General features: G+C 71.4%; 53 protein-coding genes (1 of these 53 running past the window's edge). 22 read left to right on the top strand and 31 right to left on the bottom strand.

The window, feature by feature from the left end; genetic code table 11:
- The 3 genes from pepN to ACFY9I_RS35490 all read right to left on the bottom strand — a co-directional run.
- A protein-coding gene (pepN, locus tag ACFY9I_RS35500; RefSeq protein WP_391009423.1) for an aminopeptidase N crosses the window boundary here: on the bottom strand, positions 1-290 show its beginning. 2248 nt of this gene lie to the left of the window's left edge; the window shows 290 of its 2538 coding nt (coding positions 1-290); its start codon is at positions 288-290; its stop codon lies beyond the left edge, outside the window.
- 48 nt (positions 291-338) lie between these two features.
- The gene (locus tag ACFY9I_RS35495) at positions 339-914 is read right to left on the bottom strand and encodes a response regulator (RefSeq protein ID WP_391009420.1); all 576 of its coding nucleotides are present in this window, start codon (positions 912-914) and stop codon (positions 339-341) included.
- Between the two features lie 71 nt (positions 915-985).
- On the bottom strand, positions 986-1432 hold the full coding sequence (locus tag ACFY9I_RS35490; RefSeq protein ID WP_391009417.1) for a chorismate mutase: 447 nt from the start codon (positions 1430-1432) through the stop codon (positions 986-988).
- A gap of 82 nt (positions 1433-1514) precedes the next feature.
- Between ACFY9I_RS35490 and ACFY9I_RS35485 the strand changes: the two genes are divergently transcribed.
- Positions 1515-2468: a hypothetical protein gene (locus tag ACFY9I_RS35485; RefSeq protein ID WP_391009414.1), complete on the top strand. Its 954-nt coding sequence runs from the start codon at positions 1515-1517 to the stop codon at positions 2466-2468.
- Positions 2469-2599: 131 nt separating this feature from the next.
- Here the strand turns inward: ACFY9I_RS35485 and ACFY9I_RS35480 are convergent, their stop codons facing one another.
- Together ACFY9I_RS35480 and ACFY9I_RS35475 are read right to left on the bottom strand one after the other, a co-directional pair.
- Positions 2600-3517, bottom strand: a complete 918-nt coding sequence (locus tag ACFY9I_RS35480; protein WP_391009411.1) for an SDR family oxidoreductase — start codon at positions 3515-3517, stop codon at positions 2600-2602.
- Positions 3518-3912: 395 nt separating this feature from the next.
- Positions 3913-4677, bottom strand: coding sequence for an SDR family oxidoreductase (locus ACFY9I_RS35475; protein WP_391009408.1), 765 nt, complete (start codon positions 4675-4677; stop codon positions 3913-3915).
- A 66-nt stretch (positions 4678-4743) separates the two neighbouring features.
- On the opposite strand from ACFY9I_RS35475, the gene ACFY9I_RS35470 reads away from it, so the two are divergent.
- The 4 genes from ACFY9I_RS35470 (at position 4744) to ACFY9I_RS35455 (ending at position 8254) form a co-directional block, all read left to right on the top strand.
- Positions 4744-5541, top strand: a complete 798-nt coding sequence (locus ACFY9I_RS35470) for an enoyl-CoA hydratase family protein (protein ID WP_391009405.1) — start codon at positions 4744-4746, stop codon at positions 5539-5541.
- A 63-nt stretch (positions 5542-5604) separates the two neighbouring features.
- A complete protein-coding gene (locus ACFY9I_RS35465; protein ID WP_391009402.1) occupies positions 5605-6453 on the top strand; it encodes a CoA-transferase in 849 nt (282 codons plus the stop codon).
- Positions 6450-7193, top strand: a complete 744-nt coding sequence (locus tag ACFY9I_RS35460; RefSeq protein WP_391009399.1) for a CoA-transferase — start codon at positions 6450-6452, stop codon at positions 7191-7193. The genes ACFY9I_RS35465 and ACFY9I_RS35460 overlap by 4 nt, the downstream gene beginning before the upstream one ends.
- Complete coding sequence (locus ACFY9I_RS35455; RefSeq protein ID WP_391009396.1) at positions 7193-8254, top strand: nitronate monooxygenase; 1062 nt, start codon at positions 7193-7195, stop codon at positions 8252-8254. Before ACFY9I_RS35460 ends, ACFY9I_RS35455 begins: the two co-directional genes overlap by 1 nt.
- Before the next feature lie 3 nt (positions 8255-8257).
- Here ACFY9I_RS35455 and ACFY9I_RS35450 read toward each other — a convergent pair whose 3' ends face one another.
- Genes ACFY9I_RS35450 through ACFY9I_RS35440 form a run of 3 tightly spaced genes read right to left on the bottom strand, consistent with a single transcriptional unit; the run spans position 8258 to position 10928 of the window.
- On the bottom strand, positions 8258-9415 hold the full coding sequence (locus ACFY9I_RS35450) for an acetyl-CoA C-acetyltransferase (RefSeq protein WP_391009394.1): 1158 nt from the start codon (positions 9413-9415) through the stop codon (positions 8258-8260).
- A gap of 23 nt (positions 9416-9438) precedes the next feature.
- The gene (locus ACFY9I_RS35445) at positions 9439-10125 is read right to left on the bottom strand and encodes a TetR family transcriptional regulator (protein ID WP_391009391.1); all 687 of its coding nucleotides are present in this window, start codon (positions 10123-10125) and stop codon (positions 9439-9441) included.
- A gap of 14 nt (positions 10126-10139) precedes the next feature.
- The gene (locus ACFY9I_RS35440; RefSeq protein WP_391009389.1) at positions 10140-10928 is read right to left on the bottom strand and encodes an SDR family oxidoreductase; all 789 of its coding nucleotides are present in this window, start codon (positions 10926-10928) and stop codon (positions 10140-10142) included.
- Positions 10929-10998: 70 nt separating this feature from the next.
- On the opposite strand from ACFY9I_RS35440, the gene ACFY9I_RS35435 reads away from it, so the two are divergent.
- On the top strand, positions 10999-12138 hold the full coding sequence (locus ACFY9I_RS35435; protein WP_391009386.1) for an acyl-CoA dehydrogenase family protein: 1140 nt from the start codon (positions 10999-11001) through the stop codon (positions 12136-12138).
- Positions 12138-13112: an acyl-CoA dehydrogenase family protein gene (locus ACFY9I_RS35430; RefSeq protein WP_391009384.1), complete on the top strand. Its 975-nt coding sequence runs from the start codon at positions 12138-12140 to the stop codon at positions 13110-13112. The genes ACFY9I_RS35435 and ACFY9I_RS35430 overlap by 1 nt, the downstream gene beginning before the upstream one ends.
- Before the next feature lie 61 nt (positions 13113-13173).
- On the opposite strand, the gene ACFY9I_RS35425 is transcribed toward ACFY9I_RS35430, so the two are convergent.
- Complete coding sequence (locus tag ACFY9I_RS35425) at positions 13174-13902, bottom strand: VWA domain-containing protein (RefSeq protein WP_391009381.1); 729 nt, start codon at positions 13900-13902, stop codon at positions 13174-13176.
- 145 nt (positions 13903-14047) lie between these two features.
- Between ACFY9I_RS35425 and ACFY9I_RS35420 the strand changes: the two genes are divergently transcribed.
- The 4 genes from ACFY9I_RS35420 (at position 14048) to ACFY9I_RS35405 (ending at position 21154) form a co-directional block, all read left to right on the top strand.
- The gene (locus tag ACFY9I_RS35420) at positions 14048-14977 is read left to right on the top strand and encodes a rhomboid family intramembrane serine protease (RefSeq protein WP_391009378.1); all 930 of its coding nucleotides are present in this window, start codon (positions 14048-14050) and stop codon (positions 14975-14977) included.
- 98 nt (positions 14978-15075) lie between these two features.
- Positions 15076-20355: a caspase family protein gene (locus tag ACFY9I_RS35415; RefSeq protein WP_391009376.1), complete on the top strand. Its 5280-nt coding sequence runs from the start codon at positions 15076-15078 to the stop codon at positions 20353-20355.
- Positions 20352-20690 carry a hypothetical protein gene (locus ACFY9I_RS35410; RefSeq protein WP_391009374.1) on the top strand — a complete coding sequence of 113 codons (339 nt, stop codon included), beginning with the start codon at positions 20352-20354 and terminating at the stop codon, positions 20688-20690. Before ACFY9I_RS35415 ends, ACFY9I_RS35410 begins: the two co-directional genes overlap by 4 nt.
- An 8-nt stretch (positions 20691-20698) precedes the next feature.
- Entirely contained in the window at positions 20699-21154 is a 456-nt protein-coding gene (locus ACFY9I_RS35405; protein ID WP_391009371.1) for a hypothetical protein, read from the top strand.
- A gap of 118 nt (positions 21155-21272) precedes the next feature.
- Here the strand turns inward: ACFY9I_RS35405 and ACFY9I_RS35400 are convergent, their stop codons facing one another.
- The 3 genes from ACFY9I_RS35400 to ACFY9I_RS35390 all read right to left on the bottom strand — a co-directional run bounded on the left by ACFY9I_RS35400 (position 21273) and on the right by ACFY9I_RS35390 (position 28419).
- Positions 21273-22733, bottom strand: a complete 1461-nt coding sequence (locus ACFY9I_RS35400; RefSeq protein ID WP_391009368.1) for a glutamate synthase small subunit — start codon at positions 22731-22733, stop codon at positions 21273-21275.
- Complete coding sequence (gene gltB, locus ACFY9I_RS35395) at positions 22726-27321, bottom strand: glutamate synthase large subunit (protein ID WP_391009574.1); 4596 nt, start codon at positions 27319-27321, stop codon at positions 22726-22728. Before gltB ends, ACFY9I_RS35400 begins: the two co-directional genes overlap by 8 nt.
- Before the next feature lie 369 nt (positions 27322-27690).
- Positions 27691-28419 carry a VIT1/CCC1 transporter family protein gene (locus ACFY9I_RS35390; protein WP_391009365.1) on the bottom strand — a complete coding sequence of 243 codons (729 nt, stop codon included), beginning with the start codon at positions 28417-28419 and terminating at the stop codon, positions 27691-27693.
- Between the two features lie 251 nt (positions 28420-28670).
- Here ACFY9I_RS35390 and ACFY9I_RS35385 point away from each other — a divergent pair, with 251 nt between their 5' ends.
- From ACFY9I_RS35385 to ACFY9I_RS35360, 6 genes are all read left to right on the top strand, one after another.
- Entirely contained in the window at positions 28671-29777 is a 1107-nt protein-coding gene (locus ACFY9I_RS35385) for an ADP-ribosylglycohydrolase family protein (protein ID WP_391009362.1), read from the top strand.
- 332 nt (positions 29778-30109) lie between these two features.
- On the top strand, positions 30110-31414 hold the full coding sequence (locus ACFY9I_RS35380; protein ID WP_391009571.1) for an ADP-ribosylglycohydrolase family protein: 1305 nt from the start codon (positions 30110-30112) through the stop codon (positions 31412-31414).
- A 7-nt stretch (positions 31415-31421) separates the two neighbouring features.
- Entirely contained in the window at positions 31422-32606 is a 1185-nt protein-coding gene (locus ACFY9I_RS35375) for an ADP-ribosylglycohydrolase family protein (RefSeq protein ID WP_391009359.1), read from the top strand.
- Entirely contained in the window at positions 32603-33973 is a 1371-nt protein-coding gene (locus ACFY9I_RS35370) for an ADP-ribosylglycohydrolase family protein (RefSeq protein ID WP_391009356.1), read from the top strand. Before ACFY9I_RS35375 ends, ACFY9I_RS35370 begins: the two co-directional genes overlap by 4 nt.
- Positions 33970-35169 (top strand): CoA transferase, encoded by a 1200-nt coding sequence (locus ACFY9I_RS35365; protein WP_391009354.1) that lies wholly within the window; start codon positions 33970-33972, stop codon positions 35167-35169. Before ACFY9I_RS35370 ends, ACFY9I_RS35365 begins: the two co-directional genes overlap by 4 nt.
- Positions 35166-36128 (top strand): aldolase/citrate lyase family protein, encoded by a 963-nt coding sequence (locus ACFY9I_RS35360; RefSeq protein ID WP_391009351.1) that lies wholly within the window; start codon positions 35166-35168, stop codon positions 36126-36128. The genes ACFY9I_RS35365 and ACFY9I_RS35360 overlap by 4 nt, the downstream gene beginning before the upstream one ends.
- A 124-nt stretch (positions 36129-36252) precedes the next feature.
- Here ACFY9I_RS35360 and lgt read toward each other — a convergent pair whose 3' ends face one another.
- From lgt to hisI, 11 genes are all read right to left on the bottom strand, one after another.
- Positions 36253-37341: a prolipoprotein diacylglyceryl transferase gene (gene lgt / locus ACFY9I_RS35355; RefSeq protein WP_391009348.1), complete on the bottom strand. Its 1089-nt coding sequence runs from the start codon at positions 37339-37341 to the stop codon at positions 36253-36255.
- Between the two features lie 125 nt (positions 37342-37466).
- Entirely contained in the window at positions 37467-38240 is a 774-nt protein-coding gene (locus ACFY9I_RS35350) for a thioredoxin domain-containing protein (protein ID WP_391009346.1), read from the bottom strand.
- A 151-nt stretch (positions 38241-38391) separates the two neighbouring features.
- Positions 38392-39210: a tryptophan synthase subunit alpha gene (trpA, locus tag ACFY9I_RS35345; RefSeq protein ID WP_391009344.1), complete on the bottom strand. Its 819-nt coding sequence runs from the start codon at positions 39208-39210 to the stop codon at positions 38392-38394.
- Complete coding sequence (gene trpB / locus ACFY9I_RS35340) at positions 39207-40496, bottom strand: tryptophan synthase subunit beta (protein WP_391009341.1); 1290 nt, start codon at positions 40494-40496, stop codon at positions 39207-39209. The genes trpA and trpB overlap by 4 nt, the downstream gene beginning before the upstream one ends.
- 291 nt (positions 40497-40787) lie before the next feature.
- Entirely contained in the window at positions 40788-40991 is a 204-nt protein-coding gene (gene trpM, locus ACFY9I_RS35335; RefSeq protein ID WP_391009338.1) for a tryptophan biosynthesis modulator TrpM, read from the bottom strand.
- A gap of 131 nt (positions 40992-41122) precedes the next feature.
- A complete protein-coding gene (gene trpC / locus ACFY9I_RS35330) occupies positions 41123-41932 on the bottom strand; it encodes an indole-3-glycerol phosphate synthase TrpC (protein WP_391009335.1) in 810 nt (269 codons plus the stop codon).
- A 181-nt stretch (positions 41933-42113) separates the two neighbouring features.
- Positions 42114-42554: a DUF2752 domain-containing protein gene (locus tag ACFY9I_RS35325; RefSeq protein ID WP_391009568.1), complete on the bottom strand. Its 441-nt coding sequence runs from the start codon at positions 42552-42554 to the stop codon at positions 42114-42116.
- 344 nt (positions 42555-42898) lie between these two features.
- A complete protein-coding gene (locus tag ACFY9I_RS35320) occupies positions 42899-43171 on the bottom strand; it encodes an HGxxPAAW family protein (RefSeq protein ID WP_391009332.1) in 273 nt (90 codons plus the stop codon).
- Between the two features lie 126 nt (positions 43172-43297).
- Positions 43298-43954, bottom strand: coding sequence for a TIGR02234 family membrane protein (locus ACFY9I_RS35315; protein ID WP_391009329.1), 657 nt, complete (start codon positions 43952-43954; stop codon positions 43298-43300).
- 52 nt (positions 43955-44006) lie between these two features.
- Entirely contained in the window at positions 44007-45485 is a 1479-nt protein-coding gene (locus ACFY9I_RS35310; protein WP_391009326.1) for an anthranilate synthase component I, read from the bottom strand.
- A gap of 11 nt (positions 45486-45496) precedes the next feature.
- On the bottom strand, positions 45497-45952 hold the full coding sequence (gene hisI, locus ACFY9I_RS35305; protein WP_391009323.1) for a phosphoribosyl-AMP cyclohydrolase: 456 nt from the start codon (positions 45950-45952) through the stop codon (positions 45497-45499).
- Between the two features lie 176 nt (positions 45953-46128).
- Here hisI and ACFY9I_RS35300 point away from each other — a divergent pair, with 176 nt between their 5' ends.
- The gene (locus ACFY9I_RS35300) at positions 46129-46764 is read left to right on the top strand and encodes a TIGR03085 family metal-binding protein (protein WP_391009320.1); all 636 of its coding nucleotides are present in this window, start codon (positions 46129-46131) and stop codon (positions 46762-46764) included.
- A gap of 60 nt (positions 46765-46824) precedes the next feature.
- Here ACFY9I_RS35300 and hisF read toward each other — a convergent pair whose 3' ends face one another.
- The 8 genes from hisF to hisD are packed head-to-tail and all read right to left on the bottom strand — an operon-like array spanning position 46825 to position 52579.
- Positions 46825-47577, bottom strand: coding sequence for an imidazole glycerol phosphate synthase subunit HisF (hisF, locus tag ACFY9I_RS35295; RefSeq protein ID WP_391009317.1), 753 nt, complete (start codon positions 47575-47577; stop codon positions 46825-46827).
- A gap of 37 nt (positions 47578-47614) precedes the next feature.
- Positions 47615-48007, bottom strand: coding sequence for a Rid family hydrolase (locus ACFY9I_RS35290; RefSeq protein WP_391009314.1), 393 nt, complete (start codon positions 48005-48007; stop codon positions 47615-47617).
- 16 nt (positions 48008-48023) lie between these two features.
- Positions 48024-48746 carry a bifunctional 1-(5-phosphoribosyl)-5-((5-phosphoribosylamino)methylideneamino)imidazole-4-carboxamide isomerase/phosphoribosylanthranilate isomerase PriA gene (gene priA / locus ACFY9I_RS35285; RefSeq protein ID WP_391009311.1) on the bottom strand — a complete coding sequence of 241 codons (723 nt, stop codon included), beginning with the start codon at positions 48744-48746 and terminating at the stop codon, positions 48024-48026.
- Between the two features lie 3 nt (positions 48747-48749).
- Complete coding sequence (hisH, locus tag ACFY9I_RS35280; protein WP_391009308.1) at positions 48750-49400, bottom strand: imidazole glycerol phosphate synthase subunit HisH; 651 nt, start codon at positions 49398-49400, stop codon at positions 48750-48752.
- Positions 49391-49555 (bottom strand): hypothetical protein, encoded by a 165-nt coding sequence (locus tag ACFY9I_RS35275; RefSeq protein ID WP_391009305.1) that lies wholly within the window; start codon positions 49553-49555, stop codon positions 49391-49393. Before ACFY9I_RS35275 ends, hisH begins: the two co-directional genes overlap by 10 nt.
- Positions 49552-50154 carry an imidazoleglycerol-phosphate dehydratase HisB gene (gene hisB / locus ACFY9I_RS35270; protein ID WP_391009303.1) on the bottom strand — a complete coding sequence of 201 codons (603 nt, stop codon included), beginning with the start codon at positions 50152-50154 and terminating at the stop codon, positions 49552-49554. Before hisB ends, ACFY9I_RS35275 begins: the two co-directional genes overlap by 4 nt.
- Positions 50151-51260 (bottom strand): histidinol-phosphate transaminase, encoded by a 1110-nt coding sequence (locus ACFY9I_RS35265; protein WP_391009300.1) that lies wholly within the window; start codon positions 51258-51260, stop codon positions 50151-50153. The genes hisB and ACFY9I_RS35265 overlap by 4 nt, the downstream gene beginning before the upstream one ends.
- On the bottom strand, positions 51257-52579 hold the full coding sequence (gene hisD, locus ACFY9I_RS35260) for a histidinol dehydrogenase (RefSeq protein ID WP_391009297.1): 1323 nt from the start codon (positions 52577-52579) through the stop codon (positions 51257-51259). The genes ACFY9I_RS35265 and hisD overlap by 4 nt, the downstream gene beginning before the upstream one ends.
- 206 nt (positions 52580-52785) lie before the next feature.
- Between hisD and ACFY9I_RS35255 the strand changes: the two genes are divergently transcribed.
- The 4 genes from ACFY9I_RS35255 (at position 52786) to ybaK (ending at position 57037) form a co-directional block, all read left to right on the top strand.
- Positions 52786-54369 carry an oxidoreductase gene (locus ACFY9I_RS35255; protein ID WP_391009294.1) on the top strand — a complete coding sequence of 528 codons (1584 nt, stop codon included), beginning with the start codon at positions 52786-52788 and terminating at the stop codon, positions 54367-54369.
- Positions 54370-54582: 213 nt separating this feature from the next.
- The gene (locus ACFY9I_RS35250; RefSeq protein ID WP_391009292.1) at positions 54583-55593 is read left to right on the top strand and encodes a hypothetical protein; all 1011 of its coding nucleotides are present in this window, start codon (positions 54583-54585) and stop codon (positions 55591-55593) included.
- A 101-nt stretch (positions 55594-55694) separates the two neighbouring features.
- Complete coding sequence (locus tag ACFY9I_RS35245) at positions 55695-56435, top strand: LON peptidase substrate-binding domain-containing protein (protein ID WP_391009289.1); 741 nt, start codon at positions 55695-55697, stop codon at positions 56433-56435.
- Positions 56436-56527: 92 nt separating this feature from the next.
- Positions 56528-57037 carry a Cys-tRNA(Pro) deacylase gene (gene ybaK, locus ACFY9I_RS35240; protein ID WP_391009286.1) on the top strand — a complete coding sequence of 170 codons (510 nt, stop codon included), beginning with the start codon at positions 56528-56530 and terminating at the stop codon, positions 57035-57037.
- Positions 57038-57317 lie beyond the last annotated feature (280 nt).

Here is a 57317-nt window from a genome sequence, read left to right as displayed (position 1 = left end):
AGTTCGTGTGTGCCCGCGGTGAGGCCCTTGAGGGTGAGGCGGTTGCCGTCGAGGGTTCCCGGGTCGAGGGGTTCTCCGTCGAGGGTGACGGAGCGCAGTTCGGCGGGCTTGAGCTCGACGAAGGTGTCCGCGGCCTTTTTCTTCCCCCGTACGGTGAAGTGGATGACGGTACGGGAGTCGAAGGTCTCGTCGCCGCGCGTGAGGTCGAGTGCGATCTCGTAGCGGTGGACCTCGAGGAGCCGGGCACGGGCATGCGCTTCGTCGCGCGTCAGTACGGACATGAGGGACATGCTGCCTGATGGCTGTGGCACGGGACAGGGGCGGGCCTGGTACGCGACCTATGTCCGGTCGTACGCGCCGTGTGCCCGGCCTTGTGCGTCCTGTGCACGGTGCCCGGAGCGGTCGGTCTGCGCGGGTACGTGTGCGGTACCTGGGGGTTCGGTGTGGCCGTCGTCGTCGTGGTGGTCGCGGTCCTCGTGGTCCTTGAGGCGGGCGCGCAGGTCGCGGATTTCGCGTTCCAGGGCGTGGGAGCGGGCGTGGGCGTCGTACAGGTAGCGGACCTTGGTGCGCAGGGCCCAGGGGTCGATGGGTTTCATGACGAGGTCGGCGACGCCGAGGCGGTAGGCGGAGGTGGTGAGTTCGGCGTCGGGGCCGAAGCCGGTGAGGAGGATGACCGGGATGTGCTGGGTCTGTTCGACGCCGCGCATGTAGCGGACGACGTCGAGGCCGCTGACGCCGGGCATGCGGACGTCGAGGAGGAGCAGGCCCACCTGGCCGCGCAGGACTTCCTTGAGCGCGGCGTCGCCGCTGGTGGCGCGGGTCAGCCGGTGGCCCAGGGGTGCCAGTGCGCTCTCCAGGGCGTACAGCGTGTCCTCGTGGTCGTCGACGATGAGGATCTTGGCTTTCGAGGGCATGGATCCTCACCGCGTGTGGTCGTTTCCTGACAAGGAGTGCTCACGCAGGATGCCCCGTGGAGGACTTGGTGTCACTCCCCTGCGTCGGGTGCTGTGCTCGCCGTGCCTGTCGTGCTGGCCGTGCCTGCCGTGCTCGCCGTGCCTGTCGTGCTGGCCGTGCCTGTCGTGCCGTTCAGTGCGTCGTCCGCGATGCGTTCGTGGTGCCGGATGACCTCGGCGATGATGAAGTTGAGGAGTTTCTCCGCGAACGCCGGGTCAAGCTTGGCACTTTCGGCGAGTGTGCGCAGCCGGTTGATCTGTTGTGCCTCGCGGCCCGGGTCGGCGGGGGGCAGTTGGTGCGCGGCCTTGAGGTGTCCGACGCGCTGGGTGCACTTGAAGCGTTCGGCGAGCATGTGGACGACGGCGGCGTCGATGTTGTCGATGCTGTCCCGAAGCCGGGTGAGTTCCGCCCGGACGTCCGCGTCGACCTCACCGGCGGGCGCCTCGCCGGTCTCTTCGTTGGTGTTGCTGGTGGTCATGGTCGTCACCCTACGACGCCCGGGTGTGGGCCCCGCACCGGCTTAGAGTGGAACGTATCGAGGCGTCTCTGGGGGTGCGGACGTGGCGAACGGCGGACCTGTCGAGCACGGCTACCCGCACCTGGACACCGTGCGGGCGTCGATCACCGCCCTGTACAAGCGGCTGTCGTACGACACGATCCAGACCTTCGCCACCAGTGTGGCCCCGGTCGATGTGGCGTTCTGCGACACCGACGATCTGCATCTGGGTGCCCAGCGGGTGGCGCGGGAGCTGGTGCGGCACTATCGGCTGCCGGAGGCCCGGGTGATCGTCGGGTTCCGGGAGATGACCCATGCGGCGAACGTGGAGTTGGCGGCGGGTCCCGAGTACTTCGTCGAGCTGAACGACCGGTTCCGGACGCATCGCCGGGACATCGGCGCGGCTCTCGCCCATGAGGTCATGCATGTGTACCTGCACCGGCTCGGGCTGTCGTTCCCGGGCACCCGGGAGAACGAGATTCTCACGGACACGGCGACGACGTATCTGGGGGCGGGGTGGCTGTTGCTGGACGCGTACCGGGAGGATGCCGCGTCGTCGCAGAAGCTGGGGTATCTGACGCCGGAGGAGTTCGGGTATGTGCTGGCCAAGCGGGCACAGTTGTTCGGTGAGGATCCTTCGGTGTGGTTCACCAGTCCCCAGGCGTACTCCGCGTACGTGGAGGGCCGGGCGCGGGCTCTGCGGGACGAGCGGCAGCCGCCGCTGACGGCGGCGGGGTGGGCGGGGCGGCGGCGGTACGCGCGGGACCGGCGCCATGCGCGGGACCTGCGGTCGGCCTCGCCGGTGGGGGTGCCCGGGGCGGGGGTGCCTGGGTCTGGTGTGCCTGGGTCTGGTGGGCCTGGGTCTGGTGTGCCGTATGTGTTCACGCCGGAGGGGCGGGGGGCGTTGCGGGTGTCGTTTCCCTGTCCGACGTGTCAGCAGCGGATTCGGGTGCCGGTGCGGGGGCGGGTGCGGGCGCGGTGTGGGTTGTGCCGGACGGTTCTGGAGTGCGACACGTAGGTTTTTGGGAGCGGAAGGGGGTGGGTGGGGCGGTGTGTCGGCGGGTGCGGGTGGGTGAGGGCTGGTCGCGCAGTTCCCCGCGCCCGTGAAGGGCCCGGGCGGGCCCCTGGTCCACGCTCCGGCGCCCGATGTCAGCGGGTCCCGTACACCGACCCGGGCGGCTCCGCCTCCGCCAGGAGTTTCCGTACGGTCTCCCCTGCTTCCCCCGGGGTCCAGCGGGCTCGCTTGTCTGCCGTCGGGCCCGGGTGCCAGCCCTCCATGACGGTGATGCGGCCGCCCTCCGTCTCGAAGACCCGGCCGGTGACGCCCTCGCTCGCGGCGGAGCCGAGCCATACGACCAGGGGGGAGATGTTCTCGGGGGCCATGGTGTCGAAGCCGGTGTCGGGGGCGGTCATGGTGTCGGCGAAGGTCCGTTCGGTCATGCGGGTGCGGGCTGCGGGGGCGATGGCGTTGACCTGGACGCCGTAGCGGGCGAGTTCGGCGGCGGCGACCAGGGTGAGGCCGACGATGCCGGCCTTGGCTGCGCTGTAGTTGCCCTGGCCGAGGGAGCCGAGCAGGCCCGCGCCGCTGCTGGTGTTGACGATGCGCGCGGTCGGGGGGCGGCCGGCCTTGGTCTCGGCGCGCCAGTGGGCGGCGGTGTGTTTCAGGGGGAGGAAGTGGCCCTTGAGGTGGACGCGGAGGACGGCGTCCCAGTCGTCCTCGTCGAGGTTGACGAGCATGCGGTCGCGGAGGAAGCCGGCGTTGTTGACGAGGGTGTCGAGTCGGCCGTACGTGTCCAGGGCGGTGCGGACGAGGGAGGCGGCCCCGTCGGTCGTGGCGATGTCCCCGCCGTGGGCGACCGCCTCTCCGCCCCCGGCGCGGATCTCCTCGACGACGCGGGCGGCCGGGCTGTCGGGGGCCGGGGTGCCGTCGAGTGCGACGCCGAGGTCGTTGACGACCACACGGGCGCCCTCGGCGGCGTACGCGAGCGCGTGGGCGCGGCCGAGGCCGCGGCCCGCGCCGGTCACGATCACGACGCGCCCCTCACAGAGCCGACGGTTTCCGCTCATCGCGGGTCTCCTCTCTCACGGTCCGGGCCGGCTGTGGTCCGGTCGCTGTGGGCCGCGGCCCAGTCCCCGTGGGCGCGGTCCAGTCCCTGTGAGCCGCGGTCCGGTCATTGGGAACCGCCGTCGGCTCCCCGTCGACCCTCGCCCGGCCCCCGTCGCCCATGGTCCGCTCTCCGTCGACACTCGCCCGCCCACCATCGACCGTCGCCCGCTTCTCATCGGCCTTGGTCCGCCCCCCGTCGGCCGTCGCCCGGTCCCCATCAGCCGTGGCCCGCTCCCCGGCAGTCATGATCCGCTCCCGTCGGCCGTCACCCGGCCCCTATCAGCCATCGCCCGCCCCCCATCAGCCGTCACCCGCCCCCATCGGCCCTCGGCTGCCGTCGCCCGCTCCCCGGCGGTCATGATCCGCTTCCGTCGGTCGTGATCCGCTCTGCGGCGGTCGTCGCCGCGTCGAGGAAGGCGGGGCGTTCGCCGCCGCCGTGGACGAGCAGGGAGGCGCCGGTGATGTAGGCCGCCGCGTCGGAGGCCAGGAAGACCGCCGCGTCGCCGATGTCGGCGGGGTCGGCGAGGCGGCCCAGGGGGACGGTGCGGGCGACGGCCGCGACGCCGTGTTCGTCGCCGTAGTGGAGGTGGGAGAGCTCCGTGCGGACCATGCCGAGGACAAGGGTGTTGACGCGTATCTCGGGGGCCCACTCCACGGCCATGGAACGCGCGAGGTGCTCCAGGCCCGCCTTGGCCGCACCGTACGCCGCCGAGCCGGGTGAGGGGCGGCTGCCGCTGACGCTGCCGATCATCACGATCGCGCCCCTGGCCCGCCGGAGGTGGTCGTGGGCGGCGAGAGAGACGGTCAGAGGGGCGGTGAGGTTGAGTTCGACGACGCGGGCGTGATGGTGGGCGTCGGTCGCGGTGAGCGGACGGTGGGGGGTGCCGCCCGCGTTGTTGACGAGGACGTCCACGCGGGGCAGCGCGGCGAAGAAGCGGTGGACGGCCTCGGGGTCCCGGACGTCCAGCGGGAGGAACTCGGCGCCCTTGAGCGGTACTTCGGGTGGTCGGCGGGCGCAGGTCACGACGTCGGCGCCCGCTTCGGCGAACGCTCGGGCTATTCCGGCGCCGACACCGCGCGTGCCTCCGGTGATGACGGCGAGCTTCCCGTCGAGCCGCATCCGCTGCTACCTTCCACACAGGAGAAGTACCTAACAAACGTTAGGTGGAAGGTAGCTGATGCTCCGATGGGTGTCTCCACCTCGTCCCCGGAAAAGGGGATTTCCGTTGTCACGGTCGACTTCCCGCCAGTGAACGCCCTGCCGGTGCGCGGGTGGTTCGAGCTGGCCGAGGCCGTGCGCGCGGCGGGTCGTGATCAGGACGTCCGGTGTGTGGTGCTGGCGGCGGAGGGGCGCGGGTTCAACGCCGGCGTGGACATCAAGGAGATCCAGTCGGTCGGGCGGAGCGCGCTGCTCGGCGCCAACCACGGCTGCGCGGAGGCCTTCGCGGCGGTGTACGAGTGCGAGGTGCCGGTGGTCGCGGCGGTGCGGGGCTTCTGTCTGGGCGGCGGGATCGGGCTGGTGGGCAACGCTGACGCGATCGTGGCGAGCGACGACGCGACGTTCGGGCTGCCGGAGCTGGACCGGGGCGCGCTGGGGGCCGCGACGCATCTGGCGCGGCTGGTGCCGCAGCATCTGATGCGCGCGCTGTACTACACCTCGCGTACGGCGACGGCGGACGAGCTGTACGCGCACGGGTCGGTGTGGCGGGTCGTGCCGCGTGACGAACTACCGGGCGCGGCGCTGGGGTTGGCGCGGGAGGTCGCCGCGAAGGACGGCCGGCTGCTGCGGCTGGCCAAGGCCGCCCTCAACGGTATCGACCCCGTCGACGTCCGCCGCAGCTACCGCTTCGAGCAGGGGTTCACCTTCGAGGCGAACCTCAGCGGGGTGGCCGACGAGGTCCGCGACACGTTCGGGAAGGCCGGGACGGCACAGAGGGAACGGAGGGACCCGAGTGAAGGGACCCGGCTGAAGGGACCCGAGTGAAGGGACCCGAGTGAAGGGGGCCTACGTGAGGAGACCCAGGTGGGCCTACGTGAGGGGACCCAGGTGAGTGACAAGACGATGACCGCCGACGAGGCCGTGGCGCGGCTGGAGAGCGGGATGACCCTCGGTATCGGCGGCTGGGGTTCGCGGCGTAAGCCGATGACGCTGGTGAGAGCGGTGCTCCGGTCCGAGATCACCGATCTCACGGTGGTCTCGTACGGCGGCCCGGACGTCGGCATGCTCGCTGCCGCCGGACGGATACGGAAGCTGGTCGCCGCCTTCGCCACCCTCGACTCCATCCCTCTCGAACCCCACTTCCGCGCGGCACGCGAGCGAGGGGCCTTCGAGCTGATGGAGATCGACGAGGCGATGTTCATGTGCGGGCTGCGGGCCGCCGCGCACCGGCTGCCCTTCCTGCCGGTGCGGGCAGGGATCGGCTCGGACGTGATGCGGGTCAATCCCGGCCTGCGGACGGTGACGTCGCCGTACGACGACGGGGAGACGCTCGTCGCGATGCCCGCGCTGCGCCTGGACGCCGCGTTCGTGCACGTCAACCGGGCCGACCGGCTCGGCAACGGCCAGTATCTGGGCCCGGATCCGTACTTCGACGACCTCTTCTGCGAGGCGGCCGACACGGCGTACGTCTCCTGCGAACGGCTCGTGGACACTGCCGAGCTGACGAAGGCGGCCCCGCCCCAGACGCTGCTGGTCCGCCGGCATGTGGTGACAGGCGTGGTCGAGGCACCGAACGGCGCGCACTTCACCTCCTGCGCCCCTGATCACGGGCGGGACGAGGCGTTCCAGAGGTACTACGCGACCACGCCCTGGGCCGACTTCGCCGAGCGGTTCCTGACGGGCGACGAGCAGACCTACCAGTCGACCGTGCGGGACTGGCACCAGGAGGACTCATGAGCGGACTCATGAGCGGAGCGACCCGTGCCGAGTACTGCGTCCTCGCCTGTGCCGAGGCGTGGCGCGGGGCCGGGGAGATCCTCGCCAGCCCCATGGGCCTCGTCCCGTCCCTGGGCGCGCGGCTCGCCAGGCGGACCTTCGCGCCGGACCTGTTGCTGACCGACGGCGAGGCCCTGCTCGTGGGGCTCGACGGGACACCGGAGGGCTGGCTGCCGTACCGCGGGCACCTGGCCCTCGCCATGGGCGGCAGACGGCACGTGATGATGGGCGCGAGCCAGCTCGACCGGTACGGCAACCAGAACATCTCGTGCGTCGGCGACTGGGCCAGGCCCCGCAGACAGCTTCTCGGGGTGCGCGGCGCGCCCGTCAACACCCTGAACCACGCGACGAGTTACTGGGTGCCGAGGCACTCCCGGCGGGTGTTCGTCGACAGGGTCGACATGGTGTGCGGGGTGGGCTACGACCGTGCGGCCGAGCATCCCGTGACCGCCCGCTTCCACCGTCTGCCGCGTGTCGTGTCCGATCTCGGGGTGTTCGACTTCGCCACCCCCGACCACTCGATGCGGCTGGCCTCGCTGCACCCGGGGGTCACGGTCGAGCAGGTCCGGGAGGCGACGGGGTTCCCGCTCGCCGTCCCGGACGAGGTGCCGTACACCCGCGACCCCACCGAGGCCGAGCTGCGGCTGATCCGCGAGGTGATCGACCCGGACAACACCCGCGCGACTGAGGTTCCGGGCTGATGGACACGGCTCTCACCCGGCTCGTCGGCGTCCGCCATCCGATCGTGCAGACCGGTATGGGCTGGGTCGCCGGCCCCCGGCTGGTCTCCGCCACGGCGAACGCGGGCGCGCTCGGCTTCCTGGCCTCCGCGACGATGACGCCCGCCCGGCTCCGGGAGGCCGTACGGGAGGTGAAGGCCCGCACGGACGGCGCGCCCTTCGGGGTGAACCTGCGGGCGGACGCGGGAGACGCGCGGGAACGGGTACGGATCATCGTCGAGGAGGGCGTCCGGGTGGCGTCGTTCGCACTCGCGCCGTCCAGGGAGCTGATCGCCGAGCTGAAGGACGCGGGCGTGGTCGTGATCCCGTCGGTCGGCGCCCGGCGGCACGCCGAGAAGGTGGCGGCGTGGGGTGCGGACGCGGTGGTCGTGCAGGGCGGCGAGGGCGGCGGGCACACGGGGGAGGTGGCGACGAGCGTGCTGCTTCCGCAGGTCGTGGACGCCGTCGGCATTCCCGTCGTCGCCGCCGGCGGTTTTCACGACGGGCGTGGTCTGGTGGCGGCGCTGGCGTTCGGGGCGGCCGGGGTGGCGATGGGCACGCGGTTCCTGCTCACCTCGGAGTCCACGGTGCCGGACGCGGTGAAGGCACGGTATCTGGCGGCAACGGTCAAGGACGTCACCGTCACCAGGGCCGTGGACGGGTTGCCGCACCGGATGCTCCGTACGGAGTTCGTGAGGGCCCTGGAGGCGTCCGGCCGTACGCGCGCCCTGCTGCGCGCCGTGCGCCACGCGGCCGGCTTCCGAAGACTTTCCGGGCTGACCTGGCGCCGTATGGTCCGCGACGGTCTGGCGCTGCGGCACGGCAAGGACCTCACCTGGAGCCAGGTCCTGCTCGCCGCCAACACGCCCGTGCTGCTCAGGTCGGCGATGGTGGACGGCCGTACGGACCTGGGGGTGATGGCCGCCGGTCAGGTCGCCGGGGTGATCGACGACCTGCCGTCGTGCGCGGAGCTGGTGGAACGGATCATGGAGGAGGCGGAGGAGGTGCTGTCGTCCTTGGGACGGCCGGGCGACACCCGGTGACCGTCACAGCCGCTCGATGATCGTCACGTTCGCCTGGCCGCCGCCCTCGCACATCGTCTGGAGCCCGTAGCGGCCGCCCGTGCGTTCCAGTTCGTGCAGAAGGGTCGTCATGAGCTTGGCGCCGGTCGCGCCCAGCGGATGGCCGAGGGCGATCGCGCCGCCGTTGACGTTGACCTTCTCCGGATCGGCTCCCGTCTCCTTCAGCCACGCCAGCACGACCGGCGCGAACGCCTCGTTGATCTCGACGAGGTCGATGTCGTCGAGGCGGAGGCCGGTCTTCTTCAGGGCGTACGCGGTCGCCGGTATCGGGGCGGTGAGCATGCGGATGGGGTCCTCGCCGCGTACGGAGAGGTGGTGGACACGGGCGCGCGGGGTCAGCCCGTGCTCCCGTACGGCGCGTTCGGAGGCGACGAGCAGCGCGGCGGCTCCGTCGGAGACCTGGGAGGAGCAGGCGGCGGTGACCGTGCCGCCCTCGATGACGGGCTTCAGGGCGGCCATCTTCTCCAGCGAGGTGTCCCGGCGCGGCCCCTCGTCCACGGTCACCTCCCCGTACGGCACGGTCTCGCGGGCGAAGCGGCCCTCGTCGACGGCCCGTACCGCCCGCCGGTGGGAGCGCAGCGCGTACTCCTCCTGGTCGCGGCGGCCGATGCCCCATTTCGCGGCGATCATCTCGGCGCCGGCGAACTGGTTCACCGGCCGGTCCCCGTACCGGGCCCGCCAGCCCTCGCTACCCGCGAAGGGGCCTTCGGTGAGGCCGAGGGGTACGGCGGCCTGGCGGGAGGCGAAGGCGATGGGGACCATCGTCATGTTCTGCACGCCGCCCGCGACCACCAGGTCCTGGGTGCCGGAGAGCACGGCCTGGGCGGCGAAGTGCACGGCCTGCTGCGAGGAGCCGCACTGCCGGTCGACGGTCGTACCCGGCACCTCCTCGGGCAGCCCGGCGGCCAGCCAGCTCGTGCGCGCGATGTCACCGGCCTGGGGTCCGACGGTGTCCAGGCAGCCGAAGACGACGTCCTCCACGGCTGCCGGGTCCACGCCCGCGCGTGCGACGAGCGCCTTGAGCGTGTGGGCGCCGAGGTCGGCCGGATGGACCTGGCCGAGCCCTCCTCCGCGCCGCCCGACGGGCGTACGGACCGCTTCGACGATGTAGGCCTCGGCCATGGCGACTCCCCTGACGTCAACGGTTATGCACGTACGGCGATCCCGTCCAGCACCATCGACAGGTACTGCCGGGCGATCTGCTCCGGGCTGTACCGTCCGCCGGTCCGGTACCAGGACGCGGCGACCCAGACGGTGTCGCGCACGAACCGGTAGGTGACCCTGGTGTCGAGGTCGGCCCGGAACTCTCCCGTGGCCACTCCGCGCTCCAGCGTGGACAGCCATGTCTTCTCGAACTTGCGCTGCGAGGCGTCGAGGAACAGGAACCGGTCCCGCGCGACCAGTTGCTTGGCCTCGTTCTGGTAGATCGCGACGGCGGCGCGGTGCCGGTCGATCGCCCGGAACGACTCGGTGACCAGGGCCTCGAAGGTCTCCCGTGGGCCGAGTCCGGCGTCCAGGACGGTGTCGTAGTGCTCCCAGAGCTCGTCGAGGAAGGTCCGCAGGATCTCCTCCAGCATCGCGTCCTTGGACTCGAAGTAGTAGTAGAGGCTGCCCGCGAGCATGCCCGCGTCGTCCGCGATCCGGCGCACGGTGGTGGCGTTGTAGCCCAGGTCGGCGAAGACCGCGGCGGCCTTGTCGAGGAGCTCGCGACGGCGGGCGGGCACGGCGGCGGCCCGGTCGGCGGCCGGCTTGTCCGCGCCGGACTCGGCGGCCGGCCGGTCGGCGGCGGACTCGGCGGCGGCGGACACCTGGGGCTTCTTCTTGGTCGGCACGCTGTTCATTGTCCTCAGGGATGCTGGTTGCTGACGGACACGATCTCGCCCGTCATGTACGAGGAGTAGCCGGACGCCAGGAACACGATCACGTTGGCCACCTCCCAGGGTTCGGCGTACCGCCCGAAGGCCTCCCTGGCGGTCAGCTCCTCCAGCAGCTCGGGGGTGGTGACCTTCACCAGGTGCGGGTGCAGGGCGAGGCTCGGGGAAACGGCATTGACGCGTACCCCGTATGCGGCGGCTTCGATCGCCGCGCACCTGGTCAGGGCCATCACGCCCGCTTTCGCCGCGGCGTAGTGCGCCTGGCCGGCCTGGGCGCGCCAGCCGACGACGGAGGCGTTGTTGACGATCACTCCGCCGCCGCTGTCCCGCATCAGCCGCAGGGCGGCGCGGGTGCAGCGGAAGGTGCCGTTCAGCGTCACGTCCAGCACCTTCGACCACTGTGCGTCGGTCATGTCGACAAGGTCCGAGGTGCCGCCGAGCCCCGCGTTGTTGACGACGATGTCGAGTCGGCCGTGCTGCCGGACGGCCGTGTCGAACAGTGCCCGTACCTGCTCCTCGTCGGTCACGTCGCACGGCACGGCTCCGACCGAGTCCGCTCCGAACTCCCCGGCCAGCTCGGCCTCGTACTCCTTGAGTCTGCGGGTGTGCGCGTCGCTGAGGAGCACACGCGCGCTCTCCTCCAGGAAGCGTCGGGCGGTGGCCCCGCCGATGCCCGCGCCGGCCGCCGCGGTGATCACGGCGGTGCGTCCGCGGAGCAGGCCGTGCCCGGGGACGTACGCCGGACCCTCGACGTTCTTCATGGCGGCACGCTAACCTACCAAACACTTGTTAGGGAAGCCCGACGTCCGTCAGGTGAAGAGGGGTGACCCCGTGGACCTCGCCCATTCCCCCGCCGACGAGGCCTTCCGCGCCGAGGCGCGGGCATGGCTGCGCGCGCATGTCCCGCCCGAGCCGCTGCCCTCCCTGGAGACGGAGGAGGGCTTCGCCGCCCACCGCGCCTGGGAGGCGGAACTGGCCGCCGACCGCTGGTCGGTGGTGAACTGGCCGGCCGCGTACGGCGGCCGTGACGCGGGGCTGTCGCGCTGGCTGGTCTTCGAGGAGGAGTACTACGCGGCGGGCGCCCCCGGACGCGTCGGCCAGAACGGCATCAGTCTGCTCGCCCCGACCCTCTTCGACCACGGCACCCAGGAGCAGCGGGCCCGGGTGCTGCCCCCGATGGCCTCGGGCGAGGTGGTGTGGGCGCAGGCATGGTCGGAGCCCGAGGCCGGGTCGGACCTCGCCTCCCTCACCTCCCGGGCCGTGCGCGCCGCCGGAGGCTGGCTGCTGAGCGGCCAGAAGACCTGGTCGTCACGCGCCGCCTTCGCGGACCGGGCGTTCGGCCTGTTCCGCAGCGAGCCGAGCACCACGAGACCCCACCAGGGGCTGACCTATCTCATGTTCGACCTGCGCGCACCCGGCGTGACGGTCCGCCCGATCGGCCGTCTCGACGGCAGGCCGGCCTTTGCCGAGCTCTTCCTCGACGAGGTGTTCGTACCGGACGAGGACGTCATCGGCGAGCCCGGCCAGGGCTGGCGCATCGCGATGTCGACGGCCGGCAACGAACGCGGTCTGACGCTCCGCTCGCCCGGCCGTTTCCTGGCCTCCGCGAACCGGCTGTGCGACCTCTGGCACGCCCGGGGAAGCCCGGCGTCCACGCACGACCGCGTCGCCGACGCCCTGATCGGCGCCCGCGCCTACCAGTTGTTCACGTACGCGGCCGCGTCCCGTTTCCTGGACGGTACGCCGATCGGCCCCGAGTCCAGCCTGAACAAGGTCTTCTGGTCCGAGTACGACATCGCCCTGCACGAGACGGCACTCGAACTGCTCGAAGGGGAAGGTGAGTTGGCGGACAGCGACTGGGCCGATGGCTATGTCTTCTCCCTCGCCGGCCCGATCTACGCCGGTACCAACGAGATCCAGCGCGACATCATCGCCGAGCGCCTCCTGGGCCTGCCGAAGGGCCGCCGCTGATGCGTTTCCTCCTCGACACCGAGCAGCGGGCGTTCGCCGCGTCGCTGGACGGCATGCTGCGGGCCGCCGACACGCCGTCGGCCGTAAGGGCCTGGGGGCGCGGTGAGCACGGGGCAGGGCGGGCGCTGTGGTCCCGCACGGCGGCGGCCGGTGTCTTCGCGCTGGCGGCGCCCGAGGCGTACGAGGGGGTGGGCCCTCTGCCGGTCGAACTGGTGGTCGCCTTCGTGGAGCTGGGGCGGCACGCGGTACCGGGCCCGCTCGTGGAGACGGTGACGGCGGCGGTTCTGCTGGCCGGCCTGGACGACCCGGGCCCGGCCGAGCGCCTGCTCCCGGCGCTGGTGTCCGGGGAGGCCATGGCCACGGTCGCGCCGTCGGGGTCGTACGCGCTGGACGGGGACGCGGCGACGACCCGTCTGTCGCTCGACCCGGACGCCGACGCACTGCTCCTGTCCCCCGGCCACGGCCCGGTCCGCGCCTCCCTCGACCCGGCCCGCCGCCTGACCCGGCTCTCCCCCGGCGGGGAACTCCTGGCCGCACGTCCGCCCTTCGCCCTGGCCCGCACCTGGGCGAGGCTCGCGGTGGCCGCCCAGGGCCTCGGTGTCGGGCTCGCCCTGCTGGAGCGGACGGTGGCGTACGTCGGGCAGCGCACCCAGTTCGGGGCGCCGATCGGTTCGTTCCAGGCGGTGAAGCACCGGCTGGCCGACGCCAAGGTGGCCCTGGAGTTCGCGCGTGCGCTGATCTTCGGCGCGGCCGTCACCCTGGACCCGGTGGACGTGGCCGCCGCCAAGGTGACGGCCTGCGAGGCGGCGTACGCGACCGCGCGCACCGCGCTCCAGCTGCACGGCGCGATCGGTTACACGGCGGAGTACGACCTGTCCCTGTGGCTGACCAAGGCCCGCGCGCTGCGAACAGCGTGGGGCAGCCCGGCCGAGTGTCGCGCCGCGGTCCTCAGTGGGGGTGGTCGCCGCTGGTGAGCTCCCGGGATTCCTCGGCGGTCGGCATCGGGACCCGAGAGCCGTTTGATGACGCCGGCCCTCAGACCCGCTGCCCGACGATCCCCCGGGCCCGCGCCTCCACCAGCCACTTCGGGAACTCGCCCACCAGTCGGTCGTACAACTCCGCGTCCGACACGGCCTTCGGATCCGCACCGGCGTGGAAGAACCCGGCGTTGTCGACGACCCGCTTGCCCGGAACCGCCAACTCGTCGAGTCGGCGCAGGAAGTCGAACTGCTTGCTGTCCGGGTCGCCGAAGCCGACGAACTGCCAGAAGAGGGGAAGACGGGCGGCCTTGCAGACGTGGCGTTCGGCGGCGAGCCTGCCGGTGGGTCCGCCGTCGGTCTGGAACACCACGAGGGCCGGGGCGTCGGCACCGGAGTCGAGGTAGTGGTCGATGACGGCGTCCATGGCCTCGTGGTAGTTGGTCTTCCCCATGTGTCCGAGCCCGCCGACGATCCCCTCGATCCGCCCGTGGTGGTCGGCGAGACCGATCTCCGCGACCGCGTCGACCCCGGTGGAGAAGAAGACGACCGGCACGCTCCCGTTGTCGTCGAGCTGTGCCGACAACCCGAGCACGCGGTCGGCCAGGGCCTGCACGCTGCCGTCCTTGTAGTAGGGCCGCATGGAGCCGCTGTGGTCGAGCACGAGGTAGACGGCGGCCCGCTGCCCCCTCAGCCCGTGTTTGTCGAGGGAGGCCCCGGCGGCCTTGTAGAGGTCCACCAGCGCGGGGGCGGTCTCCCGCATCTTGCTGAGGCTGATCGCGGGCACAGGGGTCCTCCTGACGCCGAAGCTCTGCGAAAGTTACGAGATTAAGAGGGGACTCCGCCTCTCCACCCCTCGCAATCATTCGCTATTTTGTTCGCCGCCGTCACCACCGGCTCGTCATCAGCCCCGCACTCCCAAGGAGCCGGCCGTGGAACCCGAGTCCTCCTCGCCATCCGAGCCCGCCGTCACCACCTGCTACCGCCACCCGGAAGTGGAATCGTACGTCCGCTGCACCCGCTGCGAGCGGTTCATTTGCCCGGACTGCATGCGGGACGCGGCCGTGGGCCACCAGTGCCCGGAGTGCGTGAAGGAGGGCGCGAGAACCGTCCGGCAGGCCCGCACGGCCTTCGGCGGCCGGATCTCGGCGGTCCCGCTGGTGACGTACGTCCTGATCGGCCTGAACGTCGTGGCGTACGTCGCCGAGCTGCTCCGCCCGGAGATCGTCGACGACTTCGCGATGCTGGGCCGGGGCCTGGCCGGCCCGGACGGCCTCCACTACGTCTGGCAGAGCGCCTACCCCGCAGCCTTCCACCCCGAGGGCGTGATCGACGGCGAGTGGTACCGCCTCCTCACCGGCGCCTTCCTCCACCTCCCGCCCACCGAGGGCACCTTCGGCATCCTCCACATCGTGATGAACATGGTCACGCTGTGGAACGTGGGCCGGGTCGTCGAGGCCCAACTCGGCCGCGCCCGCTATCTGAGCCTGTACGCGTTGTCCGCCCTCGGCGGCTCCGTCCTCGTCCTTCTCCTCGCCCCCGACGACAGCACGGTCGGCGCCTCCGGCGCCATCTTCGGCGTCTGCACCGCGTACTACGTCCTCGCCCGCCGCCTCGGCGCCGACCCCGCCGGCATCAACCGCTTCATGGCCGGGCTCCTGATCTGGCTGGTCATCTCGGCGGTCGTCACGTCCTGGCAGGGCCACCTCGGCGGGCTGCTGACGGGCGGGGTGGTGGCCCTCGCGTTCGCTTACGCCCCTCGGGATCGGCGGCGGGTGCTGGTGCAGGCGGGGGCGTGTGCGGGCGTGCTGGCGCTGTTGATGGTGCTGGCGGTCGCGAAGGTCGCGGCGATGACGGGCTGACCTCCCCGGTCACGACGCCGTGGAGGTCGTCAACCCACCTTCGACTCCGGTCACTTCTGGGATGATGTGCCCCAACGCGTTCGACGGGAGGGCGAAACGTGGGGCTGGAGCGGAGCGAAGTCACCGGGGGCCGACGCCGTGCGCTGCTGGTCGGGGTCAAGGAAACGCCGGACCTGGCCGAGCACCCCGCACTCGGCCGCGCGTACCCGGCGCTCGACTTCGTCGAACGCGACGTGTCGCTGATCGAGCAGGCCCTCGAACAGTCCGACTACGAGGTCGAGGTCAAGTGCGACGACAGGACCTCGTACGCCCCCGTCATCGCCGCCGTCACCAACTTCCTGGCCGCCTGCGAGCCGGGAGACACCGCCTTCCTCTACTTCTCCTGCCATGGAGTGACCGTCGACGGCCAGGACCACCTGGTCCTCAGGGACAGCCAGCCGGGAGTTCCGGGCCCCGACGGTGACCTGGGACTGAACCAGCAGACCCTGCTGAGGGCCGCCCCCGCCACCCTGCTGGGAGCCCTGCCGCGGGGTGTCACGGCGATCATCTGTCTCGATCTGTGCAGGGCGGAGCAACCACGCCCGGTGTCGGGCGCCGCCGACGCGGCGTGGGCCGCGCGCGAGGAGGCCTACTGGCTCTACAGCTGTGGCCCCGGCCAGCGTGCCTACGCCGACCCCGTGGAGGGCAGTTGGTTCGCGCGGGCACTGTCCGCCGCGCTGTCCCGGGTCACTCCGCCCACGAGCTTCCGTCAGGTCGCCGACTTCGCGGAGGAGGAACTGCTTCAGTTCGCCTCCCGGCACCCCCAGGTCGCTCCACCCGCCGTGGCGTTTCGGCGGCCGGATCCGGTACAGGGCGGGGAGTACCGGGACCCGACCGTGTGTGACGGCACCGAACAGACCTTGGACTGGACCCGGATCATCCACGACTCCGGTCTGTGGCAGCACACGTCGGGAAGGCCCGAGATCCACGAGCGGGTCAAGGAGAGCCTGACCGAGCTGGTGCGCTGGGTGGTGGAGAGCAGCGAGCAGACCCGCGCGTACCGGGAGGACCCATGGCGGGACCCGCTGTACCCGAAGCGGCTGGACGACCGGCTCACGGACTTGGTGGCACGGGCCCGGCTGGTACGGGACGACGAGCGGTTGTCCCCCGCCGAGACGGCGTGTCTGTTGTCGGCGGCGATCGTCCAGGAGGGCATCGTCGCCATCACCCTGGACCAGCTGGGGCGACTCCTGCCCGACCAGTTCGACCCGGGGCCGCGCGGCCGTGAGGAGGAGACCCCGGACGTACGGCAGCGCCTGATGCGGGACGCCGCCCGTGACGTGTGCCGTGCTCATTCCCTCGTCGTGCGCACCACGGAGACTCTGCGCAGCCGGGGACTCGACCAGGCCGTCACGGCCGCGGACCACTGGCTGCGGCATCGTTTCATCGCCGACTGGGACGGACTGTGGGAGCGCCATGACGAGCGCCCCACCGCCGTCGACGAACTGATCACCAAGGTCGTGGAGGCCGTCGAGGCCGCCGCCGACACCCCTGCGGCGGTCCGCAGGTCGACCGAGGAACGCAAGGAGATCGACGGCCTGATACGCCAGGTGCTCGGTCATCTCACGGTGAAGCCGGGCCTCAGCCCACGGGTCAACGACAGCCGGCACGGCGACCAGTGGGACAGGGAAGCCAGGCCTGTGCGAGGAAACCACTGGCGCGGCCACCAACTGGCCCGTCTGCTGTGGACGGCCGGTCTGCTCGCCGCGAGTCCGCGTCGGCTCTCCAGCGTGCTCGTCGATCATCTGGGGGCACATCAGCCGCTGCTCGCCGGCGAAGTGGTCGGCGCGCTGAGCGGTCTCGACTACGACGACACCGAGGGCCGTACTGCCGACAGCCGAGGCATCGCCGTACGGCTGCGCTGTCCGCACCCGGCCCTTCACGCGGCGGTCGAAGAGCTGGCGCTCGCCGCGGACGCCACGGTACGGGCGTTCGGCGCCGACGCGGCGGCACAGCCCCTGCTCCGGGGGCTTCCGGACGGTGTGTCCACGGACGAACTGCGTGCCCTGTCCGGTCGTTACAAGGAACCGTTGGAGCGCTTCCGCCTCGCCGAGGACGAGATCCGCCCCCTGCTCATGGGCACGCAGTTGTACGGCGACCGCATGCTCGCGGTGCGGGAGCTGTACCAGAACGCGCTGGACGCCTGCCGCTACCGGGAGATGCGCCGCCGGTACGGGAAGATCCGCTCCACCTGGGACGGCGAGATCGTCTTCACTCAGGGCTGGGACGGTGTCCGCCCTTACATCGAGTGCCTGGACAACGGCTCCGGCATGAGCCGCGCCCGGCTCACCTCGATGTTCGCCAGGGCGGGCAAGCGGTACGAGCAGGACCCCGAGTTCGTCCAGGAGCGCCGCAACTGGCGGCGGGCCGGCATCGTGGACCGGTCCCTCAATTCCCGCTTCGGCATCGGCGTGTTCAGCTACTTCATGCTGGCCGACGAGGTCGTCGTCTGGACCCGCGCCGTCGACGCCACCGGCCGCACCGGCGCGGAGGCCGCCCTGCGCGTCGACATCCGCTCGGGCTCCGGCCTCCTGCAGATCAACACCTCCGACGATCCCGAGGTACCGGAGGACGGCGGCACCCGTGTGCGTCTCTACCTGGCGGAACCTAAGGAGGGCGAGCAGGTGCCCTCCCTGGTGGAGACCCTGCGGACCCACCTCTGGGTGACCGAGCACAACGTCCGCGCGGAGGAACTGACCAAGCAGGGGGACGCGTTCCGCAAGCTCAGCTGGGAGCCTGGGCAGTTGGTCGGGCGCGACGAGTGGCGTCTGCCGCCCGTGCCCCTGTGCGACGAGCAGCAGGGTGAAGCCGTGGAGGCGTGGCTGGTCCAGGGCATGGGTCAGCTGCTGTTGGACGGTGTCTTCATCGAGAAGGCGCCCGAGGCGTACGGCTATGTGGTCAACCTGCGCGAGCGCCACGCCCCGGTGCCGAGTGTGGACCGTAACCAACTGCTCTCGTACGACGACGAGCTGGTCATGCGGGAGGTGCTGGGCGGGGTTCCGGCAGTGGCCTCGCGGTTCCCGGACATATCACTGCCGTGGCTCTGGGACCTGGCGCGGAAGACGCCACGGATCGCCGTCACCATGCTGGAACACCTCCCCGCCGAAGCCATGGCCGTGCTCGAGTCGGGACAGGGAAGACGACTGCTACGGGGCAAGGTGCGCCTGGCCGGTCCCGGGTGTCTGCCCATCGATGAGGACGTCCTGGATTTTCCGGGCGCCTTGGCCGCCCTCTCGGGCGGAATCCACGCCCGTCAGCTTCTGGCACGTTGGAGGGCCAGCAAGCTCGGTCTGCACCAGTCGGAGGAACCCTTCACACCCGAGGGGTACCCACCCCCGAGGGGCATCGACGCCCTGCTCTTCCAAGTACCGAAGCTCGAGAGCCGTCAGCTCGTCCTGCAGGCCGCGGCGCAGGCCCGACGTCCGGTGCGCGAGACACTCCGCGCACTGCGCAGGTACGCCGTGGTCGGCCTGGAGATACCCGAGGTGGCGGACATCAGAGCCCTCGACGGCGTACTGGTCCCCCAGGCGGCCGCCGATCTCTACTACGGCTATACGTCCATGCGGAAGCATGTGGAGGGTCTGCACGACGAGGTCGACGTGTTCTCGTTCTTCTCGGACCATTCCCGAGAGCTTGACAAGGAGCGTCCTCCCGCCCAGCACGCACCACTGCTGGCGATTTCGGCGCTGCACGGCGTCTCCCTGGGGGAGGCCACCGATCTGCTCCGTCAGCTCCGTCTGATCGACCCGGCGTTGCCGACTCCGCCCGCACTGCCCGACGACATCGCGAAGCAGCGCCTGACGACGGATGAGGTGCGCCGCCTCGCCGTGACCGAGGCGGGCACCCCCAAGTCCCCCTGGATCACGGAGAGCGAGTGGCTGCCCGGATCAGTCGGTCCGGTCGACCTCCTCAGCCGCAGCGCGCCCCCCTTCGCCCTCCCGGAACTCGCCCAGCGCATCGAGCAGTTCGCCTGCCTCGGCTACTCGCTGGAGGCTCCTGTGACACCTGAGGCGCTCGACACACGCACCCTTCCGCCCGACCAGCAGCTCCTGCTGTCGCATGACCTCGGCCGGAGAGGCCCTTGGCGTGAAGGCGCCATTCCACTGCACCACCTGATCCAGATCTCGCAGCAGACACGGGCGACCCTGGGCGACACGGTGAACCACATCAATTCCGCGACCCCGGTGACGGGCGCTCACGCGCCCGCCCTGCCCCCGGAGACCGCCGACTGGACCGCGCCGGACTGGGTTTACCGCATCTTCCGGGAACGGCCGGTGGCGATCGTCGACGCCCCCGTCCTACCGTGGGAGCTGGTGGGAGCCTTCATCCCCCAGGAGTCCACTCGTATCGACGAGCTCCAGGACGCGGTACGAGCGCTGGACGCCTGCGGAATGGTGGACTGGCAGGGCGCCGACAGCACGGCCGTGCAACGCCAGGCAGACGCTCCGACCCACCGTCTGCTGCGCCCTTTCCCCTCCGTGGGGCTGATCGGCAGTTGCCGGTTCGAGCAAGGCGAGGCCACCATGGGCTATCTCCTGGCACTCGCCGCACACTTCGATCTGGAAGTGGGCGCCGTGGCCGACGAGTTGCGACAGATCGAGACCGCTCTCGAACTCAAGGTCCCCGACATCCCGGCGGAGGCCTACGGCCTACGGCTGACAGAAGGGGACCTCCGTCCTCTCCTGACGGACGAGTTCCTCTTGATCGGCAGGCCTGTCGAGCTCGTGGAGGAGATATCCGTCCACGGCATCCTGACCTTCTGCACGCAGCGCGGGCGCGACGGCTATCGCACGCTCGGCGAGGTGTTCCGCCATGTCGCCCGCCTGGCTTCTCTGGGAGGCATCAGGCTGCCTGGCGAGTTCCAGGGCCCCGACGCCGAGCGTCTGGCCGACTTCACCCCCGATGCCTTCGACCTCACCGCCTTCGACGAGGGCCTCCTGGCCTCCGGCACCCTGGGTCCCCTCGAACTCGTCCTCCTGGCCGGCCGCTTCAGCTGGAGTCTGGCCAGGACCTACGATCGCTACGCCCCCTTCGCCTGCCTGGGCCTGGACGTCACCGTCAGTGCTCCGGAGGGCGACGAGCGGGACATCGTCCCCGACTGGGCCGACGTCATCATCCTCACCACCCGGCTGACCGGCCGCGCCCCCGCGCTCTCCGGCACCGTGCCCGTCGACCACCTCGCACTCTGCGCCGAGGAAACCGAGACCGACGAGGCCGGCGTACGCGAACGCCTGAGCCGGTACGCCCGCCTCTTCTCGTTCACACTGCCCGCCCCCGCCGAACCGTCCGGACCGGCCGCCCCCGCCGCAGCGCTCCATCGAAAGGCCTCCGCCCCATGACGCCAGAGACGCCCTACCGCCGCCACCCACACCCCGGCACGCTCACCTTCCAGTGGACGGCGCAGAACAACGGCGACGAGAAGGAGCTGACGGTCACCGGCACCTGCCCGGTGTGCGAGTGCGCCATGACCCACTCCTTCGGTCCCGTTCAGCCGCTGATCGCGAAAGGCGGCGGTGGTTTCCTGGGCCGCCGCAAGGCACCCGCCGAGCCGGAGATCTGGAATGTGTCGTGTGCCTGCGAGGGCTACCACCAGCCCCGCCCCGCACATCGCGGCGGCTGCGGAGCCATGCTGACCCTCGCACCGCCGCCCGCCCATCTCACCGGAGGGATCTGACGCACCGCATGCCACCCCCACGCTTCACCTTCGAGCAGCTCTGCGACGCCGAGGACCGGGCACAGGCGATGCGGGACCCGCATGCGCAACTCCGCCTCGCGGTCCACCAGGCAGAGGGCTACCGGACCTTTCTGTCCTCGCTCACCGGACTGCTGGCGGCGGTCTTCGTCCTCAAGGGGCAGGAGGATCTGAGCAAACTCTCCGGCTGCTGGCGTTCGGCGGTGATCTCCTTGCTGATCAGCGGTTTCGCAGGGCTGATCACCGCCACCTGGCTCAGCGTTCTCGCGACCCACGACCGGCCGGGAGTCGAGGTCTACAGCGAGCCCAACCGGCTGCTGTCGTACGAGAAGCGGCGCACCCGGACGGTCTGGCTGCAGGTGGAGGCCGCCCGCTGGCTCGGCCTGGTCAGCGTCCTCGCGGTCGCCGCAGCCGTCATCGTCACCTGGCTGGCCCCGGCCAAGTAGACACACCGGGACGCGCGCATACGACGGCGCCTGCCCAGTCGTCCGGTCGGGGACTGGAGGGCAGGCGCCGTCTGTGTTCCGTACGCCGTTGTACGGGACGTGAAGGGGGTCTGAGGGATCAGACCATCAGCGAGCGGTCCGTGGGCCGGATCGGCGCCGGAAGTTCGCTCGCGCCCGTGAGGAAGCGGTCGCAGCCCCGTGCCGCCGAGCGGCCTTCGGCGATCGCCCACACGATGAGCGACTGACCGCGACCCGCGTCACCGGCGACGAACACGCCGGGCACGTTGGTCTGGAAGTCGGCGTCGCGGGCGATGTTGCCGCGCTCGTCGAGTTCCAGGCCGAACTGGTCCACGAGACCGTTCTCGCGGTCCGTGCCCGTGAAGCCCATCGCCAGCGTCACCAGCTGGGCGGGGATCTTGCGCTCCGTGCCCGGCTTCTGTGTGAGCTTGCCGTCGACGAACTCGACCTCGACGAGGTGGAGCCACTGGACGTTGCCGTCCTCGTCGCCCTCGAAGTGGGTGGTGGAGACGGAGTAGACCCGCTCGCCGCCCTCCTCGTGCGCGGAGGTGACCTTGTAGAGCATGGGGAAGGTCGGCCACGGCTGGTTCGCGGCGCGGTCCTCACCCGGCCTCGGCATGATCTCCAACTGCGTGACGGAGGCCGCGCCCTGGCGATGGGCGGTGCCCACGCAGTCGGCGCCGGTGTCGCCGCCGCCGATGACCACGACGTGCTTGCCCTCGGCCGTGATGGGGGGCGCCACGAAGTCGCCCTCCTGCACCTTGTTGGCCAGCGGCAGGTACTCCATGGCCTGGTGGATGCCGTTCAGCTCGCGGCCGGGGACCGGGAGGTCACGGGCGGTCGTGGCGCCGGCGGCGATGACGACGGCGTCGTACCGCTTCCTCAGGTCCGTCGCCTTGAGGTCGCGGCCGATCTCGATGCCCGTGCGGAAGCGGGTGCCCTCCGCGCGCATCTGCTCGATACGGCGGTTGATGTGCCGCTTCTCCATCTTGAACTCGGGGATGCCGTAGCGGAGGAGACCTCCGACGCGGTCCGCGCGCTCGTAGACGGCGACGGTGTGACCGGCCCGCGTCAGCTGCTGGGCGGCGGCCAGGCCCGCCGGGCCCGAGCCGATGACCGCGACCGTCTTGCCGGACAGGCGCTCGGGGATCTGCGGCGCGACGTCACCGCTGTCCCACGCCTTGTCGATGATCGAGACCTCGACGTTCTTGATGGTGACGGCCGGCTGGTTGATGCCGAGCACGCACGCCGACTCGCAGGGTGCCGGGCAGAGGCGACCGGTGAACTCCGGGAAGTTGTTGGTCGCGTGCAGGCGCTCCGAAGCCGCGCCCCAGTCCTCGCGGTAGGCGTAGTCGTTCCACTCGGGGATCAGGTTCCCGAGGGGACAGCCGTTGTGGCAGAACGGGATGCCGCAGTCCATGCAGCGGCTGGCCTGCTTGCTGATGATCGGCAGCAGGGAGCCGGGGACGTAGACCTCGTTCCAGTCCTTGAGGCGTACGTCGACGGGGCGGGACTTGGCGACCTCGCGCCCGTGGTTGAGAAAGCCCTTCGGGTCAGCCATTGATCGCCGCCTCCATCATCTTCTCGGTGATCTCGGTCTCGGAGAGACCGGCCTGCTCGGCGGCGGCCTTGGCGGCGAGCACTGCCTTGTACGTGCTGGGGATGATCTTGCTGAAGCGCTCCACGGCGACGGTCCAGTCGGCGAGCAGCTTCTCGGCGACCGTGGAGCCGGTCTCCTCGGCGTGACGGCGCACCACGTCGTGCAGCCACTGCTTGTCGTCGTCGGACAGGGCCTCGACGGCGCCCACGTTGCCGACGTTGACGTTGTCGCGGTTCAGGTCGATGACGTACGCGACGCCGCCCGACATACCGGCCGCGAAGTTGCGGCCCGTCTCGCCGAGGATGACCGCGTGGCCGCCGGTCATGTACTCGCAGCCGTGGTCGCCGACGCCCTCGGACACCACCGTGGCGCCGGAGTTACGGACGCAGAACCGCTCGCCCGTACGGCCGCGGAGGAACAGCTCGCCGCCGGTCGCGCCGTAGGCGATGGTGTTGCCCGCGATGGTGGAGTACTCGGCGAGGTGGTCGGCGCCCCGGTCGGGGCGGACGATCACCCGGCCGCCGGAGAGTCCCTTGCCGACGTAGTCGTTGGCGTCGCCCTCCAGGCGCAGTGTGACACCGCGCGGGAGGAAGGCGCCGAAGGACTGGCCCGCCGAGCCGGTGAAGGTGATGTCGATGGTGTCGTCGGGCAGACCGGCGCCGCCGAACTTCTTCGTCACCTCGTGGCCGAGCATGGTGCCGACCGTGCGGTTGATGTTGCGGACCTTGACCTGGGCGCGCACCGGCTGGGCGTCGGTGGCCTCCGAGGCGGCGAGTGCGTCGGCGGCGAGCTTGATCAGCTCGTTGTCGAGCGCCTTCTCCAGGCCGTGGTCCTGCTCGATGAGCTGGTGGCGGACGGCGCCCTCGGGCAGCTCGGGGACGTGGAACAGGGGCTCCAGGTCCAGGCCCTGCGCCTTCCAGTGGTCGACCGCGCGGGTCACGTCGAGTGTCTCGGCGTGGCCGACGGCCTCCTCGATGGAGCGGAAGCCCAGCTCGGCGAGGAGCTCGCGCACCTCCTCCGCGATGAACTGGAAGAAGTTGACGACGTACTCGGCCTTGCCGGCGAAGCGGTCGCGGAGCGTCGGGTTCTGCGTGGCGATGCCGACCGGACAGGTGTCCAGGTGGCAGACGCGCATCATGACGCAGCCGGAGACGACCAGCGGCGCGGTCGCGAAACCGAACTCCTCGGCGCCGAGGAGCGCGGCGATGACCACGTCACGGCCGGTCTTCAGCTGGCCGTCGGTCTGGACGACGATGCGGTCGCGCAGGCCGTTGAGCAGCAGCGTCTGCTGGGTCTCGGCGAGGCCGAGCTCCCAGGGACCGCCCGCGTGCTTCAGCGAGGTGAGCGGGGATGCGCCCGTTCCGCCGTCGTGGCCGGAGATGAGGACGACGTCCGCGTGTGCCTTGGACACACCGGCCGCGACCGTACCGACACCGACCTCGGAGACCAGCTTCACGTGGATCCGCGCCTGCGGGTTCGCGTTCTTCAGGTCGTGGATCAGCTGGGCCAGGTCTTCGATGGAGTAGATGTCGTGGTGCGGCGGCGGGGAGATGAGGCCCACGCCCGGCGTCGAGTGACGGGTCTTGGCGACCCACGGGTACACCTTGTGGCCGGGCAGCTGACCGCCCTCACCGGGCTTGGCGCCCTGGGCCATCTTGATCTGGATGTCGTCCGCGTTGACCAGGTACTCGCTCGTCACACCGAAGCGGCCGGAGGCGACCTGCTTGATGGACGAACGGCGCGCGGGGTCGTAGAGACGGTCCGGGTCCTCGCCGCCCTCACCGGTGTTGGACTTGCCGCCCAACTGGTTCATGGCAATGGCGAGCGTCTCGTGCGCCTCCTTGGAGATGGAGCCGTACGACATGGCGCCGGTCGAGAACCGCTTGACGATCTCGGAGGCCGGCTCGACCTCGTCGATGGAGATCGGCTGCCGGTCGCTCTTGAAGCCGAACAGGCCGCGCAGCGTCATCAGACGCTCGGACTGCTCGTTCACGCGGTCCGTGTACTGCTTGAAGATGTCGTAGCGGCGCGTACGCGTGGAGTGCTGGAGGCGGAAGACCGTCTCCGGGTCGAACAGGTGCGGCTCGCCCTCACGGCGCCACTGGTACTCGCCGCCGATCTCCAGCGCGCGGTGCGCCGGAGCGATGCCGGAGGCGGGGTACGCCTTGGCGTGGCGGGCGGCGACCTCCTTGGCGATGACGTCGATGCCGACGCCGCCGATCTTGGTGGCCGTGCCGTTGAAGTACTTCTCGACGAACTCGTCCGCGAGACCGACGGCCTCGAAGACCTGGGCGCCCCGGTAGGAGGCGACCGTGGAGATGCCCATCTTCGACATGACCTTCAGGACGCCCTTGCCGAGGGCGTAGATCAGGTTGCGGATGGCCTGCTCGGCCTCGATGTCGGAGAGGAACGTTCCGGCGCGGACGAGGTCCTCGACGGATTCCATCGCCAGGTACGGGTTGACGGCGGCGGCGCCGAAGCCGATCAGCAGGGCGACGTGGTGGACCTCGCGGACGTCACCGGCCTCGACCAGCAGGCCCACCTGGGTGCGCTGCTTGGTGCGGATGAGGTGGTGGTGGACGGCCGCGGTGAGCAGCAGCGACGGGATCGGCGCGTGCTCGGCGTCGGAGTGGCGGTCCGACAGGACGATCAGTCGGGCGCCGTTGTCGATGGCGGCGTCGGCCTCGGCGTAGATCTCCTCGATGCGCGCGGCGAGGGCGTCACCGCCGCCGGAGACCCGGTAGAGGCCCGACAGTGTGGCGGCCTTCATGCCGGGCATGTCGCCGTCGGCGTTGATGTGGATGAGCTTGGCCAGCTCGTCGTTGTCGATCACCGGGAAGGGCAGGGTGACGCTCCGGCACGACGCGGCGGTCGGCTCCAGGATGTTGCCCTCCGGGCCCAGCGAGGAGCGCAGCGAGGTCACGAGCTCCTCGCGGATGGCGTCCAGCGGCGGGTTGGTGACCTGCGCGAACAGCTGCGTGAAGTAGTCGAAGAGCAGACGCGGGCGCGAGGACAGCGCGGCGATCGGCGAGTCCGTGCCCATCGAGCCGATGGGCTCGGCGCCGGCCTTGGCCATCGGCGCGAGGATGACGCGCAGCTCCTCCTCGGTGTAGCCGAAGGTCTGCTGGCGGCGGGTGACCGAGGCGTGGGTGTGCACGATGTGCTCACGCTCGGGCAGGTCGGAGAGTTCGATCTCCCCTGCCTCCAGCCACTCCGCGTAGGGGTGCTCGGCGGCGAGGCCGGCCTTGATCTCGTCGTCCTCGACGATGCGGTGCTCGACGGTGTCGACGAGGAACATACGGCCCGGCTGCAGGCGCCCCTTGCGGACCACCTTGGCGGGGTCGATGTCGAGGACGCCGACCTCGGAGCCGAGGACGACGAGGCCGTCGTCGGTGACCCAGTAGCGGCCGGGACGCAGGCCGTTGCGGTCGAGGACCGCGCCGACCTGCCTGCCGTCGGTGAAGGTGACACAGGCCGGGCCGTCCCAGGGCTCCATCATCGTGGAGTGGAACTGGTAGAAGGCGCGGCGGGCCGGGTCCATGGAGTCGTGGTTCTCCCACGCCTCCGGGATCATCATCAGCACGGAGTGCGGCAGGGAGCGGCCACCGAGGTGGAGCAGCTCCAGGACCTCGTCGAAGGACGCCGAGTCGGAGGCGTCGGGCGTGCAGATCGGGAAGATCCGCTCCAGCTTGTCCTGGGCGCCGAACAGGTCGGAGACCAGCTGGGACTCGCGGGCGCGCATCCAGTTGCGGTTGCCCATGACCGTGTTGATCTCGCCGTTGTGCGCGACGAAGCGGTACGGGTGGGCGAGCGGCCACGACGGGAAGGTGTTCGTGGAGAACCGGGAGTGCACGAGCGCGATCGCGGAGGCGAAGCGGCGGTCGGACAGGTCCGGGAAGAAGGGCTCGAGCTGGCCGGTGGTCAGCATGCCCTTGTAGACGATGGTCCGCGCGGACAGCGAGGGGAAGTAGACGTCGACCTCGCGCTCGGCACGCTTGCGCAGCACGAACGTCTTGCGGTCGAGGTCGATGTCCTTCGACGTGCCGTCGGCGACGAAGACCTGACGGAACACGGGCATCGTCGAGCGGGCCGTGGCGCCGAGCAGCTCGGGGGCGACGGGCACCTCACGCCAGCCGAGGACGGTCAGGCCCTCTTCGGCGGCGATGGCCTCGATGCGGGTGGCGGCGTCGTCCGCGCCGTCCTCGGGCAGGAAGCCGATTCCGACGGCGTACGAGCCGGCCTCGGGCAGCTCGAATCCGGCCACCTCGCGGAAGAAGGCGTCGGGAACCTGGGAGAGGATGCCGGCGCCGTCACCCGAGTCGGGCTCCGAACCGGTCGCCCCTCGGTGCTCCAGGTTGCGCAGAACCGTGAGCGCCTGCTCGACCAGCGCATGGCTCGCCTCGCCGGTGAGGGTGGCCACGAAGCCGACGCCACAGGCGTCGTGCTCGTTGCGGGGGTCGTACATACCCTGCGCAGCAGGGCGAGCATCCATGAACGACCGCTTCTGGCCATTCGTGGAGTGCTGGGACGGCTGGCGCGGCGTACGCATCGGCTCTCCCGTCGTCGTCATCTGGCATATGCGAATTGCCGAGGGACGACGCTGGCCCTCTGCGTAAAGTGCAAAATTTCGTGCAGGTTACATGATGGAACGATTCCCGGGAACCGGATACTTCGTCCCAGCATGCGGACGCCACGAGCACGGAGGGGGTGCCGCGCACGGTGGCGTGATCAGGGGAGCCGACCAGGCAGATCGATGTCGGCCGACGGGGGCGAAGAAGGCGTCGTCGCCCGCTGTTCCAGGTGCCCGGCAGGCGTCATTGCCCGCGGTGCTTACGGCTCATGCCCAGCGGTTAAGCATTCGAAACCGCTTGGTAACCACTATTTATGCGGTCCCGCGCATACATAGCGATCCGATCCATCATACGGCCGCCCCGAAGAGACTGCCCAGGACGTACGTCACACCCGCCGCGGCACCCCCGAGGGCGAGCTGCCTCGTCCCGCTGAACCACCAGGTCCTGGCCGTCACCCTGGCGACCACCGCACCACACCCGAAGAGCCCGAGGAGCGCCACCAGCACGGCCGGCCACAGCGCGCCCGCGCCGAGCAGATACGGCAGGACGGGCAGCAGGGCGCCCAACGCGAAGGAGCCGAAACTCGACACGGCGGCGACCGCGGGCGAGGGCAGGTCGGCGGGGTCGACACCCAGCTCCTCCCGGGCGTGGATCTCCAGCGCCTGCTCGGGATCGCGGGACAACTGCCGTGCCACCTCGTGCGCGAGATGCGGCTCGACCCCGCGGGCCGCGTAGAGCGCGGCCAGCTCCTTCTCTTCGCACTTGGGGTGCTTGCGCAACTCCCGTCGCTCTACGGCCAGTTCGGCCTCGACGAGTTCACGCTGAGAGGCCACGGAGGTGTACTCGCCGGCGGCCATGGAGAAGGCCCCGGCCGCGAGCCCCGCGAGCCCGGCGACGACGACCGCCTCCCGCCCGGCCGTCCCGCCCGCGACACCGGTCATCAGCGCCAGGTTGGACACGAGCCCGTCCATCGCACCGAACACGGCCGGCCGCAGCCAGCCGCCGTTCACGTCCCGGTGGGTGTGGTTGTCGCGGTGCGCCTCGTGCAACGCGGCCTCGGTGTCGATGATCGCCACGATCCAGCTCCCTTCCTCACGTCGAACGTACGCTCGGAAAATCGCTCCTGCCAGCAAGGAAGGCCATACTTACCCGGGCCACCGGCTGTTCGAGAAACGGTCGCCGCTCATTCGTACATGGCTCTGCACAGATGTCGACCGGGTGATACACGAGCGTTCCGCGCACCGCCGAGGCACCCGGTGTGGGAGAGATCTGCACAGAGAAATCTTCAGAGCGGATCAACTGCCCACAGGGCCAGAGAGGCGACCGTATGCCTTCCATCGCCTGCATTCCCTCGGTCCCGGCGCCCGGTGACGCCGCCGACCTCCGTGAGCGGGCACGCGGGGCCATGCTCGGACTCGCCGTCGGGGACGCGCTGGGGGCGCCTGCGGAGAACATGAAGCCGTCCGAGATCCGCGCACGCTGGGGGCGCATCACGGGTTACGTCGCCGAGAACCCCTCGGGCACGGACGACACGGAGTACGCCATCTTCTCCGGGCTGCTGCTGGCCCGGCACGGCTCGGCACTCACGGTCACCCATGTGGAGACGGCCTGGCACCAGTGGATCGCGGACCAGGACGAGGGCCCGTTCCGGGGTGCGGGCTTCAGCGAGCGCGGCACCCTGGAAAACCTGCGCCGGGGCCTGGCCGCCCCGATCTCCGCCCAGCACCGGCATGCCTGGAGCGACGGCCTGGCCATGCGCGCGGCGCCCTTCGGCGTCTTCGCCGCCGGCCGCCCGGCGGAGGCCGCACGGCTGGTCGCCGTCGACGGCTCGGTCAGCCACGACGGTGAGGGCATCTACGGCGGTCAGGCGGTCGCCGCCGGCGTGGCGGCGGCGATGGCGGGCGCCCCCACGATCGCGGTCGTGGCCTCCGCCCTCGCCGTCGTCCCCGACGACTCCTGGACCGCCCGCTCCCTGCGCCGGGCCGTGGCCGTCGCCCACCGCGGCGAGCGCGCCGTGCGCTCCGCCGTCGTCATCGGCGGCTACCCCTGGACCGACCTCGCCCCCGAAGCCGTCGCCCTCGCCTTCGGCGCGTACGCGGCGGCGGACGGCGACTTCACCGAGTCCGTCCTCACCGCGGTCAACATGGGCCGCGACGCCGACACCACCGCCGCCGTCGCCGGCGCCCTCGCCGGCGCGACCCACGGCGCGGCGTCCATCCCCTCCGACTGGACCGCCGCGATCGGCCCGGCCCGCGGGAGCTGCCTCCCGTCGATGGCCGGCCACCACGTCCTGGACGTGGCGGAGCTCCTGGTCCCGGGCGAGGGCGGCAAATGGGGCACCAACGCGCACCCCCTCCCCCACGCCCCCTGGCCCCCACCGGACCCGGGCGCCTTCACCCTGGCCGCCGACACCAGAACGGAGACCCCCTCATGACCTGGCCCCGACCATGGGACGAGCCGGCACCCGGCACAGCGACTCCCGCGCCGGACAAGCCGACCTCGACCACAGCGCCTCCCGCCCGGGACTCACCGACCTCGACCACAACACCTCCCGCCCAGGACTCGCCGACACCGACCACACCACCCGCCACGCGGGACGCGCCGACACCGACCACACCACCTGCCACCCGGGACGAGACACCCGCCACCGCGACACCCCCGCCGTACGGCGGGCCGAAGACTGCCGCCGACAGGGCGACGAGTGGCGGCGCCTCGACCCGCACCGCCCCCACCTCCTGGGCGGCGAACGCACCCGACGGAATCGAGATCGCCGTCGCGGCAAAGCCGTTCGAACCCGGACCCACGGCCGCCGACGGCGAGGACACCCCACAGGGGCCACCCGCACCCGACGACGAAAGCCGCACGGGTGGTGCGGGTGGGAAAAAACACCCGGCCGAAGGCGGAGCCGAGGCCGAAACCCCCCGCCCCGCGACAGCCCCCCGCCCCCCGACGGCTCGCCGAATCGAGGGCCTCCTGCTCGGCCTAGCCGCAGGCGACGCCGCCGGCTGGCCCGCCGCCCGCCACCGCGCGGCCCGTATGCCGGAGTGGACCCGCCGCCTCACCCGCGAGCTGGACACCTTCGCCGAGCAGAACGCCACCACCACCCTCCCCGTACCCATCGCCCTCAACCAGCCCCCCGAGCCCCTGCGCCTCGGCCCCTCCGACGACGCCGAGTGGGCGGCGTTCGCGGCGGAGGCGGTCCTGCGCGCCTCGGACGCGGCAGCCCTCGGCGACCTCAGCCTGGAACGCCGCACCCGCGCCTCGATCGACCTCTCGTGGAACGCCGTCGCCAGCGAGATCGCCGCCGCCGCCGAACGCGCCCCCGAGGTCGAGTCCGCCGTACTCCCCCTGCGCGCCCGTATCTCCGTACGCGCCGGCCTCGGCAACCTCGCCACCGGCCTGCGCCCGCCCGCCACCGGTCACGACAACCCGCACTACTTCGACGACGCCGCCTGCGTACGCGCCTGCGTGCTGGCCGTCGCCCATCCCGGCGCCCCCCGACTCGCCGCCGACCTGGCCGAGTTCGACGCCCGCTACACCCAGGACGGCGACGGCGTGCACGGCGCACGCGCGATGGCCGCCGCGCTCGCGCTGGCGCTCGTCGGCGCGAAGGTCGACGACTGCGTGGCCGCCGCCCTCGCCGAACTCCCCGCCGAGACGGAGATCGGCCGCAACGCCCGCCACGCCCTCGATCTCGCCCACCGGCACAGAAAAGAAGGAACATTCGCTCTCGTCCCGCTCCTGGAGCACCAGATCGTGGATCACGTCTACAGCTACGGCATCGCCGCCGCCGAGACCGTCCCCGTCGCCCTCGCCCTCGCCACCGCCGCCGAGGGCCGGATCGCCGAGGCCGTCCCCGCCGCGGCCTGTCTCTCCCGCGTCGCCGACTCCGCCCCCGCCCTCGCCGGTGCCCTGACCGGCGCGCTCAGCGGCGGCACCGCCATCCCCGACGCCTGGCGGGACGCCTGCCGCACCCTCTCCGGCTGCGCCCTCCCCCGCCTCACCGGTACGGATCTCGTACACCTCGCCGAACTTCTCGCAGCCACGGAACTCGCCGTCCCGGGAGGATGATTCGGGCATGACGCCCCCCATGGAAGCCAGTCGGCACGCGACTCCCCCTGCTGGAGCGAACCTAGAAGAGCGCATCACCGGTGCCTTGGTCGGCGCCGCCGTCGCGGACGCACTCGGCGGCCCGGTCGAGGGCTACACCCCGGAACAGATCCTCGAACGGCACGGCGGCCGCGTCCACGGCATCGTCGGCCCCTGGAGCGGCGACGACTGGCGCACCGCCCGCCCCATCGCCCCGTACCACAAGGGCGACGGCCACGTCACCGACGACACCTTGATGACCCACGCGCTCGTACGGGTCTACGACCGGGTCCGCGACCACCTGGACGCCTACTCCGTCGCCGAGCACCTGGTGCCGGACATGATGACGACCCCGCGCTGGATCCCGGAACTGGAGGCGGAGGCCCTCCCCCTCCAGCGGGTCTTCCTCGCCGAGAAGTGGCTGGTGGCCCGCATCCACTACGGCCACGTCGACCCCCGCGAGGCCGGCACCGGCAACATCGTCAACTGCGGGGCGGCGATGTACATGGCCCCGGTCGGCCTGGTCAACGCGGCCAACCCGCCCGGCGCGTACGCCGAGGCCCTCGACATCGCGGGCGCCCACCAGTCGTCGTACGGCAGGGAGGCGGCGGGCGTGTTCGCGGCGGCCGTCGCGGCGGCGTGCGCGCCGGGCGCCACGGCGGAGTCGGTGATCGAGTCCTGCCTCGCCCTGGCGAAGGACGGCACCCGCGCGGCGATCGAGTCGGTGTGCGAAGTGGCCCGACGGCACACGGACTTCGAGTCGGCGCTACGGCCGCTGCGCGAGGCGGTCACCCCGTTCGACACGGTCGGCCCCGACTACCGCGCCCCCTCTCTCGGTGCCCGCCGCCCCTCCCGGCTGCACGCGATCGAGGAACTCCCCATCGCGCTGGGCATGTTGCTGGTGGCGCGCGGCGACTACCGCCACGCCGTCCTGGGCTCCGTGAACTACGGCCGCGACTGCGACTCGATCGCCACGATGTCCGGCGCCCTCGCGGGCGCGCTGGGCTCGGACATTCCGTCCGACTGGGCCAAGACGGTGGCCGAGGCAAGCCGTCTGGACCTCCACGCCCCCGCCACGACACTGACGGAGGTCACCCGCCAGATCCACGACCAGGACGTACACCGCCGCCGCGCCCACGAGTCCGCATTCACCACCCTGGCGTCCGCCCGGTGACCCCCCTCCGCCTCACCTGGGTCCAGCCGGAGGACCTCCTCGGTCACGAGCTCCACCAGGCACGGCTGGACGGCCGTGAACCCTCGGCCATCGCCGCCCGCTGGCGCGCGGCGGGCGGCCCCCCGGCCCCCCTCCGCGCCGGCGCCTCCCCCCAACGCGCCTCCCGCTACCTGAGACTGCTGGCCGGGGACCTCCTGGACGAACTGGCCGACCTCCCCAGCAGCTTGGCCGACAGCGAGCCGACACACCTGCACCGGATCAAGGCCCTGTGCCCGGACTGGCCGACCCGCCCGACCCGTCCCGCCCCGGCCCCCTACCTCCCCCGCCTCGAAGCCGCCTGGCTGGGCCGAGCCGCCGGCTGTCTGCTGGGCAAACCCGTCGAGAAGCTCTCCCTCACCGCCATCCGCCAACTCGCCGCCGCCACCGGCAACTGGCCCCTCACCACCTGGTTCACCGCCCGAGGCGTCCCCCCGGAACTCCTCACCGCCCACCCCTGGAACCGCCGCTCCGCCCCCACCTCCCTCGCCGAGAACATCGACGGCATGCCCGAGGACGACGACCTCAACTACCCCCTGCTCAACCTGCTCCTCCTCACCCGTCACGGCAGGCACTTCACCACCACCGACGTGGCGACGCTCTGGCTCGACGAACTCCCCGCGGGCCGCACCTTCACCGCCGAACGCATCGCCTACCGCAACCTCCTCAGCGGCATCGACCCCCCGCGCACCGCCCGCCACCGCAACCCGTTCCGCGAATGGATCGGCGCCCTGATCCGCGCCGACGTCCACGGCTGGACCAACCCCGGCGACCCCGCCACCGCGGCCGAACAGGCCCACCGCGACGCCACCCTCACCCACACCGCGAACGGCGTCTACGCGGCGATGTTCCTCGCGGCCACCATCGCGGACGCGGCGACCGGCACCCACGACGTCCACCACTGCCTGCGCACCGGCCTCAAGGTCGTCCCCCCGCACTCCCGCCTCGCGGGAGCCGTCCGGCACGCCCTGCAACTCACCGCCGAGACCCGCGACTTCGACACGGTCGTCGACCGGCTCCACACCACCTACGCCGACCACCACTGGGTCCACGCCATCCCCAACACGGCCCTGCTGACCGCCGCCCTGACCCACGCGGACGGCGACTTCACGGCCTCCATCTGCCGTGCGGTGTCGGGCGGTTGGGACACGGACTCCAACGGCGCGGCGGCGGGCAGTGTCGCGGGCCTCCTGGCCGGCTCCCCGGACGCCCTCCCCGACCGCTGGACGGCACCACTCAAGAACCGCCTGGCCACCTCGATCGCCGACTTCAACGGCATCGGCTTCGACACCCTGGCCCACCTCACCCTCCGGGAGACCCACCACCCATGACCCAGGCGTACGACCCCCCGCTCACCCACCTTCGCGTCCTCGACCTCGCCACCCTCTTCGCCGGCCCCCTCGCCGCGACGATGCTCGGCGACTTCGGCGCGGAGGTCATCAAGGTCGAGCACCCCACGAAGCCGGACCCGTCCCGCGGCCACGGCCCGTCGAAGGACGGCGTGGGCCTGTGGTGGAAGCTGCTGGGCCGCAACAAGCGCACCCTGACGCTCGACCTCTCCAGACCCGGTGGCCGGGACACCCTCCTCCGCCTCGCCGCCACCGCCGACGTGGTCATCGAGAACTTCCGCCCCGGCACCCTGGAGAGGTGGGGCATGGGCTGGAAGGAACTGTCCGCCGCGAACCCGCGTCTGGTCCTCGCCCGCGTCACCGGCTTCGGCCAGTTCGGCCCGTACGCGCACCGCCCCGGCTTCGGCACGCTCGCCGAGGCGATGAGCGGCTTCGCCGCGATCACCGGCGAGCCGGACGCCCCACCGGTCCTCCCGCCCTTCGGCCTCGCCGACTCGATCGCCGGCCTGGCGACGGCCTACGCGGTGATGACCGCACTCGCCGCGCGTGATGGCACCGGTGAGGGGCAGGTGGTCGACATGGCGATCATCGAGCCGATCCTCACCGTCCTCGGACCCCAGCCCCTCTGGTACGACCAACTGGGCCACGTCCAGCCCCGCACGGGCAACCGCTCCGCCAACAACGCGCCCCGCAACACCTACCGCACGGCGGACGGTTCCTGGGTGGCCGTCTCCACCTCGGCGCAGTCCGTCGCGGAACGGGTGATGCGGCTGGTGGGCCGCCCCGAACTGATCGACGAGCCCTGGTTCGGCTCGGGCGCCGAGCGGGCTCGGCACGCGGACGTCCTCGACGAGGCGGTCGGCGCCTGGATCGCGCGCCACACCCGCGAGGAGGTCGTCGAGTCGTTCGAGAAGGCGGAGGCGGCGGTCGCCCCCGTCCAGGACGTACGGGAGGTGATGACCGACCCGCAGTACCGTGCCCTGGACACGATCACGACCGTCGACGACCCCGATCTCGGCCCCCTGCGCATGCAGAACATCCTCTTCCGCCTCTCCGCCACGCCCGGCGCCATCCGCTGGGCGGGCCGCCCGCACGGCGCCGACACGGACGCGGTCCTCACGGAACTGGGCCTGACCGGACCGGACATCGAAACCCTCCGCGAGGAGGGCGCCCTGTGACCGGCCGACCGACGGCGCCCTTCCCACTGACCTGGCTGTACGCCCCCGGCGATCGCCCCGAGGTGGTCACGAAGGCCCTGGCTTCCGGCGCCGACGTGGTGATCGTGGACCTGGAGGACGCGGTCGCCCCCGACCGCAAGGACTACGCCCGCGCGGCCACCGCCGAACTCCTCATGACCCCGCCCCCCGTCCCCGTCCACGTACGCGTGAACGCCCTGGGCACCCCCCAGTCCGAAGAGGACCTCAGAACCCTCCCCCGCCTCCCCGGCCTGGCGGCCCTCCGCCTCCCGAAGATCACGTCCCCCACCGAGATCGCGAACGTCGCGGAGCGGACGGCTTCAGCCGCCGCCTCCGCCTCGGCCGCCTCCGCCTCACCGGCACCGGCACCGACGCCCACGCCCACGCCCACGCCCACGCCCACGCCCACGCCCGCGCCCGCGCCCGCGCCCGCGCGAGGACACACGATCCCCCTGTACGCCCTCCTCGAATCGGCCCTGGGGGTGGAACGCGCCTACGACATCGCGGCATCCCACCCCGCCCTCCACGGCATCGCCCTCGGCGAGGCGGACCTCCGCGCCGACCTGGCCGTCCACCACGACCCGGCTCTGGACTGGTCCCGCTCCCGAGTGATCCTCGCCGCCCGCGCCGCCGGCCTCTTCTCCCCGGCCCAGTCGATCCACCCGGACACCCGAGACCTCGAAGGCCTGGCCATCACCTCGGCCCACGGCCGCGCCCTCGGCTTCCTCGGCCGCGCCGCCATTCACCCCCGCCAGCTCCCGGTGATCGAACGCGCCTACGCCCCCACTGCGGCCGAGATCGAATCAGCCGAGAAGATCCTCGAAGCCGCCGCCACCCACCCGGGCGCCCAAGCCCTCCCCGACGGCCGCTTCATCGACCCCGCGGTCGTGGCCAGCGCCCACAGAACCCTGACCCTGGCCGGCCGCCCCCCGAAACACTGACCCGCCCCGCTCCGCCCCGCTCCCGTGTCCCCCCGAATCCGAAAACCCACCCGCCCGACAGGGCGAGTGGGTGGGAAAGGTCCGTCGCGGAGCGGCGGCGGATCACAGTGACCGGATCGGTGCCTCAGCTCTTGTCGGCGGACTCTGGCTTCTTCGCGGCCGGAGCATCGGAAGGCTCAACGTCCTTCTCCGCGTCGGCATCGGGCTCGACCTTCGCGTCAGGCTCGACCTTCGCGTCAGGCTCGACCTTCGCGTCAGGCTCTTCCTTCGCGTCGGACTTTCCCTTCGCGTCGGACTTTCCCTTCGTGTCGGGCTCGCCCGAGGCCTTCCCCGGCTCCGAGCCCCCGTCCTTGTCGAGGCCCACCGCGGCAGCGCCCTCGTCGCCGTCACCGTCGGAGGCACCCGGCTCGACGACCTCCTCCCGGCCCGGCCGCTTGCGGGCCGACAGGACGATGTACACGACGGCCAGCACGAAGACGAACATCGCCGTCCAGTTGTTGAGCCGCAGCCCGAGGATGTGGTGGGCGTCGTCCACGCGCATGTACTCGATCCAGAACCGCCCCGCGCAGTACGAGGCGACGTACAGCGCGAACGCCCGGCCGTGGCCGAGCTTGAAGCGACGGTCGGCCCAGATCACGAGAACCGCGACACCGATGCACCACAGCGACTCGTAGAGGAAGGTCGGGTGGTAGGTGCCCGGCATCCGCCCGTCGGTGGAGGACGTGATCTCCACGGCCCACGGCAGTTTCGTCTCCCTGCCGTACAGCTCCTGGTTGAACCAGTTGCCCCAGCGCCCGATCGCCTGTGCGAGGGCGATACCGGGCGCGACGGCGTCGGCGTACGCGGGCAGCGGGATGCCGCGGCGACGGCAGCCGATCCACGCCCCCACCGCACCGAGAGCGATCGCGCCCCAGATGCCGAGCCCGCCCTCCCAGACCTTGAAGGCGTCCACCCAGTCACGGCCCTCGCTGAAGTACAGCTCGTAGTCCGTGATCACGTGGTAGAGCCGCCCGCCGATGAGGCCGAAGGGCACGGCCCAGACAGCGATGTCGGCGACCGTACCGGCCCGCCCGCCTCGCGCGACCCAGCGTTTGTTGCCGAGCCAGACGGCTACGAAGACACCGATGATGATGCAGAAGGCGTAGCCGCGCAGCGGGACGGGACCGAGGTACAGCACCCCGCGCGACGGGCTGGGAATGTAGGCAAGTTCCATGGCAGGGTCGACGCTACCCTGCCGGGCCCGGCCGACGGCAGGCAGCCCGGCAACGGGTCCATAACGCCGTACCCCCCGTGCCCTGCGTCCCTGACGCCCCATGGCGTTCTCGGCTCACCCGCGCCTCACCCCGCTGCCTTCGCCTCCACCATCTGCTTCAGCTTGGCGGGGGTCATGGACTGGTCCGCATAGATGTTGGTGCCGTTGAGGAAGACGCTCGGCGTGCCCGAGAAGCCGCCCTTCTGGAAGGCCTCGTTGGACTTCGCGACCCAGCCGTTGTGCGTGCCCTCCTGGACACAGGTGCGGAAGGCGGACGTGTCCAGCCCGTCGACCTTCTTCGCGAGGTCGAAGAGCTTGCTCTCGTTCGCGAAGTCGTCGTTCGTCTCCGGCGGCTGGTTCTGGTAGAGCACGTCGTGGTACGCGGCGAACCTGCCCTCGTTCTGCGCGCACGCGGCGGCGTTCGCGGCCTTGCGTGAGCCGCTGCCGCCCATGTTCCCGTCGATCAGGGTGGCGAGGTGGTACTCGACCTTCAGCTTCCCGGCCTCGGTCAGCTCGTGGATCGTCGAGCGGTAGGCGTCCTCGAAGGACTTGCAGGCCGGGCAGCGGAAGTCCTCCCACACCGAGAGGGTCGACGGTGCGCCGGCGTCCCCGACGGGGATCGCGAGGCTGTCCTCGCCCTTGGCCCCGGAGGGCGCCACGACCGGGCCCGAGTCACCGGCTTCGTCCTTGCCCGCGTTCGCCGCCACCACTCCGATCACGGCGGCCAGCCCCAGCACGCACACCACCGAGGCGCCCACGATCAGCGCCCGACGGCGCTTCTCTGCGGCCTTCTGCTTCTCGCGCTCCTCCGCCAGCCGTTCCCGGGCGGTGCGCTTCCCCTCACGGTTCTTCTCGCTCACATCCCGCAGAACGAATCGGGGAGGCGCACCGCGCCTCCCCGATCCCACTTCCACCCGTTCGAGTGAGCGGATTACCCGTTACGTCCAGCCGTCCCATAAGACAAACGGGTGAACGTGACGCGCCCCCTCACAGGCCGGGACACACGCCCGCTCATGCGCCCCGGCGCACGCCCTTCGCGAGGTCGCCCGCCAGCTCCCGTACGGCGTCCAGGCCGGCCGCCTCGTCGGGCGCGTCCAGCATCCGCTTCACGAACGCGGAGCCGACGATCACCCCGTCGGCGAACCCGGCGACCTCGGCGGCCTGCTCGGCGTTGGAGACGCCCAGGCCGACGCAGACCGGCAGGCCGGAACCCGTGGCCCGGGTGCGTTCCACCAGGTCCTGGGCCTGGGCGCCCACCGACTCCCGGGTGCCGGTGACCCCCATCAGCGAGGCGGCGTAGACGAAGCCGCTGCCCGCCGCGGTGATCTCGGCGAGGCGGGCGTCCTTGCTGCTGGGCGCGACGACGAAGACCGTGCCGAGTCCGTGCTTCTCGGCGTGCTCCCTCCACAGCGCCGACTCCTGGACGGGCAGGTCGGGCAGGATGCAGCCCGCGCCGCCCGCTTCGGCGAGCTCGGCCGTGAAGCGCTCGACGCCGTACCGGTCGATGGGGTTCCAGTACGTCATGACAAGGACCGGTTTCCCGGTGGCCTCATGGGCCTCCCGGACCGTACGCATCACGTCCGCGATCTTGACCCCACCCCGCAGGGCGATGTCGTCGGCGGTCTGGATGACGGGCCCGTCGAGGACCGGGTCGCTGTGCGGCAACCCGACCTCGACGACGTCGGCGCCGCCCTCGAAGACAGCCTTGATGGCGGCGATACCGCCGTCGACGGTCGGGAACCCGGCCGGCAGATAGGCAATCAGCGCGGACCGGCCCTCGGCCCTGGCCGCGGCGAGGGTGTCACTCAACAGCCTGATGTTGCCGCTCACTTGGCGTCCCCCTCGATCTCGGCGAGATCCGCCGCGTCGGCGGCGACCTCGGCGTCGGCCCCGCTGTCGTACAGGCCGAAGTAGCGCGCGGCCGTGTCCATGTCCTTGTCTCCGCGCCCGGACAGGTTGACGACGATCAGCCCGTCCTTGCCCAGCTCCTTGCCGACTTCCAGGGCACCGGCGAGCGCGTGGGCGCTCTCGATGGCCGGGATGATGCCCTCGGTGCGCGACAGCAGACGCAGCGCCTGCATGGCCGCGTCGTCGGTGACCGCGCGGTACTCGCCCCGGCCGCTGTCCTTGAGGTAGGCGTGCTCGGGGCCGATGCCCGGGTAGTCGAGGCCGGCCGAGATCGAGTACGGCTCGGTGATCTGGCCCTCCTCGTCCTGGAGGACGTACGAGCGCGAGCCGTGCAGGATGCCCGGCTCACCGGCGGTCAGGGTCGCCGCGTGCTCACCGGTCTCGATGCCGTGGCCGGCCGGCTCGCAGCCGATGAGGCGTACGTCGGCGTCCGGGACGAAGGCGTGGAAGAGCCCGATGGCGTTGGACCCGCCACCGACGCAGGCGACGGCTGCGTCGGGGAGCCGCCCGGCGCGTTCGAGGATCTGCCGCCTGGCCTCGACACCGATGACCCGGTGGAAGTCGCGGACCATGGCGGGGAAGGGGTGGGGCCCTGCGACGGTCCCGAACAGGTAGTGGGTGCGGTCGACGTTGGCGACCCAGTCCCGGAACGCCTCGTTGATGGCGTCCTTGAGGGTCCGGGAGCCGGACTTCACGGCGACGACCTCGGCACCCAGCATGCGCATCCGCGCGACGTTGAGTGCCTGGCGCTGGGTGTCGATCTCGCCCATGTAGATCGTGCAGTCGAGCCCGAAGAGCGCGCAGGCGGTGGCGGTGGCGACGCCGTGCTGGCCCGCGCCCGTCTCGGCGATGACCCGGGTCTTGCCCATGCGCCTGGTGAGCAGGGCCTGCCCCAGCACGTTGTTGATCTTGTGCGACCCGGTGTGGTTCAGGTCTTCACGCTTGAGGAACACCCGCGCGCCACCGGCGTGCTCGGCGAATCGGGGGACCTCGGTGAGCGAGCTGGGCCGCCCGGTGTAGTGGACGAGCAGATCGTCGAGCTCACGCGCGAACTCCGGGTCGTGCTTCGCCTTGTCGTACTCCACGGCGACCTCGTCCACGGCGGCGACCAGCGCCTCCGGGATGAACTTGCCGCCGAACGCGCCGAAGTACCCCTCGGCGCTGGGGACCTGACCCTCAGGGTCGGGGATGAAGAACTCACTGGACATGCGATCACCTCACAGGGGCACAGCCCCGGGTCGGTCGGACGATGGGATCACAGGGATCGCGCTCACGCCGCACTGAGAGCCGTAGCCGGAACACACCCTCGCGAACGGTCGTCGGACCTCGCTCCGGTGGATCATGCTTCCGCCGCGACGGCGAACATCCGTACGCATACGCACGGTGTCGTACGCATACGCAGGTGGTGTGCGCATACGCACGGTGTTGTGCGCGTACGGCGTCGGCGCCGTACGACCGGAGCCCGGACGGGGGCCGGTCGTACGGCACATCGCGTGTGTTCAGCGGAAGAGGCGGCTCAGCTCACCGCAGGTGACGCGCGCCCTGGGCCATCGCATGCCGTTCACCTGGCCCGGCTCGTCACCGATGACATAGCGGACCCGGCGCCCGTGGACACGGCGGGCGGGCGCCCTGCAGCCACGGGGACGGCACCCACGCGCGAGGCGGGCGTAGGGGTCCCTGGTCGTCATGGTGATCGAGAACATCGGGGCACAGACTACCGGCCCCGGTTCACCCGTGTGAGCGACATCCAGTGACACGGCCGACCGTACGCGCCCCGCCCCCGCCGGGGCGGGCCCCGGCAGGTCGGCGGCGAAGGCGCGCTCGGTCATGGCGGTCAGCCCCGCCCGTGCCGGAGGGCCGGGTGCTCGCCCGCCGCGACGAGGTCGGCGACCGCTGTCTTGGGGTCCTTGCCGGTGACGAGGGACTCGCCCACGAGCACCGCGTCGGCGCCGGCGTTGGCGTAGGCGATGAGGTCGTGGGGGCCCCGGACGCCCGACTCGGCGATCTTGACGATGGAGTCGGGGATCTCGGGGGCGACCCGCTCGAATGTGGTGCGGTCGACCTCGAGGGTCTTGAGGTTGCGGGCGTTGACGCCGATCACGCGGGCGCCCGCGTCGACCGCCCGCTCGACCTCGTCCTCGTCGTGGACTTCGACGAGCGGGGTGAGCCCGATGGACTCGGCACGCTCGATCAGCGACTCCAGCGCCGGCTGGTCGAGGGCCGCGACGATCAGCAGGACCACGTCGGCGCCGTACGCACGGGCCTCCCACAGCTGGTACGAGGTGACGATGAAGTCCTTGCGCAGGACGGGGATGTCCACGCGCGCCCGGACCGCCTCCAGGTCGGCCAGCGAGCCGCCGAAGCGGCGCTGTTCGGTGAGGACGGAGATGACAGCCGCGCCACCCGCCTCGTAGTCGGCGGCGAGACCGGCCGGGTCGGCGATCGCGGCGAGCGCGCCCTTGGAGGGGCTGGACCGCTTGACCTCGCAGATCACCTTGACGCCGTCGCCGCGCAGGGCGGCCGCGCCGTCCTTGGCCGCCGGAGCCTTCGCCGCACGCTCCTTGAGCTCGTCGAGGCTGACGCGCGCCTGCCGCTCCGCGAGGTCGGCACGGACTCCGTCGATGATCTCGTCGAGCACACTCACGCGAGCGGCCCCCTTTCAGACGGTGGGAAAGCGGTGACAACGTGACAACGTTTGACCGTCGTGTACGGACAGTCGAGTGGTTCACAGGGCTGTGGCAGTTCACTGCGATGGTATCCGGAGGAGGGCGTAGGCCTCGCATCCGGTTGACGGCGGTCCCACTACCTGGACGTTCGCCGTTCGGTCAAGGGTGGAGCCAACCACCGAACGGCAGGTTCCGGACAACCGTGAAGACCAGCGCCAATGCACCGAGCGACCACATCTGCACGGTCCCGAACCGAAGGCGCAGAGGTCGTCCACGCGCCACCTGGACCACCCAAACGGTCCACAACACCGCCAAGCCCAGGAAGCCTGCCACGGCCAGCGCGTTGTCGGTGAGGGCGGTCGCGATGTCCCCGTGCGCGAAGGCGTGCGCGCTGCGCAGACCGCCGCAGCCGGGGCAGTAGAGGCCGGTGAACCGCCACAGCGGGCAGACCGGGTAGTGGCCGGGTTCGTTGGGGTCCACGGCCGCGACGTACGCGAAGGCCGAGCCGACGGCCACGAGCGTCCCGGCAGGCACCCAGAGCCCGCGCAGCGCATGCCCCTGGTCCCGGCCATGGTCGCGCCCCGCAGCCCCGCCGGGCACATGGGCCGCAACTGGCACTGGCACTGGCACACCGGCCGCGTCTGCCACCCCGGCCGCGCCAGGCGCCCCGGCCGCAGCCGGCGCCTCGGCCGCGTCAGGCACGTGGGCCGCGGCGGTCACGCCTGCCGGGTCAGTGCCATCGGCCGCTCGGGCCGATTCACTCGCGTCAGTCACATCGTCCCCGTCCGTCGCAACAGCCGTCCGGTCGCGCGGTGGCGACGGCGACGCGCGGCGCTACCGGCTGAGTCTCGGCGTTCACACACCGCATTCTGCCCCGCTCGGACGCGGGCGCGCATGAGGGGCGGCCCGACGTCGATGGCGCCGGGCCGCCCCTCATGTGCAAGTCAGCTCTTGGCGCCGGCCGGCTCGGGGGTCGTCGTGGCCGTCTTGCCACGCGCCACCGTCTCGTACACGGCGTGGTGGTCCTTCGGCTGGCCCAGGCCCATGGCGCGCATGATCATGCCGACGACGCCGCCGAGGGCGACGATGACCATGCCGGCCCAGAATCCCAGCGGCTGGGCCATCACCATGTACGCGCCCGAGACGCAGAAACCGATGAAGGCGATGGTGACGCCGGTCCAAGCGGCCGGGGTGTGACCGTGGCTGCTGCCCGCCATGACTTGCTCCTCGCTGTTCAATGCGTGGCGCTCGGTGCCTGTCGCACGACGCCTGTGGTGAGTCGGACGCTCGTCGTCCATTGTCCCGTACGGGTACGGGTGTCTTGAGTGGGGGTCTTCACTCCCCTACGGCCCCGGCTGGGCGGGGCCGGATCCCGTGGGGTCCTCGCCTCGGTCCAGGGCCTTCCACATGTCCTCCGGCCGGTCCGGGTCCACCGGCTCGGCCTTGCGCGGCCGAGGGGTGCCGTCGCGTTCGTAGCGGCCCGACATCGCGGGCCACAGCCGTCCGTAACGGAGTGCGAGCAGCCCGGCGAGGAGGATCAGTGCGCCGCCGACGGCCGCGACGTACGGCCAGCCGGTGTGGCTGAGCGTGTCGACGGTCGCCGCGTTGTCACCGGAGGCCTCGGCCGCCTTGTCGTCGAGCGCCGAGCTGTCGTAGGCGCCGAACAGCGCGGCGGCGGCCGTGCCCGCGCCGGAGAGGGCGAGCAGCACGGCGACCAGGACACGCCCGGAGCGGCGTACGGCGAAGACGGCTACGAGTGCGGCGAGGCCCACTATGGCGAGGGCCGCGGGCACGCCCGTGACGTCGCTGCCCCTGGCGGTCAGCGGGAAGGCGCCGCCGGCCACCGAGGCGGTGCCCTCGGACCAGCGCTGACGGCTGGCGAGCAGCGCGACTGCGGCGCCGAGCGCGCCGCTGAGCAGCGCCAGGGCGAGGCTGCGACGGCCGGCGCGAACGAGCGCGGGTTCGGAACGGGGGTGAGGTACTGCGGTCACGTACTCCACTATCGCCTGCGCCCCGGGTGGGTTGTCACCCGGGGCTCACGTGAGAAGCGCCCTATTGTCCGAGACGGTTGGCCGTGTGCACCGCCCTCAGGACCGCCGCCGCCTTGTTGCGGCATTCGGTGTCCTCGGCGACGGGGTCGGAGTCGGCGACGATTCCGGCGCCGGCCTGGACGTAGGCCGTGCCGTCCCGGAGGAGGGCCGTGCGGATGGCGATGGCGGTGTCGGAGTCGCCCGCGAAGTCGAGATAGCCGACACAGCCGCCGTACAGGCCCCGGCGGGACGGCTCCAGTTCGTCGATGATCTGCATGGCGCGCGGCTTCGGGGCGCCGGAGAGGGTGCCGGCGGGGAAGCAGGCGGTCAGCACGTCGAAGGCCGTACGGCCCGGCGCGACCCGGCCGGTGACGGTGGAGACGATGTGCATGACGTGGGAGTACCGCTCGACGGACATGAAGTCGACGACCTCGACCGAGCCCGGTTGGCAGACACGGCCCAGGTCGTTGCGGCCGAGGTCGACGAGCATCAGGTGCTCGGCGCGCTCCTTGGGGTCGGCGAGCAGTTCGTCGGCGAGGGCCTGGTCCTCCTGCGGGGTCGCGCCCCGGTGCCGGGTGCCGGCGATGGGGTGGACCATGGCCTGTCCGTCCTCCACCTTGACCAGGGCCTCGGGCGAGGAGCCGACGACATCGAAGCCGTCGAAGCGGAACAGGTACATGTACGGGGAGGGGTTGGTCGCCCGGAGGACGCGGTAGACGTCCAACGCGCTGGCGGTGCACGGTGTTTCGAAGCGCTGGGAGGGGACGACCTGGAAGGCCTCACCGGCCCGGATGCGCTCCTTGATGTCCTCGACGGCCTCCTGGAAGTCGGGGCCGCCCCACAGCGCGGTGTACTCGGGCAGTTCGGAGGGCGGGAGGGCCGCCGGGGGCTGGGCGACGGACCGGGCGAGGTCGGCCTGCATGGCGTCGAGGCGGGCGACGGCGTCGGTGTAGGCATCGTCGACGCCGGTGTCCAGGTCGTTGTGGTTGATCGCGTTGGCGATCAGCAGGACCGAGCCCTCCCAGTGGTCCATGACCGCCAGGTCGCTGGTGAGCAGCATGGTCAGCTCGGGGAGCCTGAGGTCGTCCCGCTCGCCGGGGCCGATCTTCTCCAGGCGGCGCACGATGTCGTAGCCCAGATAGCCCACCATGCCGCCGGTGAAGGGTGGCATGCCCTCCTGGTGAGGGGTGTGGAGCGCCTCGATGGTGGCGCGCAGGGCGGCGAGGGGGTCGCCGTCGACGGGGACGCCGACGGGCGGGCTGCCGAGCCAGTGGGCCTGCCCGTCGCGGGCGGTGAGGGTGGCGTGGCTTCGGACGCCGACGAAGGAGTAGCGGGACCACGAGCGGCCGTTCTCCGCCGACTCCAGGAGGAAGGTGCCGGGGCGCTCTGCGGCGAGCTTGCGGTAGAGCGCGACCGGGGTGTCTCCGTCGGCGAGGAGCTTGCGGCTGACGGGGATGACACGACGGTCGGTGGCCAGCTTGCGGAACGTCTCGAGGTCCATGGCGGCTGACCTTACTGATCCAGTGACGATACGTCGGAATCGGCGCCGCCCTCGGCGCCTTCCACTGCCTTGAGCACGTCCTCGTCGAAGCAGGTGCGGGCGCCCGTGTGGCAGGCGGCGCCGACCTGGTCGACCTTGACGAGGACGGTGTCGGCGTCGCAGTCCAGGGCGACGGACTTCACCCACTGGAAGTGGCCGGAGGTGTCGCCCTTCACCCAGTACTCGCGGCGGCTGCGGGACCAGTAGGTGCAGCGGCCCGTGGTGAGGGTGCGGTGCAGTGCCTCGTCGTCCATCCAGCCGAGCATGAGCACCTCACCGGTGTCGTACTGCTGGGCGATGGCGGGCAGGAGCCCGTCGGCGCCGCGCTTGAGACGTGCGGCGATCTCGGGGTCCAGCGCGCTGGGAGCGCCGGGGCCGGCGGGGGCTCCGGGGCTGCTGGGGCTACTGGAGGACGGCGTGCTGGTCATGCGTGCCATTGTGCCGCGCCGCGCCGACCGGCTTCGTTCGTTGTCCACAAGCCGGACCCTTTTGTCATACGAACGGCGACCCCGGCCCCGCGTCCGCGTCGGTATCCCGGATCCCGGCAAGACATCGGTGGGACCTGCGCTGGGCGCGGTGGGGGCCCGGTCGTAGGCTGGCTGCCATGTCGACCCATGCCAAGCGTGAACGGCTTCTCTTCGCCGACCTGTTGGAGACCGCGGGCCCCGATGCCCCCACCCTGTGTGAGGGCTGGACGACCCGTGACCTGGCCGCGCACGTGGTGGTGCGCGAGCGCCGCCCCGACGCCGCCGGAGGCATCCTCATCAAGCAGCTCGCGTCGCGCCTGGACCGGGTGATGGAGGAGTTCGCCGCGAAGCCGTACGAGGAGCTGGTCCAGCTGGTCCGTACCGGCCCGCCGCGTTTCTCGCCGTTCTCCCTGAAGCAGATCGACGAGGCGTCCAACACGATCGAGTTCTACGTCCACACCGAGGACATCCGCCGTGCCCGGCCCGACTGGTCCCCGCGCGATCTCGACCATGTCTTCCAGGACGCCCTCTGGTCCCGGCTGGAGCGCACCGCCCGTCTCATGGGCCGCGGCTCCCCCACGGGCCTGGTCCTGCGGCGCCCCGACGGCCAGACCGCGGTGGCCCATCGAGGTGCCCCCGTGGTGACCGTCACGGGTGAGCCCTCGGAGCTGCTGCTGTTCCTCTACGGCCGCCAGCAGGTCGCCGACGTGGAACTGGAGGGCGAGAAGGAGGCGGTCACCAAGCTGCACGAGACGAAGCAGTTGGGGATCTGAGTCGCGGCACAGAGAGCCCCGGCCGCCTCGGGCGGCCGGGGCCGAAAGCGCGGCGCGGTGTCAGCGCACCGGGTGCCCCGCCCCCCTCAGCGCGTCCTTGACCTCGCCGATGCGCAAATCGCCGAAGTGGAAGACGGAGGCGGCCAGGACGGCGTCGGCGCCCGCCTCGATGGCCGGGGAGAAGTCGGCGAGCTTGCCGGCGCCGCCGGAGGCGATGACGGGGACGGTGACGTGCTTGCGCACGGCCCCGATCATCTCCAGGTCGTAGCCGTCCTTGGTGCCGTCCGCGTCCATCGAGTTGAGCAGGATCTCGCCGGCGCCCAGTTCGGCGGCCCGGTGGGCCCACTCGACGGCGTCGATGCCGGTGCCCTTGCGACCACCGTGGGTGGTGACCTCGAAGCCGGCCTCGGTGCGGCGCGCGTCCACGGACAGGACCAGGACCTGGCGGCCGAAGCGCTCGGCGATCTCGCGGATCAGGTCGGGGCGGGCGATGGCCGCCGTGTTGACGCCTACCTTGTCCGCGCCCGCCCGCAGCAGCTTGTCCACGTCCTCGGCCGTGCGGACGCCGCCGCCGACCGTCAGCGGGATGAAGACCTGCTCGGCGGTGCGGCGCACCACGTCGTACGTGGTCTCGCGGTTGCCCGACGAGGCGGTGATGTCCAGGAACGTCAGCTCGTCGGCGCCCTCGGCGTCGTACACCTTGGCCATCTCGACGGGGTCGCCCGCGTCGCGCAGGTTCTGGAAGTTGACGCCCTTGACGACCCGGCCGTTGTCCACGTCCAGGCAGGGGATGACTCGGACCGCCAGGGTCATGAATCCACGGCTCCTCACGAATGTTTTACGGCTCTGCTCAGCCTCTGAAGGCTTCTACTTCCACTTCCACCAGGATGCGCGGGTCGACGAAGCCCTCCACGACCAGCAGGGTCGCGGCCGGGCGCACCGGGTCGAAGATCTCCCTGTGGGCCCGCCCCACGGCTTCCACGTCCCGCATGTGGGTCAGGTACATCCGCGTACGGATCACGGACCCGGCGCCGAGCCCGAACTCGCCGAGCGCCTCGACCGCGCTGGTGAAGGCGACCTTGGCCTGTTCGTACGGATCACCCTCCCCGTACAGCACATCGCCCTTGAAGGCCGTGGTGCCCGCCACCAGGACGCGGTCGCCCGCCGCGACGGCGCGCGCGAAACCGATGGAGTCCTCCCAGGGACTCCCGCTCTGCACGCGCCGTACGGGTTCGGACGTCATGACGCCGTGTCCGGTTTCACGACGTGGCCTCCAATGCCTCTTCCAGGGTGAACGCCTTCGCGTACAGGGCCTTCCCGACGATGGCGCCCTCGACACCGAGCGGCACCAGTTCGGCGATGGCCCGCAGGTCGTCGAGGGAGGACACGCCGCCGGAGGCGACGACCGGACGGTCCGTCGCGGCGCACACGTTCCTCAGCAGTTCCAGGTTGGGGCCCTGGAGGGTGCCGTCCTTGGCGATGTCCGTGACGACGTACCGGGCGCAGCCCTCCTGGTCGAGGCGCGTCAGCGTCTCGTAGAGGTCGCCCCCGTCGCGGGTCCAGCCTCGGCCGCGCAGGGTGGTGCCCTTGACGTCGAGGCCGACGGCGATCTTGTCGCCGTGCTCGGCGATGACCTTGGCGACCCACTCGGGGGTCTCCAGGGCGGCGGTGCCGAGGTTGACCCGGGTGCAGCCGGTGGCCAGGGCCTTCGCCAGGGAGGCGTCGTCCCGGATGCCTCCGGACAGCTCGACCTTGATGTCCATCGCGCGGGTGACCTCGGCGACCAGGTCGCGGTTGTCGCCGGTTCCGAAGGCGGCGTCCAGGTCGACCAGGTGGAGCCACTCGGCGCCCGCGCCCTGCCAGGCGAGGGCGGCCTCCAGGGGCGAGCCGTAGGAGGTCTCCGTGCCGGACTCGCCGTGGACGAGCCGGACGGCCTGGCCGTCACGGACGTCGACGGCGGGGAGGAGTTCGAGCTTTGCCATGGTCTACAGGGTTCCGATCCAGTTGTTCAGCAGCTGGGCTCCGGCGTCGCCGGACTTCTCGGGGTGGAACTGGGTGGCCCACAGGGCACCGTTCTCGACGGCCGCCACGAAGGGCTTGCCGTGCGTCGACCAGGTGACCTTGGGCGCGGTCAGGGCCGGGTTGTGCGTCTCCAGGGACCAGTCGTGGACGGCGTAGGAGTGCACGAAGTAGAAGCGGGCGTCGGCGTCGAGGCCGGCGAACAGCTCGGTGCCCTCGGGGGCGTCGACGGTGTTCCAGCCCATGTGGGGCACGATCTCGGCCTGGAGCGGCTCGACGGCGCCGGGCCACTCGTCGAGGCCCTCGGTCTCCACGCCGTGTTCGATGCCGCGTGCGAAGAGGATCTGCATGCCGACGCAGATGCCCATCACCGGGCGGCCGCCGGAGAGCCGGCGGTCGATGATCCAGTCGCCGCGTACCTCCTTCAGCCCCTTCATGCAGGCGGCGAAGGCGCCGACGCCGGGCACCAGCAGCCCGTCGGCGTTCATGGCCCTGTCGAAGTCACGCGTTATCTCGACGTCGGCCCCCGTGCGCGCGAGGGCGCGTTCGGCGGACCTCACGTTGCCGAAGCCGTAGTCGAAGACGACGACCTTCTTGGACGCGGTGCTCAATTCCACACCTCCAGCCGCAGGACGCCCGCGACCAGGCACATCGCGGCGCCGACCGCAAGCAGGGTGATGAGGCTCTTCGGCATCTGCTGCTTGGCGAACGAGATGACCCCGCCGACCAGGAAAAGGCCGACGCCGATCAGGATGGTGGAGAGCCCGTTCACAGTGCGCCCTTCGTCGACGGCAGGATGCCGGCCGCGCGCGGGTCGCGCTCGGAGGCGTAGCGCAGCGCCCGCGCCAGTGCCTTGAACTGGCACTCGACGATGTGGTGCGCGTTGCGCCCGTACGGTACGTGCACGTGCAGCGCGACCTGGGCCTGGGCGACGAAGGATTCCAGGATGTGCCGGGTCATCGTGGTGTCGTACTCGCCGATCATCGGTGCCATCTTCTCGGGCTCGGTGTGCACGAGGTAGGGGCGGCCGGAGAGGTCGACGGTGACCTGGGCGAGGGATTCGTCCAGTGGGACCGTGCAGTTGCCGAAGCGGTAGATGCCCACCTTGTCACCGAGGGCCTGCTTGAAGGCGGCGCCCAGCGCGAGGGCGGTGTCCTCGATGGTGTGGTGGGAGTCGATGTGCAGGTCGCCGTCGGTCTTCACGGTCAGGTCGAACAGACCGTGCCGGCCGAGCTGGTCGAGCATGTGGTCGTAGAAGCCGACCCCCGTGGAGATCTCCGTCCTGCCCGTGCCGTCGAGGTTGATCTCGACGAGGACCGACGTCTCCTTGGTGGTCCGTTCGATTCTGCCGACGCGGCCTTCGCGAGTCATGCGCTCTGCTCCTTCTTCACTTCACGTACCGCGTCGAGGAACGCGTCGTTCTCGGCCGGGGTTCCCGCGGTCACCCGCAGCCACCCCGGCACGCCGTTGTCCCGGACCAGGACGCCCCGGTCGAGGATCTTCCGCCAGATCTCGTGGGAGTCCTCGAACCTGCCGAACTGCACGAAGTTCGCGTCGGACTCGGTCACCTCGTAGCCGATCGCGCGCAACTCCTCGACCAGCCGGTCCCGCTCCGTCTTGAGCTGCTCGACATAGCCGAGCAGGGTGTCGGTGTGTTCCAGGGCGGCCAGCGCGGTCGCCTGGGTGACGGCGGAGAGGTGGTAGGGCAGCCGGACGAGCTGGACGGCGTCCACGACGGCCGGGTGCGCGGCGAGGTAGCCGAGGCGCAGTCCGGCCGCGCCGAAGGCTTTCGACATCGTGCGCGAGACGACCAGGTTCGGTCGCCCGTCGATCAGGGGCAGAAGTGAATCGCCGTGGCTGAACTCGATGTACGCCTCGTCGACGACGACCATCGACGGCTTGGCGGCCTGCGCGGCCTCGTACAGCGCGAGCACGGTCTCCCGCGAGACGGCGTTGCCCGTGGGGTTGTTGGGGGTGGTGACGAAGACGACGTCCGGCCGGTGCTCGGCGATGGCCTTCTCGGCGGCGGCGAGGTCGATCGTGAAGTCGTCGTTGCGGGGACCCGAGATCCAGCCGGTACCGGTGCCGCGCGCGATGAGCCCGTGCATCGAGTACGAGGGCTCGAAGCCGATGGCCGTGCGGCCGGGCCCGCCGAAGGTCTGCAGGAGCTGCTGGATGACCTCGTTGGAGCCGTTGGCCGCCCAGACCTGTGCCGGATCGACGCCGTGTCCGGACGTCTTCGTCAGATACTCGGCGAGCCGCGTCCGCAGCTCCACCGCGTCCCGGTCCGGATAGCGGTTGAGGTGCCGGGCCGCTTCCCGCACCCGCTCGGCGATCCGCTCGACCAGCGGCTCGGGCAGCGGGTAGGGGTTCTCGTTGGTGTTCAGCCGTACGGGGACGTCGAGCTGGGGCGCGCCGTAGGGGCTCTTGCCGCGCAGCTCTTCCCGGACGGGAAGATCGTCGATTCCGAAACTCACTGACCAGGTACCTTCCAGCCGAACCGTGCCTTGATCGCCGCGCCGTGCGCGGGCAGGTCCTCCGCCTCCGCCAGCGTGACCACGTGGTGCGCGACCTCGGCCAGCGCGTCCTTCGTGTAGTCGACGACGTGGATGCCGCGCAGGAAGGACTGGACGGACAGACCGGAGGAGTGGCAGGCGCAGCCGCCGGTCGGGAGCACGTGGTTGGAGCCGGCCGCGTAGTCGCCCAGCGAGACCGGCGCCCAGGGGCCGAGGAAGATCGCGCCCGCGTTGACGACGCGCTCGGCGACCGCGGCGGCGTCGGCCGTCTGGATCTCCAGGTGCTCGGCGCCGTAGGCGTTGACGACCCTGAGGCCCTCGTCGAGGCCGTCGACCAGGACGATCGCGGACTGCCGGCCCGCGAGCGCGGGGCGGATGCGGTCCTCGATGTGCTTGGTGGCCTCGACCTGGGGCTGCAGCTCCTTCTCGACGGCGTCGGCGAGGGCGACGGAGTCGGTGACGAGCACGGCGGCGGCGAGCGGGTCGTGCTCGGCCTGGCTGATCAGGTCGGCGGCGACGTGCACCGGGTCGGCGGTGTCGTCCGCGAGGACCGCGATCTCGGTCGGGCCCGCCTCGGAGTCGATGCCGATGACCCCGGTGAAGTACCGCTTGGCGGCGGCCACCCAGATGTTGCCCGGCCCGGTGACCATGCGGGCCGGCGGGCAGGACTCGGTGCCGTACGCGAACATCGCGACTGCGGTGGCGCCTCCGGCCGCGTACACCTCGTCGACGCCGAGGAGCGCGCAGGCGGCGAGGATCGTGGGGTGCGGGAGCCCGTCGAACTCGGCCTGGGCCGGCGAGGCGAGGGCGACCGAGGGGACGCCGGCCTCCTGCGCCGGGACCACGTTCATGATCACGGACGAGGGGTAGACCGACCGGCCGCCGGGCGCGTAGAGGCCGACGCGCTCGACCGGCACCCACTTCTCGGTGACCGTCCCGCCGGGGACGACCTGCGTGGTGTGCGTGGAGCGGCGCTGCTCGCGGTGGACGACACGGGCGCGGCGGATCGACTCCTCCAGGGCCGCGCGGACGGCCGGGTCGAGCTGCTCCAGCGCGTCGGTGAGGGCCTCGGCCGGGACTCGTACCGACTTCAGGCGTACGCCATCGAACTTCTCCGCGAAGTCGATCAGCGCCGCGTCACCCCGATGATGCACGGCCTCGCAGATCGGACGCACCTTCTCCAGGGCGGCCGAGACGTCGAAGTCGGCTCGGGGCAGCAGGTCGCGCAGGGCGGGTCCCTCGGGGAGGGCGTCGCCGCGCAGATCGATTCGGGAGATCACAGGCTCAATTCTCGCAGACCCTCGCGAGGCGCCGTCCGCGCGTTCCATTGGCTGATACGCGCCCGCGCGGGGACCGCGGAAGACACCCGACGGGAACCCGGAAGATCGTCTTCACGTCTGGTGTTCAGGGTGTGACCCAGCGGGCATCACCAGCGTAAACAGTTGCGCGATACACCTGAGTGCAGAGGACGGGGGAAGGACCAGCCGTGAGCGAGGGGCCCGGCATCCGGGACGACGGGGATCCGCCGGACGACCTGACCGCAGCCGAGGCGGGCATGTGGCAGGCGTTCCGCAACGGCAGCGTGTACGACCTGCGCGACGGGGACGTGGCGGTGGACGATCCGCACGGCGGCCACCCCTGGGGTCCCGAGCGGAGCGTACGGGCCCGGGTCGTGGCCTGGCTGCTGCTGGACGGGCCGCCCGCGCTGGCCGGCCGGGTGTCGGCGCTGAAGCTGGTCGGCGTCCAGATCAAGGGCGTCCTGGAACTCGCGGGCGGCCAGGTGGTGCCGTACGTGGAGATGACGGGCTGCCGGTTCGAGAAGGAGATCCTGCTGCCGGAGGCCCGGTTCACGACCGTCCGGCTGGTCGACTGCGCGGTGCCGCGTCTGGAGGCGGCCCGGCTGCACACGGAGGGCGATCTGCATCTGCCGCGCTGCCGGTTCCACAACGGGGTACGGCTGGCGGACGCCCAGATCGGCACCGACCTGCTGCTCAACCAGGCAGTCGTCTACCGCGACCGGCACGGCCGCTCGCTCTCCGCCGACGGACTCACCGTCGCCCAGGACGTCCAGGCCGAGATGCTGGAGTCGCATGGCGAGCTGAGCCTGCGCGGCGCGACCGTCGGCGCCTCGCTCAGCCTGCGCGGCAGCCGCCTCGCCAACCCGTACGGCCGCCTCGCCCTGAACGCACCCCAGCTGACCGTCGAACGCACGCTCTATCTGACCCCGGCCGGCATCGGCAATCCGCTGCACACCAGTGGCAGCACGCCCGCGCGTGGCACCCGTGTCCAGAGGTTCGAGTGCCAGGGCGGCATCCGGCTGGACGACGGGCGGTTCGGTGACTCCGTCGACCTGGAACGGGCCCGGTTCACCTTCACGGACGAACAGGAGCTCTCCCTGCGCCGCGTCCAGGTGCCGGAGCTGCGCTTCCTCGGCCAGAGGCCCGAGCGCGGCAAGGTCGTGCTGTCCGGTGCCCGGGTGGGCGTCCTGATCGACCGGGCGGACAGCTGGCCGGGTCCGGGCAACCTCCAGATGGGCGGCTTCCAGTACGAGAGCCTCGTACCGCGTGACCGGTTCCCGCTGGCCGAGCGGCTGGAGTGGGTGGCGGCGGCGACCGCCGAGTACAGCCCGGAGCCGTACGAGCGGCTGGCGACCGTGCTGCGGGCGGGCGGTGACGACGAGGGCGCCCGCGACGTGCTCCTGGCCAAGCAGCGCCACCGGCGGGAGAACCTGCCGTTCGCGGCCAAGCTCTGGGGCTACGCGCAGGACTGGACGGTCGCCTACGGGTACCGGCCGGGCCGGGCGGCGGTGTGGATGGCGGTGCTGTGGGCGCTGACCTCGTACGCCTTCTCGCACGCGCACCATCCGCCGATGAAGAGCGGCGAACACCCGAACTGGAGCCCGTCGCTGTTCGCCCTGGACCTGCTGCTGCCGGTCATCGACCTCGGCCAGGTCGGCTACTGGCAGTTGCGCGGCGGCTGGCAGTGGCTGGCCGCAGTGGTGATCATCCTGGGCTGGATCCTGGCGACGACGGTGGCGGCGGGGGCGACACGGCTGCTGAGCCGGAACTGATCCGGGGCCGTGCGCCGGGACCGATCCGGGCCGTGCGCCGGGACTGATCCGGTGTCTTGATCCGGACCGTGATCGGATGCAGACAACCTGAGGCGTTTTCCCACCGTCTTGATAGCGAAACCATCAAATGCGAAACCGCACGTGCGACATCACGACGGTGAGCACCCGGTCCGCGAGACCAGCGGCTCCGGTCTAGGCGAAATGGGGGTCGCCATGGGTCCGTTGCGTGCGCTCGTCCGTACCGCCCGGATGGCACGCCACACCTCACGGCTCGCCGTCGGTCTGACCGCCGACGACGAGGTGCTGCTCGACGCCCCCGACGAGCGGCTCGGCCCCGCGCTGACGGCGGCGGGCCGCGGCGAGTACGCCCCGGCGGCGAAGCTCCTGGCGACCACCCGGGAGTCCGCCGAGTGGGAGAACCGCGACCGGTACGCCCTGCGGCTCGCCGCCTTCGCCCACGCGCGAGACCAGTGGCTGCGGGCCTGGCAGGCGGCCGCCCCGCACGACCCGGACGCCCTGCTGGTCCGGGCCGAGCTGGCGGTGGCCAGGGGCTGGGGCTCTCCCGCCCGGGTCGAACTGCTGCGTGAGGTGAGTCCGTTGCTCGCCGCGGCCGCCGAGGGCGAGCCGAGCGATCCGGTGCCCTGGCGGATCGCCCTCGACCACGCACGGGGCACGGGCCTCGGGCGTGCCGCCTTCGAACAGGTGTGGGCGGAGGCGGTCCGCCGCTCCCCTCACCACTACGGCTGCCACGTCTCGGCCCTGAAGTACCTCTCGGCCGCCTGGTACGGCTCGCACCGCGAGTGCTTCGACTTCGCCGAGCGGGCCGCCGAGGACGCGCTCCCCGGCTCCCTCGTCCGGGCCCTGCCCGTACGGGCGGCCTTCGCCCACCTCATGGAGGGTGGCGGGGACGTGGTTCCGCGCGCCCGCCTGGACGCGGCGGCGGACGGCGCGATAGCGCTCTCCGCCGAGTACGACCCCGGCGACCCCTGGCCGGCCGAGGTCCGCAACCTCCTCACCTACGTCCTGGTCCGGCTGGAGCGCTGGTCGGACGCCCTGGCCCAACTGCGCATGATCGGCCCGTACGCCACGTCCTTCCCCTGGGACCGGGTCTCGGACGATCCGCTGGGTCAGTTCCTCCAACTGCGGGACGGCGTACGGCTGGAAGTGGCGTGTTCGATACCGCTGCGCTCACGCCCGTCGCGGCCGACGCGGGCCGACGGGTAGGTCCGCCCGGGTCTTCCGGGCCGCCGGAGAGGGCCCTCGCGAGGTCACCAAACGAGTACGAGCGGACACGTGTGCCCCGACGACCATTAGGCTCTGCCCTCGTGACCACCGTCCGGCTGCCTCTCTTTCCCCTGAACTCGGTGTTGTACCCGGGGCTCGTGCTTCCTCTGAACATCTTCGAGGAGCGCTATCGCGCCATGATGCGCGAGTTGCTGAAGACCCCCGAGGACCAGCCCCGCCGCTTCGCCGTCGTAGCCATCCGCGACGGCCACGAGGTGGCGCCGAGCGCGCCCGGCATGCCGGATCCGACGGCACTGCCCGAACGCGGACCGACGGCCGGCTTCGGCGGCGAACCGACGAAGGCGTTCCACTCCGTGGGCTGCATCGCGGACGCGGCCACCATCCGGGAGCGCGACAACGGCACGTACGAGGTTCTCGCGACCGGGACCACCCGGGTACGGCTGCGCTCGGTGGACGCCTCGGGACCGTTTCTCGTGGCGGACCTGGAGGAGCTGCCCGAGGACGCCGGTGACGAGGCGGGCGCCCTCGCGGAGGGTGTGCTGCGGGCGTTCCGCCAGTACCAGAAGCGCCTCGCGGGCGCCCGGGAACGCTCGCTGTCGACGGGGGCGGAGCTGCCGGACGAGCCGGCCGTCGTGTCGTATCTGGTTGCCGCGGCGATGATGCTCGACACGCCTGCCAAGCAGCGGCTTCTGCAGGCTCCCGACACCGCGTCCCGGCTGCGCGACGAGCTGAAACTGCTGCGCGCCGAGACCGCGATCATCCGTAGTCTGCCGTCGTTGCCCGCGTCGGAGCTGACGCGCGGGCCGACGAGCCTCAACTGAATCACCACGCGAACCACCACGTGAACCACCACGTGAACCACGGAAACGGCTGGAAACGGCCGAAAGCGGCTGGGACGGCTGGGACGGCTGGAATGGCGAAGAAGTCGAAGAAGCAGCAGCAGTCGGGCGCGGGCGGCACTCCCGCGACGGTGGCGCTGAGTGCGGCGGGTGTGGAGTTCACCGTCCATGCCTACGAGCACGATCCCGCGCACCCGTCCTACGGTGAGGAGGCGGCCGAGGCGATGGGCGTCTCCCCCGAGCGGGTCTTCAAGACCCTGGTGGCGGACGTCGACGGCGCGCTCGTGGTCGCGGTCGTGCCGGTGGCGGGCTCGCTGGACCTGAAGGCCCTCGCGACGGCGGTCGGCGGCAAGCGGGCGGCGATGGCCGACCCCACGCTGGCGGAACGCACGACGGGGTATGTACGGGGCGGCATCTCCCCCCTGGGCCAGCGCAAGAAGCTCCGCACGGTGCTCGACGCGTCGGCCGACACCCACGCCACGATCTGCGTCTCTGCCGGGCGGCGCGGGCTGGAGGTCGAGCTGCCCCCGGTGGACCTGCTGAAACTGACGGAAGCGGTGTCCGCGCCGATCGCTCGCGCGTGACCTCTCCGCGTGACCTCTCCGCGTGACCTCTCGATGAGGGGGGTGCGGTTTCGTCGGTGGGTGCGGGTGGTGTGTGGTTGCCCGCGCAGTTCCCCGCGCCCCTGAGAGCAGGCCCCGCGCCCCGTGGTTTTCGGCCCGGCAGGGGCCGTGTCCCCAGGGGCGCGGGGAACTGCGCGACCAGCCCCCCCCGTTATGTTTTTTGCGGTCCTGCAAGAGGGCCGCTGGCCTCCGGGCCCGGCATGACTTTTGCCCCCTGTCGAACGCATGACCTGGGGGGTGG

It is taken from the genome of Streptomyces sp. NPDC012510 (assembly GCF_042955065.1).
GTDB lineage: Bacteria > Actinomycetota > Actinomycetes > Streptomycetales > Streptomycetaceae > Streptomyces.
The sequence above is the reverse complement of the archived record's forward strand: the minus strand, read 5'-3'. Positions and strand labels throughout refer to the sequence as shown.

Excerpts from the sequence above, each read along its gene's own strand:
- ACFY9I_RS35490 (WP_391009417.1), bottom strand. The coding sequence starts at position 1,432 with ATGACCACCAGCAACACCAACGAAGAGACCGGCGAGGCGCCCGCCGGT.
- hisB (WP_391009303.1), bottom strand. The coding sequence starts at position 50,154 with ATGACTCGCGAAGGCCGCGTCGGCAGAATCGAACGGACCACCAAGGAG.
- ACFY9I_RS35310 (WP_391009326.1), bottom strand. The coding sequence starts at position 45,485 with ATGGACCTCGAGACGTTCCGCAAGCTGGCCACCGACCGTCGTGTCATC.
- lgt (WP_391009348.1), bottom strand. The coding sequence starts at position 37,341 with ATGGAACTTGCCTACATTCCCAGCCCGTCGCGCGGGGTGCTGTACCTC.
- ACFY9I_RS35290 (WP_391009314.1), bottom strand. The coding sequence starts at position 48,007 with ATGACGTCCGAACCCGTACGGCGCGTGCAGAGCGGGAGTCCCTGGGAG.
- hisI (WP_391009323.1), bottom strand. The coding sequence starts at position 45,952 with ATGACCAGCACGCCGTCCTCCAGTAGCCCCAGCAGCCCCGGAGCCCCC.
- ACFY9I_RS35480 (WP_391009411.1), bottom strand. The coding sequence starts at position 3,517 with ATGAGCGGAAACCGTCGGCTCTGTGAGGGGCGCGTCGTGATCGTGACC.
- trpM (WP_391009338.1), bottom strand. The coding sequence starts at position 40,991 with ATGTTCTCGATCACCATGACGACCAGGGACCCCTACGCCCGCCTCGCG.
- ACFY9I_RS35450 (WP_391009394.1), bottom strand. The coding sequence starts at position 9,415 with ATGGCCGAGGCCTACATCGTCGAAGCGGTCCGTACGCCCGTCGGGCGG.
- hisF (WP_391009317.1), bottom strand. The coding sequence starts at position 47,577 with ATGACCCTGGCGGTCCGAGTCATCCCCTGCCTGGACGTGGACAACGGC.
- ACFY9I_RS35410 (WP_391009374.1), top strand. The coding sequence starts at position 20,352 with ATGACGCCAGAGACGCCCTACCGCCGCCACCCACACCCCGGCACGCTC.
- ACFY9I_RS35320 (WP_391009332.1), bottom strand. The coding sequence starts at position 43,171 with ATGGCGGGCAGCAGCCACGGTCACACCCCGGCCGCTTGGACCGGCGTC.
- ACFY9I_RS35475 (WP_391009408.1), bottom strand. The coding sequence starts at position 4,677 with ATGCGGCTCGACGGGAAGCTCGCCGTCATCACCGGAGGCACGCGCGGT.
- trpB (WP_391009341.1), bottom strand. The coding sequence starts at position 40,496 with ATGTCCAGTGAGTTCTTCATCCCCGACCCTGAGGGTCAGGTCCCCAGC.
- ACFY9I_RS35495 (WP_391009420.1), bottom strand. The coding sequence starts at position 914 with ATGCCCTCGAAAGCCAAGATCCTCATCGTCGACGACCACGAGGACACG.
- ACFY9I_RS35440 (WP_391009389.1), bottom strand. The coding sequence starts at position 10,928 with ATGAAGAACGTCGAGGGTCCGGCGTACGTCCCCGGGCACGGCCTGCTC.
- ACFY9I_RS35375 (WP_391009359.1), top strand. The coding sequence starts at position 31,422 with ATGACGCCCCCCATGGAAGCCAGTCGGCACGCGACTCCCCCTGCTGGA.
- ybaK (WP_391009286.1), top strand. The coding sequence starts at position 56,528 with ATGGCGAAGAAGTCGAAGAAGCAGCAGCAGTCGGGCGCGGGCGGCACT.
- priA (WP_391009311.1), bottom strand. The coding sequence starts at position 48,746 with ATGGCAAAGCTCGAACTCCTCCCCGCCGTCGACGTCCGTGACGGCCAG.
- ACFY9I_RS35385 (WP_391009362.1), top strand. The coding sequence starts at position 28,671 with ATGCCTTCCATCGCCTGCATTCCCTCGGTCCCGGCGCCCGGTGACGCC.
- ACFY9I_RS35460 (WP_391009399.1), top strand. The coding sequence starts at position 6,450 with ATGAGCGGACTCATGAGCGGAGCGACCCGTGCCGAGTACTGCGTCCTC.
- ACFY9I_RS35250 (WP_391009292.1), top strand. The coding sequence starts at position 54,583 with ATGGGTCCGTTGCGTGCGCTCGTCCGTACCGCCCGGATGGCACGCCAC.
- gltB (WP_391009574.1), bottom strand. The coding sequence starts at position 27,321 with ATGCGTACGCCGCGCCAGCCGTCCCAGCACTCCACGAATGGCCAGAAG.
- ACFY9I_RS35400 (WP_391009368.1), bottom strand. The coding sequence starts at position 22,733 with ATGGCTGACCCGAAGGGCTTTCTCAACCACGGGCGCGAGGTCGCCAAG.
- ACFY9I_RS35455 (WP_391009396.1), top strand. The coding sequence starts at position 7,193 with ATGGACACGGCTCTCACCCGGCTCGTCGGCGTCCGCCATCCGATCGTG.
- ACFY9I_RS35430 (WP_391009384.1), top strand. The coding sequence starts at position 12,138 with ATGCGTTTCCTCCTCGACACCGAGCAGCGGGCGTTCGCCGCGTCGCTG.
- ACFY9I_RS35300 (WP_391009320.1), top strand. The coding sequence starts at position 46,129 with ATGTCGACCCATGCCAAGCGTGAACGGCTTCTCTTCGCCGACCTGTTG.
- ACFY9I_RS35470 (WP_391009405.1), top strand. The coding sequence starts at position 4,744 with ATGGGTGTCTCCACCTCGTCCCCGGAAAAGGGGATTTCCGTTGTCACG.
- ACFY9I_RS35405 (WP_391009371.1), top strand. The coding sequence starts at position 20,699 with ATGCCACCCCCACGCTTCACCTTCGAGCAGCTCTGCGACGCCGAGGAC.
- ACFY9I_RS35365 (WP_391009354.1), top strand. The coding sequence starts at position 33,970 with ATGACCCAGGCGTACGACCCCCCGCTCACCCACCTTCGCGTCCTCGAC.